The 57,671-nt window shown below is 58.7% G+C and carries 46 protein-coding genes and 4 pseudogenes (1 of these 50 running past the window's edge); 24 read left to right on the top strand and 26 right to left on the bottom strand.

Translation table 11 applies throughout. The annotated features are described in order from the left end of the window. Positions 1-109 precede the first annotated feature (109 nt). On the bottom strand, positions 110-1,186 hold the full coding sequence (gene rluF, locus GPM19_RS12705) for a 23S rRNA pseudouridine(2604) synthase RluF (RefSeq protein ID WP_160419401.1): 1,077 nt from the start codon (positions 1,184-1,186) through the stop codon (positions 110-112). Between the two features lie 132 nt (positions 1,187-1,318). Here rluF and GPM19_RS12710 point away from each other — a divergent pair, with 132 nt between their 5' ends. After that, a complete protein-coding gene (locus tag GPM19_RS12710) occupies positions 1,319-2,416 on the top strand; it encodes an NAD(P)H-dependent flavin oxidoreductase (RefSeq protein ID WP_319928123.1) in 1,098 nt (365 codons plus the stop codon). A 20-nt stretch (positions 2,417-2,436) separates the two neighbouring features. On the opposite strand, the gene GPM19_RS12715 is transcribed toward GPM19_RS12710, so the two are convergent. Together GPM19_RS12715 and otsB are read right to left on the bottom strand one after the other, a co-directional pair. Then, on the bottom strand, positions 2,437-4,881 hold the full coding sequence (locus tag GPM19_RS12715) for a glycoside hydrolase family 65 protein (protein ID WP_160419402.1): 2,445 nt from the start codon (positions 4,879-4,881) through the stop codon (positions 2,437-2,439). Next, on the bottom strand, positions 4,878-6,494 hold the full coding sequence (gene otsB, locus GPM19_RS12720; RefSeq protein WP_227842424.1) for a trehalose-phosphatase: 1,617 nt from the start codon (positions 6,492-6,494) through the stop codon (positions 4,878-4,880). Before otsB ends, GPM19_RS12715 begins: the two co-directional genes overlap by 4 nt. Before the next feature lie 211 nt (positions 6,495-6,705). On the opposite strand from otsB, the gene GPM19_RS12725 reads away from it, so the two are divergent. Next, positions 6,706-6,879 (top strand): DUF1289 domain-containing protein, encoded by a 174-nt coding sequence (locus GPM19_RS12725; protein WP_160419485.1) that lies wholly within the window; start codon positions 6,706-6,708, stop codon positions 6,877-6,879. Between the two features lie 96 nt (positions 6,880-6,975). Here the strand turns inward: GPM19_RS12725 and GPM19_RS12730 are convergent, their stop codons facing one another. Beyond that, positions 6,976-8,136 (bottom strand): RNA-guided endonuclease TnpB family protein, encoded by a 1,161-nt coding sequence (locus tag GPM19_RS12730; RefSeq protein ID WP_160419403.1) that lies wholly within the window; start codon positions 8,134-8,136, stop codon positions 6,976-6,978. Between the two features lie 307 nt (positions 8,137-8,443). Between GPM19_RS12730 and GPM19_RS12735 the strand changes: the two genes are divergently transcribed. The 4 genes from GPM19_RS12735 (at position 8,444) to GPM19_RS12750 (ending at position 12,300) form a co-directional block, all read left to right on the top strand. After that, positions 8,444-9,187, top strand: a complete 744-nt coding sequence (locus tag GPM19_RS12735; protein WP_160419404.1) for a PRC-barrel domain-containing protein — start codon at positions 8,444-8,446, stop codon at positions 9,185-9,187. Positions 9,188-9,308: 121 nt separating this feature from the next. After that, positions 9,309-10,064: an endonuclease/exonuclease/phosphatase family protein gene (locus GPM19_RS12740; RefSeq protein WP_202114826.1), complete on the top strand. Its 756-nt coding sequence runs from the start codon at positions 9,309-9,311 to the stop codon at positions 10,062-10,064. Next, positions 10,055-11,251: a cardiolipin synthase ClsB gene (gene clsB / locus GPM19_RS12745; protein WP_202114827.1), complete on the top strand. Its 1,197-nt coding sequence runs from the start codon at positions 10,055-10,057 to the stop codon at positions 11,249-11,251. Before GPM19_RS12740 ends, clsB begins: the two co-directional genes overlap by 10 nt. A gap of 29 nt (positions 11,252-11,280) precedes the next feature. Beyond that, positions 11,281-12,300 (top strand): lysylphosphatidylglycerol synthase domain-containing protein, encoded by a 1,020-nt coding sequence (locus tag GPM19_RS12750; RefSeq protein ID WP_160419407.1) that lies wholly within the window; start codon positions 11,281-11,283, stop codon positions 12,298-12,300. A gap of 139 nt (positions 12,301-12,439) precedes the next feature. On the opposite strand, the gene gbcB is transcribed toward GPM19_RS12750, so the two are convergent. Continuing rightward, positions 12,440-13,546 (bottom strand): glycine betaine monooxygenase reductase subunit, encoded by a 1,107-nt coding sequence (gbcB, locus tag GPM19_RS12755; protein ID WP_160419486.1) that lies wholly within the window; start codon positions 13,544-13,546, stop codon positions 12,440-12,442. A 342-nt stretch (positions 13,547-13,888) separates the two neighbouring features. Between gbcB and gbca the strand changes: the two genes are divergently transcribed. From gbca to GPM19_RS15690, 5 genes and pseudogenes are all read left to right on the top strand, one after another. Continuing rightward, entirely contained in the window at positions 13,889-15,175 is a 1,287-nt protein-coding gene (gene gbca, locus GPM19_RS12760) for a glycine betaine monooxygenase oxygenase subunit (RefSeq protein WP_160419408.1), read from the top strand. A gap of 387 nt (positions 15,176-15,562) precedes the next feature. Further along, positions 15,563-16,594 carry a TRAP transporter substrate-binding protein gene (locus GPM19_RS12765; protein WP_227842426.1) on the top strand — a complete coding sequence of 344 codons (1,032 nt, stop codon included), beginning with the start codon at positions 15,563-15,565 and terminating at the stop codon, positions 16,592-16,594. Then, on the top strand, positions 16,591-17,094 hold the full coding sequence (locus tag GPM19_RS12770) for a TRAP transporter small permease (protein WP_319928124.1): 504 nt from the start codon (positions 16,591-16,593) through the stop codon (positions 17,092-17,094). Before GPM19_RS12765 ends, GPM19_RS12770 begins: the two co-directional genes overlap by 4 nt. Before the next feature lie 17 nt (positions 17,095-17,111). Continuing rightward, a complete protein-coding gene (locus tag GPM19_RS12775) occupies positions 17,112-18,416 on the top strand; it encodes a TRAP transporter large permease (protein WP_160419409.1) in 1,305 nt (434 codons plus the stop codon). Between the two features lie 55 nt (positions 18,417-18,471). Next, positions 18,472-18,609 (top strand): annotated as a pseudogene (locus GPM19_RS15690) (Rieske (2Fe-2S) protein); the annotation flags it as partial. A gap of 70 nt (positions 18,610-18,679) precedes the next feature. On the opposite strand, the gene GPM19_RS12780 reads toward GPM19_RS15690, so the two are convergent. Then, on the bottom strand, positions 18,680-19,270 hold the full coding sequence (locus GPM19_RS12780) for an ASKHA domain-containing protein (protein ID WP_160419489.1): 591 nt from the start codon (positions 19,268-19,270) through the stop codon (positions 18,680-18,682). A 148-nt stretch (positions 19,271-19,418) separates the two neighbouring features. On the opposite strand from GPM19_RS12780, the gene GPM19_RS12785 reads away from it, so the two are divergent. Beyond that, positions 19,419-20,465 (top strand): AI-2E family transporter, encoded by a 1,047-nt coding sequence (locus tag GPM19_RS12785; RefSeq protein WP_160419410.1) that lies wholly within the window; start codon positions 19,419-19,421, stop codon positions 20,463-20,465. Between the two features lie 157 nt (positions 20,466-20,622). Here GPM19_RS12785 and GPM19_RS12790 read toward each other — a convergent pair whose 3' ends face one another. Beyond that, complete coding sequence (locus GPM19_RS12790; protein ID WP_160419411.1) at positions 20,623-21,351, bottom strand: PRC-barrel domain-containing protein; 729 nt, start codon at positions 21,349-21,351, stop codon at positions 20,623-20,625. 476 nt (positions 21,352-21,827) lie between these two features. On the opposite strand from GPM19_RS12790, the pseudogene GPM19_RS12795 reads away from it, so the two are divergent. Then, positions 21,828-22,490 (top strand): annotated as a pseudogene (locus GPM19_RS12795) (IS256 family transposase); the annotation flags it as partial. Between the two features lie 928 nt (positions 22,491-23,418). Here GPM19_RS12795 and GPM19_RS12800 read toward each other — a convergent pair. The 13 genes and pseudogenes from GPM19_RS12800 to GPM19_RS12860 all read right to left on the bottom strand — a co-directional run bounded on the left by GPM19_RS12800 (position 23,419) and on the right by GPM19_RS12860 (position 38,892). Continuing rightward, complete coding sequence (locus GPM19_RS12800) at positions 23,419-24,234, bottom strand: PRC-barrel domain-containing protein (protein ID WP_227842428.1); 816 nt, start codon at positions 24,232-24,234, stop codon at positions 23,419-23,421. A gap of 198 nt (positions 24,235-24,432) precedes the next feature. Beyond that, complete coding sequence (locus GPM19_RS12805) at positions 24,433-25,170, bottom strand: PRC-barrel domain-containing protein (RefSeq protein WP_227842429.1); 738 nt, start codon at positions 25,168-25,170, stop codon at positions 24,433-24,435. A gap of 289 nt (positions 25,171-25,459) precedes the next feature. Continuing rightward, positions 25,460-26,605, bottom strand: a pseudogene (locus GPM19_RS12810) (IS701 family transposase). Between the two features lie 50 nt (positions 26,606-26,655). Then, positions 26,656-26,835 (bottom strand): glutathione S-transferase family protein, encoded by a 180-nt coding sequence (locus tag GPM19_RS12815; RefSeq protein ID WP_160419412.1) that lies wholly within the window; start codon positions 26,833-26,835, stop codon positions 26,656-26,658. A gap of 183 nt (positions 26,836-27,018) precedes the next feature. Beyond that, a complete protein-coding gene (fdhA, locus tag GPM19_RS12820; protein ID WP_160419413.1) occupies positions 27,019-28,212 on the bottom strand; it encodes a formaldehyde dehydrogenase, glutathione-independent in 1,194 nt (397 codons plus the stop codon). A gap of 266 nt (positions 28,213-28,478) precedes the next feature. Continuing rightward, complete coding sequence (gene etfB / locus GPM19_RS12825) at positions 28,479-29,273, bottom strand: electron transfer flavoprotein subunit beta (protein WP_160419414.1); 795 nt, start codon at positions 29,271-29,273, stop codon at positions 28,479-28,481. Then, complete coding sequence (gene etfA, locus GPM19_RS12830; protein ID WP_160419415.1) at positions 29,263-30,561, bottom strand: electron transfer flavoprotein subunit alpha; 1,299 nt, start codon at positions 30,559-30,561, stop codon at positions 29,263-29,265. Before etfA ends, etfB begins: the two co-directional genes overlap by 11 nt. 8 nt (positions 30,562-30,569) lie before the next feature. After that, positions 30,570-32,576, bottom strand: a complete 2,007-nt coding sequence (locus tag GPM19_RS12835) for a (Fe-S)-binding protein (RefSeq protein ID WP_160419416.1) — start codon at positions 32,574-32,576, stop codon at positions 30,570-30,572. 44 nt (positions 32,577-32,620) lie between these two features. Beyond that, positions 32,621-34,693 carry a dimethylglycine demethylation protein DgcA gene (gene dgcA / locus GPM19_RS12840; protein WP_160419417.1) on the bottom strand — a complete coding sequence of 691 codons (2,073 nt, stop codon included), beginning with the start codon at positions 34,691-34,693 and terminating at the stop codon, positions 32,621-32,623. Between the two features lie 24 nt (positions 34,694-34,717). Then, a complete protein-coding gene (locus GPM19_RS12845) occupies positions 34,718-35,263 on the bottom strand; it encodes a DUF5943 domain-containing protein (RefSeq protein ID WP_160419418.1) in 546 nt (181 codons plus the stop codon). A gap of 83 nt (positions 35,264-35,346) precedes the next feature. Continuing rightward, positions 35,347-36,324 (bottom strand): dipeptidase, encoded by a 978-nt coding sequence (locus tag GPM19_RS12850; protein WP_160419419.1) that lies wholly within the window; start codon positions 36,322-36,324, stop codon positions 35,347-35,349. Between the two features lie 265 nt (positions 36,325-36,589). Continuing rightward, positions 36,590-37,720 (bottom strand): choline metabolism transcriptional regulator GbdR, encoded by a 1,131-nt coding sequence (gene gbdR / locus GPM19_RS12855; protein WP_160419492.1) that lies wholly within the window; start codon positions 37,718-37,720, stop codon positions 36,590-36,592. A 293-nt stretch (positions 37,721-38,013) separates the two neighbouring features. Then, a complete protein-coding gene (locus GPM19_RS12860) occupies positions 38,014-38,892 on the bottom strand; it encodes a LysR family transcriptional regulator (protein WP_160419420.1) in 879 nt (292 codons plus the stop codon). A 120-nt stretch (positions 38,893-39,012) separates the two neighbouring features. Here GPM19_RS12860 and GPM19_RS12865 point away from each other — a divergent pair, with 120 nt between their 5' ends. The 6 genes from GPM19_RS12865 to GPM19_RS12890 all read left to right on the top strand — a co-directional run bounded on the left by GPM19_RS12865 (position 39,013) and on the right by GPM19_RS12890 (position 46,042). Further along, on the top strand, positions 39,013-40,452 hold the full coding sequence (locus GPM19_RS12865; protein ID WP_160419421.1) for an aldehyde dehydrogenase family protein: 1,440 nt from the start codon (positions 39,013-39,015) through the stop codon (positions 40,450-40,452). A 9-nt stretch (positions 40,453-40,461) separates the two neighbouring features. After that, positions 40,462-41,451, top strand: a complete 990-nt coding sequence (locus GPM19_RS12870) for a dipeptidase (RefSeq protein WP_202114828.1) — start codon at positions 40,462-40,464, stop codon at positions 41,449-41,451. A gap of 73 nt (positions 41,452-41,524) precedes the next feature. Then, positions 41,525-43,102: a BCCT family transporter gene (locus GPM19_RS12875; RefSeq protein ID WP_160419422.1), complete on the top strand. Its 1,578-nt coding sequence runs from the start codon at positions 41,525-41,527 to the stop codon at positions 43,100-43,102. Beyond that, complete coding sequence (locus GPM19_RS12880) at positions 43,095-44,873, top strand: hypothetical protein (RefSeq protein ID WP_160419423.1); 1,779 nt, start codon at positions 43,095-43,097, stop codon at positions 44,871-44,873. The genes GPM19_RS12875 and GPM19_RS12880 overlap by 8 nt, the downstream gene beginning before the upstream one ends. After that, positions 44,870-45,637 (top strand): Ldh family oxidoreductase, encoded by a 768-nt coding sequence (locus GPM19_RS12885; RefSeq protein ID WP_160419424.1) that lies wholly within the window; start codon positions 44,870-44,872, stop codon positions 45,635-45,637. Before GPM19_RS12880 ends, GPM19_RS12885 begins: the two co-directional genes overlap by 4 nt. A 21-nt stretch (positions 45,638-45,658) precedes the next feature. Then, positions 45,659-46,042, top strand: a complete 384-nt coding sequence (locus GPM19_RS12890; RefSeq protein ID WP_160419425.1) for a RidA family protein — start codon at positions 45,659-45,661, stop codon at positions 46,040-46,042. 11 nt (positions 46,043-46,053) lie between these two features. Here the strand turns inward: GPM19_RS12890 and GPM19_RS12895 are convergent, their stop codons facing one another. Next, positions 46,054-47,106, bottom strand: coding sequence for a substrate-binding domain-containing protein (locus GPM19_RS12895; protein WP_160419426.1), 1,053 nt, complete (start codon positions 47,104-47,106; stop codon positions 46,054-46,056). 131 nt (positions 47,107-47,237) lie between these two features. On the opposite strand from GPM19_RS12895, the gene GPM19_RS12900 reads away from it, so the two are divergent. Genes GPM19_RS12900 through GPM19_RS12920 form a run of 5 tightly spaced genes read left to right on the top strand, consistent with a single transcriptional unit; the run spans position 47,238 to position 53,292 of the window. Next, positions 47,238-47,732 carry a formate dehydrogenase subunit gamma gene (locus GPM19_RS12900; protein WP_160419427.1) on the top strand — a complete coding sequence of 165 codons (495 nt, stop codon included), beginning with the start codon at positions 47,238-47,240 and terminating at the stop codon, positions 47,730-47,732. Next, positions 47,729-49,285, top strand: a complete 1,557-nt coding sequence (locus GPM19_RS12905) for a formate dehydrogenase beta subunit (protein WP_160419428.1) — start codon at positions 47,729-47,731, stop codon at positions 49,283-49,285. The genes GPM19_RS12900 and GPM19_RS12905 overlap by 4 nt, the downstream gene beginning before the upstream one ends. Next, positions 49,282-52,188: a formate dehydrogenase subunit alpha gene (fdhF, locus tag GPM19_RS12910; protein WP_160419429.1), complete on the top strand. Its 2,907-nt coding sequence runs from the start codon at positions 49,282-49,284 to the stop codon at positions 52,186-52,188. The genes GPM19_RS12905 and fdhF overlap by 4 nt, the downstream gene beginning before the upstream one ends. Then, positions 52,185-53,024 (top strand): formate dehydrogenase accessory sulfurtransferase FdhD, encoded by an 840-nt coding sequence (gene fdhD, locus GPM19_RS12915; RefSeq protein WP_160419430.1) that lies wholly within the window; start codon positions 52,185-52,187, stop codon positions 53,022-53,024. The genes fdhF and fdhD overlap by 4 nt, the downstream gene beginning before the upstream one ends. 10 nt (positions 53,025-53,034) lie before the next feature. Continuing rightward, positions 53,035-53,292, top strand: a complete 258-nt coding sequence (locus tag GPM19_RS12920; RefSeq protein WP_160419431.1) for a formate dehydrogenase subunit delta — start codon at positions 53,035-53,037, stop codon at positions 53,290-53,292. 80 nt (positions 53,293-53,372) lie between these two features. Here GPM19_RS12920 and GPM19_RS12925 read toward each other — a convergent pair. The 5 genes and pseudogenes from GPM19_RS12925 to GPM19_RS12945 form a co-directional block, all read right to left on the bottom strand. Beyond that, positions 53,373-53,528 (bottom strand): annotated as a pseudogene (locus GPM19_RS12925) (L-serine ammonia-lyase, iron-sulfur-dependent, subunit alpha); the annotation flags it as partial. 96 nt (positions 53,529-53,624) lie between these two features. Continuing rightward, positions 53,625-54,794, bottom strand: a complete 1,170-nt coding sequence (locus tag GPM19_RS12930; protein WP_160419432.1) for a mandelate racemase/muconate lactonizing enzyme family protein — start codon at positions 54,792-54,794, stop codon at positions 53,625-53,627. A gap of 9 nt (positions 54,795-54,803) precedes the next feature. Continuing rightward, positions 54,804-55,259 (bottom strand): tripartite tricarboxylate transporter TctB family protein, encoded by a 456-nt coding sequence (locus tag GPM19_RS12935; RefSeq protein ID WP_160419433.1) that lies wholly within the window; start codon positions 55,257-55,259, stop codon positions 54,804-54,806. Further along, positions 55,256-56,794, bottom strand: coding sequence for a tripartite tricarboxylate transporter permease (locus GPM19_RS12940; RefSeq protein WP_160419434.1), 1,539 nt, complete (start codon positions 56,792-56,794; stop codon positions 55,256-55,258). The genes GPM19_RS12935 and GPM19_RS12940 overlap by 4 nt, the downstream gene beginning before the upstream one ends. 98 nt (positions 56,795-56,892) lie before the next feature. After that, positions 56,893-57,671, bottom strand: the 3' portion of a protein-coding gene (locus tag GPM19_RS12945) for a Bug family tripartite tricarboxylate transporter substrate binding protein (RefSeq protein ID WP_160419435.1). The gene runs 172 nt beyond the window's last position; 779 of the gene's 951 nt are visible here — the last part of the coding sequence; the start codon falls outside the window, past its right edge; it ends in the stop codon at positions 56,893-56,895.

Raw genomic sequence — 57,671 nt, forward strand, 5'->3', positions numbered from 1 at the left:
ACGCTCTGGCAACAAAGCGCGTGAGAGTGATGGGAATCCGCGATTCTATTCTTTGAATGAATCGTCGGAGGGTTCAAAGCATTTATCGCTTTAAAGAAAGCAGCTAAGTTTATTTATTGGGTTTGGCGCGGCGCGTATTGCCTCGGGTTTTCGGCTTGGCGCCGGGCGGCCCCGACTTTTTTCCCCGGACGGCTTGAGGCTTGGTCCCTGGCTTGCCACTGGATTTAGGTTTTGCTTTCGATGCAGGCTTGGAGTTGGCTGCAGCTTTTGGTGTTGCGCCAGTTTTTGGTTTGGCACCACCGGATTTGAATTTCGCGCCGGGCTTAAGCTTAGAGCCCGGTTTAGACTTTGAACCAGCTTTGGGCTTTGAACCGGGCTGGGCTTTGGAAGCGGACCTTTTGTTGGCGGGCGCTTTTTTCTCCGAGGCTTTGCCTCCTGAGGGGCTGGCTTGCATGTCTGCTTGGGAAGTCGACTGTTCCGTCAAGGCGATAATTGTTTCCACTTCACGCTGGGTTAAATCACGCCAATCGCCCAACGCCAGTCCCTTTAGCGAAACGTTCATGATCCGGTAGCGAATAAGCTGAGTGACCTCATAACCAAAATATTCGCACATTCGGCGAATCTGGCGGTTTAAGCCTTGCACCAGCGTAATCGTGAAGACGTTAGCCGATTGCTTGACCACCGGGCATTTCTTGGTAACTTTCCCCAGGATAGGCACCCCACCACTCATGCCCGCAATGAACTCGTCGGTAATCGGTTTGTTGACCGTTACCTGATATTCCTTTTCGTGGCTGTTATTGGCGCGAAGGATCTTGTTGACCAGATCCCCATTGTTCGTCAGAAAAATAAGCCCTTGGGAATCCTTGTCCAGGCGGCCGATTGGAAAGATACGCGCGCCGTGTTTAACAAAATCGACGATATTGTCCTTTTCGCTCGGCTCCGTGGTGCTGACGATGCCCACCGGCTTGTTCAGCGCGATGAGAATCAAGTCGTCTTCTTCCTGCGGCTCGATGGTTTGGCCATTTACTTTAACCAGGTCGCCTGAAAAAACCTGGTCACCCGTGGTGGCACGTTTTCCATTGATGTAAACGTTGCCCTGCTCAACAAAACGATCGGCCTCGCGCCTGGAACACAGGCCGCTTTCGCTGATGTATTTATTGATACGAGTCGAAGTTTTCAGCATCATGTTGTTTTGCCACCAAACCTGAATAAGAGAAAAACCCGGCCACTCGCAGCATGCTCGGCGAGAAAAGCCATCATCGGCCAACAATCAATTTAAGAACTCTAAGGATACCCTAACCAGGCAAAGAGGGTCACCATGGCCTGGCGGCACGTCGGCAAACACAAAGGAAAAGTAGATATGGCTGACAAACATTTCCTGCAGAAACTTGGGATCGAGCATCCTATCGTGCAGGCACCCATGGCCGGGGTTTCCACTCCTGAACTGGCCGCCGCCGTTTCCAATGCAGGAGCGTTAGGCTCTATAGGACTAGGTGCGAGCTCCATTGATAGCGCGCGTGAGATGCTAAAAAACACCCAAAAGCTCACAACCCAGCCCTTTAACGTGAACCTGTTTTGCCATCAGCCAGCGAAAATCGACAAGGCCACCGAAGAGGCATGGCTGACACATTTATCGCCGTTCTTTAGCGAGATGCAGGCGCAGCCGCCTGCGGCAATCAGCGAAATATATCAGACGTTTATAGGCAACGAAGAAATGCTTGATATGCTGCTTGAGGAAAAGCCGCCCATTGTCAGTTTTCACTTCGGGCTACCTTCCAAAAGGTTTATCGATGCACTGAAAGCGCAGGGCATCGTATTGTTAAGCTGCGCTACCACGCTTGAAGAAGCCCGGCAGGCTGAAGCGGCGGGTATCGACGCGATCGTGGCGCAAGGCGTGGAAGCGGGCGGCCATCGCGGTACGTTCTCTGCGCTCAGTGATAAAGAAATGGGCGCCTTGCCTCTCACCCGCCTGTTGGCGTCACATGTCTCGCTTCCGATCATTGCTGCCGGTGGGATCATGGATGGGGCGTCCATCAACGCTGCCCTGACGTTGGGCGCCTCGGCCGTTCAAATGGGAACGGCGTTTATTCTATGCCCCGAGTCCTCGGCAAACAGCACCTATCGCGAAGAATTGAAAAGCCCTCGGGCACATGACACGCAAATTACCTCCGTCATCTCGGGTAGGCCGGCGCGCGGCATCGTTAACCGAATGCATACCGACGTCGCCCAGTGCGGTGGCGTCATATTGCCGGACTACCCTATCCCCTATGACGCAGCAAAATCGCTTAACGCCGCAGCAATGACCAAGGGTCACCGTGAGTTTGCAGCCCATTGGGCCGGCCAAGGCGCACCCTTGGCCAGGGAGTTACCAGCAAAAGACCTTATCGGCATTCTCTTGGCAGAAATGCAGGTTTAAAAGCCAAGCATGCGGTTAGCTCAGTTTGAATCCGCCGATTCGCTCTGATCCATGATTTGCCAATCAGTACCGCCTGGCTGACAGTGAAATTCGAGGCTTTGGCCAGCCTCGAAAGAATGAATCTTGTCCCGCACGGCGATACGCACGGCTTTCGCGCCTCCCTCCGAGACGCTAAGCGTCATCCTGTTACCTTTCATGGTGACTTCTATCCAGCGGCCATGGTAACGCAAGCGCAGGTGCAGGCCCGGTAACGGGTCGGGCAGGCAGGGGTCGAACCGCAACAGACCGTCACGAACCTCTAGCCCCGTCTCACCACGCTGAACCAGGTCGACGGTACCGGCCATGGCGCCCAGATGAATGCCCTCCTGCGTCGTTCCGCCCTGCGCATCGGCGATGTCGCTTTCGAGTGCTTCACTGAGCAATGTCAGAGATCTTGGCCGGTCCGAACGGGCCAGCACCCAGGATTCAACGATGCGGCTTAAGGTAGAACCGTGCGAAGTACGCTGCTGATAATAGTCAATGGTGCGCGGAATCAGCTCCTGGGTGAAGGTGTAGCCCAGTTGCTGGAAAAGATCGCTGAGTTCATCAGCGGAAAAAAGATAAAACAGCATCAGGGCATCGGCCTGCTTGGACGCCTTGTAGCGATTGGCCGTATCTCCCTCAGCCTCGAGAAGCCGATCCAGGCGATGGATGTCCCCGTACTGGCTTTGATACTTTTTCCAATCGAACTCTTCGAGGCGCTCATAGCCCTCGAACTGGCTGATGACACCCTCGTGAAACGGGACGAAGAGCTTGTGGCTGATTGCCTCCCATGTCGCAATTTCCTGGTCGGTCACTGCCAATGTTGCACACAGCTCCTGACGGCGTTCAGCACCGACTCGCCCCAAGGCATCGTCAGCCCGTCGCAGCACCCAAGCCACCATCAGATTGGTATAGGCATTGTTATCCAACCCGGGTTCGTCTGCCCAAGGATAACGGTCATGAAATTCGTCTGGTCCCATCACGCCACAGATATCGTAGCGCTTGCGGCGAGCATTCCAGCTGGCGCAACTGGCCCAGAAACGTGCAATTTCCACCAGCAACTCAGCCCCATAATAGGAGAGAAACTCGTAGTCCTCGGTTACTTCATAATAGCGCCATACATTGAAGGCGATGGCGGCGTTCACGTGGCGTTGCAGATGACTATGATCCGCAATCCAACGCCCCGACTTAGGGTTGAGATGCAGCATCTGACTTTCTTCACGTCCACTACTGCCGCTTTGCCAGGGATACATGGCGCCGCGATATCCCGCTTTTCGCGCCAGGCGGCGGGCTTCTCCCAAGCGACGATAACGGTAACGCAGCAAGGCACGCGTAATCTCGGGTATGCGAAAGTTGAGAAACGGAAAGATAAACAACTCATCCCAGAAGATGTGGCCACGGTAAGCCTCACCATGCAGACCGCGTGCCGGCACGCCGACGTCCAGGTCAACCACGTGGGGCGAGACGGTCTGCAGCAGGTGAAAAATATGCAACCGCAAGATTTTCTGGGAGCGCCCCCCACCCTTGAGCACTAAATCACAGCGATACCAAAGATGCTGCCATTTCTGGGCATGGCTTGCCAACAGCTCGGCAAACGGCCCTGCCTGGGCAACCGAATGACTCACGGCAAGCCCCGGTTCCGAGATAGCCCGGTCCCGGGACGTATGCATGGCTATCACCTTTTCAATGCGCATCTCCTGACCCTGGTTGGCCTCGAAGCTCAACTCCTGCGCAATGTAGCCGGTCTCCTGCACGAGCCCACGCTCGGCATCCACCTGGCGCTCACCGAGGTACGCTTGAGTCCGTGCGGCCTGAGCCACACGCAGATGAGACTGGTTGGTTTCGACCAGCAGACGGATGGTGTGCTCATCGAGCTGTTCGCTGCTCAGAGGGGCCAAATGAGTGCTTGCCAATTCACGATACCGCGTCACGCCGGCATTGATGACGCGCCCGTCAAGTGCGGAGCGCACGGTAACCCGTCCCGACCAGTTCTCCGGCTTCAGGCGCCATTCGATGGCAGCGAGGTGCGGATTTTGCATATGCACGAGGCGCCGGGAAGCGAGCGTGGTTTCCCGGCCTTGACGATCGCGAAAGCGCATATCGCGTTGGAGAATGCCGGTTTTCATGTCCAGCGTCTGGTCATAATCCAGAATTTCGACCGCCATGAGATTGAACCATTCACCTCCCTCGGGTCGGAAGGTCAGGCTTAGCCAGTTCGGCATGTTGACGAGATCCTCGTTTTCGATCTCATGTCCGGCAATCTGGGTTTTTAGCCGATTATAGCCTCCAGCAAGGTAGGTACCCGGATAATGAATGTCACCCGCTTCGGCCTCTTCATTCGCGCCTCGGGTAGCAAAATAGCCGTTCCCCAAGGTACATAGCGCTTCGCGAAGCCCTTCCTCGTGGGCATCGAAGCCGGCATAATCGAGTGTCCAGTCGCTCATGGCAGTTCTCCATCGGCATTGCAAAGGCGCTGCAGAAAACGCCCGACCGCCTGGGGGTCTTCAAGCCAATAGTGAGCCTCGGTTGACTGGGGGGCCTCGGCCACCAGCAACCCAAGCCCCTGCTCATGCCCCTGCCCCTGCCCTTCACGCAAGACCTTGAAAGCGTCTTCGTCCGTTTCATCGTCCCCGAAATAAAGCGGCAGAATATCTTTATCACCCGGCTCAACTTCCCCACTGTGTACCAACGCATCAAGCAGCCAACTTAGGGCCTTGCCCTTGTCCCAAGATAGCGCTGGCCTCAACTCGAAGATTTTCTTGCCACCGGTACGGCGCAGCATTGATGCCGACACTTCGACGGCATGCTCGACAGCTTCCTCGATAGCCTCAATATGCTCCTCCGCCACGAGCCGGTAGTGCACGGCAATCGCGTAGCGCTTACGCTCGACGATTACGCCCTCAATATCATTCAGTTCTTGCTTCAATTCGGCTTCGGCACGATCCAGTGCAGGCAGGAACTCCTCCGCACGTTCTTGTTGCATGTGCAGTCCACCGGGGCCGGCGATGTCGAAACCATGGCTTCCGGCATAAACGAGGTTATCGAGAGCCACCAGCTGCTCGACGTCGGCACGGTCACGCCCGCTGACAATCGCCACGGTAAAGCGCTCAGCCACTTTGCGTAGCGTTTCACGCATGTCATCGCTGAGCACGGCAAGCTCAGGTCGATCGACAATCGGTGTCAGAGTGCCGTCGTAATCGAGAAAAATGACCAGACGCTTATCGGCCAGGTAGTGAGCGATCTCCTCGTAACAGGCCAGCGCATTCGGCAATGTCGATTCGCTGGATGCGCTATCCGGCATCAACTCCCCAAGGTCGTCAACCACGATATCGGCACCTTGTTCGAGCAAGGCATTAGCCTGATCGGCACGGTCCACCCCCACCACCAGCGCGTAACCAGCGGCGCGTGCCGCCTCGACACCGGATAACGCATCCTCTACCGCAAAGGCACCGCTCGGCGAGACCTCCAACAAGTTTGCTGCCAATAAAAAGATATCCGGGTCGGGTTTGCCCTTCAGCTTCCTGCGCTCGATGTCGTTGCCATCCACACGAGCATCAAACAGCTGGCTCAAACCGGCGGTTTCCAGCACAGCCGCGGCGTTCTTGCTCGATGAAACCAATGCTATCTTCAGCCCCGCACCTCGCAGATGCTGGATAAGCGCTACAGAGGAATCGAAGACGTCAACCCCGTCTTTTTTCAGACGCTCACCAAACAGTCGATCCTTGAGATTCCCCAGCCCACAGACCGTCTCATATCCAGGTGGATCATCAGGCGAGCCATACGCCAGGGTAATCGAGCGGGATGCCAGAAAACTCTCTACTCCCTGGTAGCGAGGTTTGCCGTCAACGTAACGTGGGTAATCCACATCGGCATTAAAGGGTTCGAACCGCTCGCCCTTCGCTTGCGCGCGGCTACGCAGATAATCGTCGAAAAGCTGTTTCCAGGCTGCACAGTGCACATTGGCGGTGTCCGTCACGACACCGTCGAGATCGAATACACCCGCACTGAAAGAAGCAAGATTGAAACCGTGCTTGGCACTGTCGGCTTTTTGCATCATGGCGAACCCCGGCATGTCCAGTAGCAAGATGGCTGATTCTTATCATCCTAGACGACATATGGCCGATGAGAAGCGATTCGACTTTTCCCGGTGCAATCCGCTAGATTCAATCATGTAGGGCCAAAAAATTCACCTGAGCATGAAGACATCTAATTTCACCTTTAAGGTGAGTTATGCCATTATTCACATCCATTTTTTATGACTTTTGATGATGCCCAAGACAATCGATAGTCCTTGTATATCAGTATGTAAGCTTAGCAAAGAGCTTTGTATCGGCTGCGGACGAACATTGGAGGAAATCCGTCTCTGGAAAACCATGCAGTACCCAGAAAAAAGCCTCACGATGAAGCGCGCTGAACAACGCTTGACCTCCTCGCCGCCCTGAAGGACGGCGATTCCCGGTTGTCACCTTCCGGGTTCCTGCTTCATTGCCCGTTGCCCTTGGTGATGACACCGCCGGTCTTACACAGGCTCCACAGGCTTAACGTTCCGTGAGCCCCACGGTAGTCTTCTTTTCGTGCTGTCGGAGCTTGTCGGCCCCGACCAGTATGGCCTTGCCCGCCTGAAGGATATTGCGGGCGGCGTTGATATCGCGGTCGATGCCTTGGGTGCCACAGGCAGAGCAGTCCCAGGTACGAACATTGAGTGGCATCTTATCGGTGATGTGTCCACAGTGAAAACAGCGCTTTGAGCTGGGATACCACTTGTCGATCTGGACGAAATCGCGTCCGCAACGCTGGGCCTTATAGTCGAGTTGGCGCACCAGCTCACCCCAGCTCACGTCGCTGATGGCCTTGGCCAACGACCGGTTTTTCAGCAGGTTCTTCACTTGGAGGCTTTCGGCAGCGATAACTTGGTTCTCGTGAATAAGCTGCGTGGAAAGCTTGTGGGTGGCATCTTGGCGTTGATCGGCGAGTGTCGCGTGAATTTTCGCCACCTGAAGCCGCGCTTTGGCGCGGTTATTCGAGCCCTTCTGTTTGCGTGACAGGTTGCGCTGGGCAAGCGTCAGCTTGCGTTTTGTCCGGCGCAGAAAGCGCGGGTTGGGAATCTTGTCGCCGTGGCTGGTGATGACACGGTGCGTCAGCCCCAGATCAATACCCACCATCGTCGGTGTCACCGGCAACGCCACTATATCTTCTTCAACTAAAAAGCTGACATGGTAGCGGCCAGCGGTATCACAACTGACGGTAATACTGGTGGGCTGACCGGAAAACGACCGGCTCCAGCGAATATTCAAAGGGTCTTGATGCTTGGCAAGCCAGAGCTGGCCATCGCGCCAGCGAAAGCCGTTGGCCATGTAGGTCGCCGACTGCTTGCGCTGTTTTTTCTTGAAGGTGGGATAGCACGCCTGGCCTTTAAAGAAGTTGCTAAACGCTCGCTCCAGGTGCCGCAGGGATTGTTGCAGGCATACGTTGGACACCTCGGCCAGAAACGCCGTCTCCGACTGCTTCTTGAGCGTGGTGAGGGCTTTCGCGGTGGTGTTGTAACCCATCCGTTCCTGACGCTCGAACCAGGCGTCCGTGCGCTCGCGCAGGAAGTGGTTGTAGATGTACCGCACGCAGCCAAACGTCCGGGCAAGCTGTTCAGTTTGCTCGGGCGTTGGGTAAAAACGATAACGGTAGGCGCGGTGTACGGTTGTCATGCTAAAAATCTAGTGCGCTATATTTAACCTGTCAACAAAGAGGCGCTAACGCGTCTCGCGCTATCCTTCCTCGCACTAGAAGTACGAGGTTTGACGCGCAATTTGATCAAACAAACCACTCGAATTGATTAAGCCGTTACCCACGACACGTAACGTATCAATTTGTCATTGAATGCACGCCCAGCATTTATAGATGAGCTGATTTTTATTAGTCGAATCGATTCGCTGCAGTCACAAATACGCTTCCTTTACAGCCAGAGACTTCTCTTCTAGCTTTCAAATACGTTAACAGGAAGGGAATTCTGTCATGTCAAACAAACGTAATATTTGTGCAACCACGCTAGCCATCACCGCTGCCGTTGTCACCTTTCAAGCCCAAGCCCAAGCCCAAGAAGATGTAGTAAGGCCATTAAGTGATTGGGATTATGAGGCTATTTATGAAGCCGGCGGTATAAGAGCTGACAATTTACTCGGTGCCGAGGTGTTTGGTGGTAACGGGGAAGAAATTGGCAGTGTCGAAAATGTACTTATCACACAGGAAAATAAGGTCGCTGCCATCATCGCCCAAGTGGGAGGATTCTGGGACATGGGAGACACCCATGTCTTGGTCCCTTGGGAAGAGGTTGAGCTGAATGAAGAAGGTGTTATAACGCCTGTAACAGAAGATAACGTCGACAAATATGGACTCTTTACGTCCGATGACTACATTACCGAGCAAGATCTCGCTGAGGCTCAGCAAGTCGACGACGATCTCGAAACCGGCCCTGGCATCTGGAAGCTCACCGATTTACTTGATGACTACGCAACGATTGGAGAAGGCGTCGGCTATGGTTATGTCCATAACATGCTTTTATCACGTAATGGCGAAGTTCAAGCCGTAATCGTCGAGTCCGATACCGCCTATGGTCGCGGAACTTACGCTTATCCTTTTTATGGTTATGGATACGGCTGGGCGCCAGGCTACCCGGCTTACGCCTTGCAATATGATGCAGATGAAATTGGCGAAATGAAGCCATTCGACTACGAAAAATACGACGGTCTCTGGGACTAATTTGCTAAATATTTCTGCCAAGCAGCTCAGTCATTACCGCTAATTGAGCTGGCCGGTCTCGTCACGTGTGCTCTGCCACAAGTCAGCTGCCACAAGTCAGAGCACCATGAGGAACCAAGATATGCATCCCAACGCGAGCTTTCAAACGCTGCATATCATGACGATAAATGTGCATAAGGGCTTCAATTTTTTCAACCGTCGCCACATCCTGCCGGAGCTGCGCGATGCGGTGAATACTCTATCTACTGATATGGTATTTTTGCAGGAAGTTATCGGTGAACATAAAGAGCATGCCATGCGCTATCACGACTGGCCGGGTGTGACGCAATACGAATACCTGGCCGACAGCATGTGGCCGGATTTTGCTTATGGTCGTAATGCCGTCTACCCCGAGGGCGACCATGGCAACGCCTTGCTCTCCAGGTTTCCGATTCTACGTTATGAAAACAGAGATATTTCTATTCGTGGCACTGAAGAGCGAGGCCTGCTGCATTGCATATTGGATATCCCAGGCCAGGCGGAAGTACATGCTATCTGCGTTCACCTTGGACTGCGCCAGACGCATCGCCTAGAGCAATTGGCGCTGCTGTGTGACTTGCTGGATACGATACCATCAAGTGAACCGGTCATTGTCGCGGGAGATTTTAATGACTGGCGCCTGCAAGCCAATAAAGTGCTGGTCGAGTGTAATATGCATGAAGCTTTCGCCTTGCACTATGGACAGTCTGCAAAAAGCTTTCCCGCACGCTGGCCTTTTTTGCGCCTCGACCGGATTTATGTCCGCAATGTCTCGGTCCGCAACGCTGAGGCACTTTACCGCAGGCCTTGGTCACACCTCTCCGATCATGTGCCGCTCATCGCAGAGATATGCCTGTGAACTTCAAATGGCAGGAAGGTAACCATGTCGAGTTATTGATTAATGGCAATCAATTCTTTCCTAGCGTATTCGACGCCATACGCACTGCCAGCCAAGAAATCCTGATCGAAACGTTCATTATTTTCAACGATGAAGTCGGAAAGGCGTTGAAAGATGCCTTGCTGGAAGCCGCAGCCAGGCAGGTACGAATTGAAGTGACCGTGGATGGCTACGGGACAGCGGATCTTGATGCTGGCTACATCGCGGAATTGAAGGCGGCGGGCGTCCACCTGTATGCCTACGATCCGCGGCCGCGCTGGCTTGGCATGCGCACTAATCTGTTTCGCCGCCTTCATCGCAAGATTGTCGTAGTAGATGGGGAGATAGCTTATATCAGTGGGATAAACTTCGCCGCCGATCATTTGCCTGACAAGTATCCCATGGGGAAGCAAGATTATGCCGTGCGCATATGCGGCCCGATAGTGAAGGATATTCGCGCCGCTGCCAAAGCGTTGCTTATGGAGAACCCGGCGGTTCAGGAACTCCCGGAATTTGAGACAACAACCTCTACTGCTGGGGAGGCAGAGATACTAATGGCTGCTCGTGACAACACTAACCACCGCACTGATATTGAAGAACAATATATTCTGGCGATTCGTTCGGCCACTACTCGTATAGTTATCGCCAATGCCTATTTTTTCCCCAGCTATCGTATATGGCGTGAACTAGGCAATGCAGCACGTCGCGGCGTCAAGGTGTCATTGATATTGCAAGGGCGGCCGGACAAGCCCTGGACTCGGCAATTATCCAGTTCGCTTTATAGTTATTTACTTGACGCCGGTATAGGCATATTCGAGTACACGGAACATCCCCTGCACGGCAAGATCGCTATCGTCGATCATGAATGGTCGACAGTGGGGTCAAGCAATCTCGACCCGCTAAGTCTATATTTGAACCTGGAAGCCAATCTTTTCATTCGCGACGTCAAGCTCAATCAAGAAATACATGAACATCTCACCGAGCTTATCGATAAGAACTGTCAAAAAATAACCCCCAAAAAGGCTGGCAAAGGACATTGGTGGCGAGCCCCCTTGATGGTGGTTAGTTTCCATTTTCTACGCCACTTTCCCACCATGGTGGGGTGGCACCCGGCCCATGCTCCAAAGCTTAAATCATTACCCGTGGAGCGGACGAAAAAAAAAGCATGAGCTGCGTTGAAGCCGCAATAGGCATTGATATGAGAACACCCGCAACCGACAAGACCCACACACGTAAACCCTGGCAATACTGGCTCAAGCGCGGCGTGACGCTGTTTTTCTTTATTCTGATTCCGGTCTTGCTGTTCTGGCTACTCAGAAACGTGGATTGGCCTACGGTGGTCGCAACGTTGCGAAGTTACAGCCCTTTGACACTTCTGGCCGGAGTGGGCATCACCGCCGCCAGCTTTATGGTATTCAGCAGTTATGACCTCTTGGGCAAGGCTTACACCGGCCATAAGCTTCCGGCCAAACATGTACTTCCCCTCGCTTTCGTCTGTTATGCCTTCAATCTGAACCTGGGCGCTTGGGTCGGTGGAGTTGTATTGCGTTACCGCTTGTACTCACAGCTGGGACTGGGCGTGGGAACGGTGACTCGCATCCTGAGCTTGAGCTTGATCACCAACTGGCTGGGTTACATGCTATTGGCCGGCACAGTATTCTCCTTGCGCCTGGTCCCCTTCCCGGTCAACTGGCAAATCGGCACCATGGGGTTACAACTGATTGGCTTCGGGTTGTTGGCTGCCGCCTCTGTCTATTTGGCTGCCTGTCGCTTTTCCAAACGCCGGGCTTGGAAATGGCGGCATCACGAAATCATTTTACCCACGCTCCGGCTGGCACTGATACAGACTCTCCTGGGCGCAGTCAATTGGTCGTTGATGGCCGCACTGATCTATCTTCTGTTACCCGAGGATGTGTTTTATCCCAATATTCTCGGCATTCTGCTCATCAGTAGCATCGCGGGGGCAGTGACTCATATCCCTGCAGGCTTGGGGGTGCTTGAAGCGGTTTTTATCGCCTTACTCCAGCATCAAGTGCCCACGACCGACATACTCGCTGCGCTGATAGGTTATCGCGCCATCTACTTTCTGTTGCCCTTGGCGGTGGCTTGCATCGTCTATCTAAGATTGGAGCGCAAGGCTAAAAAGCGCCAACACGTCGATTCGAAAGCGGAAATTACTAACAGTGAAGATCGAGAAAGAGCCAAGAAAAACAGCTAGGGGCTGTTGACGTCAATAGCCCCTAGGTATCGGAAGGCCGCCCAATCCTTGGAGTCGGCAATCGGCGAGACGCCATAGTTGACTACGACCTGATCGTCTTGGGTCTCTTGAGTCAGGCCATGGCCATGTCAGTGCTCCATCAGTACTCCACCACCACGTCGCCCAGCGGCTTGCTGCAGCAGGAGAGGATATAGCCCTCGGCGATATCTTCGTCGGTGATGCCGCCATTGTGCTCCATCTCGACCTGCCCCGAGGCCAGCGGTACCCGGCAAGTGCCACAGATGCCCATGCCGCAGGCTTTGGGGATATGCAGGCCGAGCTTGGCCGCCGCGGAGTGTACCGTCTCGCCAGGCTGGATGCGTACGCTTTTGCCTGAATTGACGAACTCGACGCTGAGCAAGTCAGCATAGACGATTTCCTCGGCCTCTGCTTCGGCCTGTTCGGCCAGCTCCAGTACGTCCTCGCGCACGTCCAGTGGCGTGGCTCCGAAGGACTCCTCATGATAGTGGCTCATATCGAAGCCATTATCGCGCAGGATACGCTTGATCACATTCATATACGGCGTGGGACCGCAGCAGAAGATTTCACGCTCGAGGAAGTCCGGCGCCATGAGTTCCAGCATCGGCTGGGTCAGATACCCTCGGTAGCCAGCCCAAGCCTCGCCGATGTCGTCCTTGTGCTCGCAGACAATATGTAGCTTGAATTCGGGAATCCGCGAGAACATATGCACCAGCTCACGATGGTAGATGACGTCGCGTGGTGCACGGGCGCTGTGGATGAACTCGACGTCGACGTTGGCGTTGGTGTCGAAGAGCCAGCGGGTCATAGACATCAGCGGCGTGATGCCGACGCCGCCGGAGAGGAATAGCACCTTGTCGGCAGGGAAGTCGATCGAGTTAAAGTTGCCCACCGGGCCATGTACCGTCAGCTCGTCGCCAACCTTCATGGTGTCATGCAGCCAGTTGGATACCCGGCCGCCCGGCACCCGCTTGACGGTGATCGAGATACTGTAGGGGACCGATGGCGAACTGGAGATGGTATAGGACCGCATGATCGGCTCACCATCGATCTCCAACTCCAAGGTCACGAACTGTCCCGGCTTGAAGAAGAACAGTACCGGCTGCTCGGCCATGAAGCAGAAGGTACGGACGTCCCAGGTTTCTTGGATCACCTTGACGCAGCGCACCGCATGGCGGCCGTTGATCCAAGTCTGGGTCGTGACGGGGTTGAGGAAGTCCATTGTCATTATCGTGTCGCCTAGCTGCACCATGGGAGGCTCCGACCGCGGTGCCACCGCCTTGTCGTTGCGCATAATTCTGTGCCAATCGATGGTGTCCCACTTGTCTGTCAGCGACATGGGCATGCCCATGATTTCCACCCGGCGTTCCTTTTCATGATCCGGACGTCGTCCCTGCATCATCGCCTGTCGCCGGCAGATAACTCTGCCCTCGCCAGCTGATCCACACTCATCCTGCTTTCATCCAACACCGCGACTGGCGTGTGCGGTCCATCACACGATGCCATGCCTCTCATAACATCAATAATCTGCCCGTTGCCGCACAAGCGGCCTGCACGAGGACGTTTTTCCATGGATTCAATTTCCCACCTCCACCTGGACGATGATCTGGCCCCGGCACGCGAGGCCACCAGTGCCATGCTTGCCAGTCGCGCGCGAAACCTCTCGCTACCTCAGCCCTTCTACAACGATGAACGGCTGTTTCGCCTGGACATGCAGGAGATCTTCGGCAAAGAGTGGCTGTTTGCTGGCATGACCTGCGAGATCCCCACCAAGGGCAACTACATGACCCTGGAGATCGGCGACAACCCGGTGATCATCGTGCGCGGCAGCAACGGTGAAGTGCATGCTTTCCACAACGTCTGCCGCCACCGCGGCTCCCGGCTGTGCGTCAGCGACAAGGGCAAGGTGGCCAAGCTGGTCTGTCCCTACCATCAGTGGACCTACGAGCTGGATGGCCGCCTGCTGTTCGCCGGCGCTGACATGGGCGCAGATTTCGACCTCGGCCAGTACGGTCTCAAGCCGGTACAGGTGAAGACTGCCGGAGGCTTCATTTTCATCAGCCTGGCCGAGCAGCCACCGTACATCGATGACTTCCTGGTGACCTTGGAGCACTATCTCGAGCCCTACGACATGGCCAACGTCAAGGTCGCGGTGGAATCCAGCATTGTCGAGCAAGCTAACTGGAAGCTGGTGATTGAGAACAACCGCGAGTGCTATCACTGCAACGGCGCCCATCCGGAGCTGCTCAACTCGCTGCAGGAGTTCGACGATACCGACGACCCTCGCGCCACACCGGCCTACAAGGCGCTGGTGGCGAAGAAGCAGGCCGACTGGGACGACCAGCAGGTGCCCTGGCAGCTCAAGCGCATCGGCAAGCGCAACCGCCTGACCCGCACGCCACTGCTGAATGGCGTGGTATCCATGACCATGGACGGCAAGCCGGGCTGCAAGAAGCTGATGGGTCGGCTGCAGAGCCCCGACATGGGCTCGCTGCGCATCCTGCACCTGCCCAACTCCTGGAACCACTTCATGGGCGACCATGCCGTGGTATTCCGGGTGATACCGCTCGGCCCTCAGCAGACCCTGGTGACTACCAAGTGGCTGGTGCACAAGGATGCCGTGGAGGGAGTCGACTACCATACCGAGACGATGCGCCGGGTATGGGACGCCACCAACGCCCAAGACAAGCGGCTAGCCGAGGAGAACCAGCGCGGCATCAACTCGAAGGCCTACGAGCCGGGCCCCTACTCCGAGACCTATGAGTTCGGGGTGATCGACTTCATCGACTGGTACAGCGAGCGGATGCAGGAGAACCTGGGGCATAGCGCCCCGAGCCTGCAGGTAGTCCGCGGCTGAGGCTTTCGCTATTCGCCATACCCGATGGGATTCGGACTCGCCTCGGAAACAAACGCCCCCGGCTCTCTCGAGCCGGGGGCGTCTCGGTCTAGCTCGATCCCTTTATCGCAAAGGCTGCAGGAGTAACCGCTCCAGCATCGCCCGCACCGGAGGCAGCACGATAGCGATCTTCTCACCGAGCTCCTGCATCAACTCCGGCAATCTGGGCATCCCATCTCGATATGCTTGAGCATTGCCATGCGGACGTGCATCTTGCCCTCCTCCCTAAGTAGCGTTTCGCCACGGAACTACGGTCGCGAATACACCTATAATTGTCGTAAATACATACATTTCAATAATGACAATGGACGATGATTGCATTGTCTAACAATAACTGGAGTACCCTCAATGTTCTTTTTTCGTCCCGCTTCCATGTCTCACCACCTCCATTACAGATTCTTCCGTCCAGGACTAGGCCTTGCATTATGTATCGGCATCGCCGCCTCTGCCCAGGCGGCCACGCGTATGGATTTCTCCAATGAATACAATGCCAACTCCATCCATGCTCAAGGCGATGCCTACTTTATCGAACAGGTCAGAGAGCTCACAGATGGGGAAGTCGATATTACGCTGCACACTGGTGGCTCCTTGGGGTTCAAATCAGGCGATCACTTCTATGCGGTAGCCGACAATGCCATTCAGATTGCCGATACTCTGTCCGGCACCATGAGCGGCATTGACCCCATTTTCCTGCTCTCTTCTCTGCCGTTCGTGGTGGATGGCGTCGAGCAGGCCCATCAACTGTACGAAATCGCCCGTCCCCATTACGATACAGTCTTCGAAGACAACGACCAGATCCTGCTCTATGCCTCTCCCTGGCCGGCCAGTGGCATCTGGTCCCAAGATGCAGTGACTTCCATCGAGGCACTCGAGCAGCTAAAAATTCGCACATTCGACCGCATCGGTACCGAAACCCTGCGCAATGCTGGGGCGTCACCGGTCAGTCTGTCCTGGGCCGATGTAGTGCCACAGCTGGCCACTGGTGGCATCGAGGCGGTGCTGACATCGGCCGAAGCCGGTGCCAACGGCAGCTTCTGGGAACACCTCAATCACTTCAGCGGCATTCAGTACGCCATTCCTCTCAACATGGTGCACATGAACCGGGATGCCTTCGACGCCCTGACGCCGGCACAACAAGACGCCCTGCGCGAAGCTGCTCAACGCACGGATGAACACAACTGGCAGGCCGTTCGCGAGCGTACCGAAATCAACTATGCCACGCTCGAGGAGCACGGCATCGAGATTCACGATCCGGTTCCTGCCGAGTTCCAACAAGCGCTGGTCGATGCCGCTGCACCGGTCATCAGCGACTGGCGGGAAACCATTGGCGAGCGCGGCAAGACCATCTTCGATTCCTTCCATAACAGCAACACCCAGTGATCGGCTGGCTGACCACGTTGTCGCGAGGCTTGAATCGCCTCGCGGCAGGCATCGCCATTGCACTGATCCTGTACATGTTTGTGCATATTCTCCTCGAAATCGTCATGCGCCTGTTCGGATACTCCACCTTCATCCTCGATGAATACATCGGCTATGCGGTCGCCGCCATGACCTTCCTCGGTCTACCTTATGTACTGGAAAGGGGCGGGCTGATCCGGGTCGCCCTGGTCCTTGACCGGCTGCCATCTCGGTGGCACTGGCCGCTGGAGTTGGTGATCGCTGCCAGCACCCTGGTAGCGTTCGGCTGGCTGTCTTATTTCTGGTTTCTCAACGTAGTGCGCAGCTTTCAGCGCGGCATTACCAGCGGCACCATGGTCGAAACCCCGCTATGGCTACCCGAAAGTGCCGTTCTGATTGGCCTGTGGTTGCTGTGCCTGACACTGGTGGTCCGCAGCCTGAAACTGCTGACCCAGCGCTCACACTCGACCTACCCAATGTAAGTTACTGAGGAATCGTAATGGACATAGTATGGATTGCCGCTGGGGTCGCAGCGCTGCTATTGATGGTACTAGCGATAGGCACTTGGGTTTTCGCCGCCTTGGTGATCGTGGCGATGAGTTCGCTGTGGTTGCTGGGAGACTTCGACCTCGACCGAATCGGCCTGATTTTTTCGCGAATTCTGTACCGTGCGGGTAACAGCTGGGAACTGTCTGCTATACCGCTGTTTATCTTGATGGGCGAGCTGATCTTCCGCTCCAACGTTTCCGAACGGCTATTCAAGGGACTGACCCCTCTCACACGCTCCCTTCCCGGTGGCATATTGCACACCAATGTCTTTGGCTGCGCGCTCTTCGCCGCGGTCAGTGGCTCTAGTGCCGCCACTACGGCTACCATCGGCAAGATCACCACCCAGGAACTGGCCAGCCGGGGCTATGACCGGAACCTGTCGATCGGCTCGCTAGCCGGGGCGGGCAGCCTGGGGCTGTTGATCCCACCTTCCATCGTGATGATCGTCTATGGCGTGCAGGCCGAAGTCTCGATCAGCAAACTGTTCATGGCCGGTGTGCTGCCGGGCCTGCTGATCGCCGCGCTCTACAGCGGCTTCATCATCCTGCGTAGCATGATGCAACCGCAGCTCGCGCCTCGCCAAGCAACAGGTGGTATCAGCCTTTGGCAAGCGCTACCACTGCTAGCCCCAGTGGCTGTGCTCATCATTATCGTCATGGGGTCGATCTATTCGGGGATCGCCACCCCTTCCGAAGCCGCCGCTGTAGGTGTCGCCGCCACCTTGGGACTCCTCACCCTGGAACGTCAACTCAGCATCGCGCTACTGATCGACGCTCTCAAGGGAACCCTAATCAGTGCCACCATGGTCTGCAGCCTGCTGGTGACTGCCATGCTGCTGTCCACGGCCATGGGCTACCTGCATCTGCCAAAGGAGCTGGCTGCTTGGATTGCCGCCCAGCAGTTCACGCCCATGATCCTACTGATGGCATTGGCAGTGTTCTATATCATATTGGGACTATTTCTGGACGGCATTTCGATTACTGTCATGAGCCTGCCCATCACCCTACCCATTGTGATCCTGGCCGGCTTCGATCCGCTCTGGTTTGGCGTTTTTCTGGTGATCATGGTGGAATTGGGGCAGATCACCCCTCCGGTGGGTTTTAACCTCTTCGTGCTGCAGGGCATGACTGGCGAAAGCATCGGCCGTATTGCCTGGGCCGCCTTTCCCTTCTTCTTGTTGATGTGCCTGGCCGCCGCGATGATCAGCCTGTGGCCGAGTATCGTGCTGTGGCTACCCCAGCAGCTTGCGGGCTAAGACAAGCCACTCTAACGGAGCCGGAGAGCCTTCTCTCAAACGCATAAATTCCGACAACAGGAAATTCCAATCGCCGGGCCCCTATTCCGAGACCTACGAATTCGGGGTGATCGACTTCATCGACTGGTACAGCGAGCAGATGCAGAAGAACCTGGGACATAGCGTCCCGAGCCTGCAGGTAGTCCGCGGCTAAGCCGGAACCGTTTCCGATTCAAGGCCCGCCATACTAATCGGCGGGCCTTTTTTATGGGTATCCCGGCCAGTCAGGAAGGATTTATCGCCTGGGTCCTCCGCCGACGGCGCCCGGGGCCGCGCCCCGGGGCAGGGTCGCGTTCGGTGGTGGCCGGCAAGGCGATGTGCTCACTCAACAGCGGGAAGGCGTCATGGCGGTGGGGAATGGCCATGACGGCGACGAAGTGCTCCATCAGCAGGCGGATACCGGCGTAGAGCGCTGCCTTGGCCAGTTGGATGGCGCGAATGTCGGCCTGAGTGATGGCCAGGGTACGCTCGCCCTCGTGGTGCAGCACATAGGAGAAGGTGCGCCCGTCGGCCACGACCCGCTCGCTGTGCGCCGCCGGGCCGCCTTGTACGACACCGTCCTGGTTGATGATGCCGGCCAGGTACATCTCGGCGATCACCTCGATGATGCCTGAGCCACAGATGCCTGTGACCCCATAGGGTGCCACCTCCTCCTCGAAGCCGGGCTCGTCGGACCACCGCTCACCGCCGATCACCTTGTAGCGCGGCTCGAGCGTCAGCGGGTCGATGGCACCGGAAGTCGCCCGCTGCCCACCGCTGATCTGGGCGCCCTCGAAGGCCGGCCCGGTGGGGCAGGAGCAGGCGATGGCTGGTATCTATTGAAACATCAGGTTAGTTACAACTGTAGTAGTAAGTAGCACCGGCGCGATAGAGCGTAGCTATTTGCTGCGCGATGGGCCCTTTACCGCATGCCGACTATAGTGAAGCACAAAGGCAATAGCTAAACCTTCAAAGGAGTGAGACATGCCGCCAGCTAGCAGTGATCCCCACTACAACGTATATGCTCGAAAGGTCTGGATTGCCGTAGGTATTGTTGGCTCGGTTCTTCTCGCGATGTGGTTTGTGTGGTTGGGACTCGAAATCATATTGATGAGTATGGCCGGGCTTTTGCTCGCCCTATTCCTGCACATACCTTCAAGCTATCTTCACCGTCATAGCTTTCTTAGCTATCGTTGGGCATTGGCCATCGTATTAGTGATCATTGTCATCTTGACGATGTTATTTAGCCTCAATTTTTCCTCGAATATTGCTCAGCAATCTGAGAAGTTCTTCCAGATAATTCCTGAATCACTGGACTCGCTTGAAAGCCGAATCCATGACTGGCCAATGGGGGGACAATTACTTAACCAGATGGAAGAAGGTCAATCTATACGAGGGATCCTCGAAAATTTCCTTTTCCGGATGACATCCGTATTTTCAACCACGTTGGGAGTGTTGGCCAATCTGATCGTGATCCTGTTCGTGGGTCTCTACGTCGCCTTCGAACCCTGGACCTACCGTCGTGGATTGGTGCTTCTCGTTTTTCCCAGGCATCGTGAAGCTGCCTCGAATCTACTAGAAGCCATTGGCGACAAAATGGCCTGGTGGCTATTAGGCCGGCTCGTCTCGATGCTTGCCATCGGAGTGATAACGGGGATTAGCCTTTGGATCCTTAACATACCCTTGGCATTGTCCCTCGGGTTGTTGGCGGCAGTGCTTGCTTTCATTCCTTACCTTGGCCCAATACTCTCAGCCATTCCCGCCCTGTTGGTGAGCTTCACCGTTGGCTATGCAGAGCTACTATACGTAACTGCACTATTCGTCATTGTGCAGTTCTTGGAAAGCTATCTCATTACACCTTATATCCAACGCAAGGCGGTTCAGATTCCTCCCGCCCTGCTGATCGTCATACAGTTCTGGCTGAGTTTGATTGGCGGGTTGCTAGGCCTACTACTGGCAGGGCCACTCACTGTTCTGATAATGATCGTCATTAAACGAGTCTACATAAACGGCTGGCTTAAGAGCGAATAGTTGCCGAAAGGCTTAGATGCAAAGAGGAAGCATGCCATAGAGAAGGAGGCCTTAGGCCTCCTCCTATATTACTGGAACCAGACCGATAACGGAATGTGCATGACTCATAACTCCTGTATTAAGGATGGAGAGTAGCTTTCTGTCCGCCGACCGAGCATTACTCAAGAATACTTTCGTATCTTTCGTAGTCGAAAGGCTGCATTTCGCCAATTTCATCTTCATCATATTGCAAGGAGTAAGTGGCGTAGCCGGGGGCCCAGCCATACCCATAACCATAAAAGGGATAAGCGTAAGGTCCACGGCTATCGGCGTCGACGACTACGCCTTGAATCTCGCCATTACGCGAAAACAATATATTGTCGATATAACCATAGCCGATGCCTTCTCCAACCGATGCATAGTCGCCAAGCACATCGGTGAGCTTCCAGATATCCGAGCCAGTGTCGACATCATCGTCAACTCGCTGGGTCTGGCTGAGACTTTGTTCGGTAATGTATTCATCAGAAGCAAAGAGGCTGTATTCATCGGCATTGTCTTCTGTTACAGGAATCATTACTCCGTCTTCATGCAGCTCAACTTCTTCCCAGGGAACCAGGACATGCGTATCCCCAATATCCCAGAGCCCGCCTACCTGGGCGATGATGGCAGCTATTTTATTGTCCTGGGTAAGAAGCACATTTTCGACGCTACCGATTTCTTCCTCAGTATCCCCAAAGACCTCAGCATCCATCAATCTGTCAGCTCTTATACCACCAGCTTCATAGATATCCTCATAATTCCAGTCACTTAATGGCGTTATTTCTTTATCTTGAGCTTGAGCTTGAAGCCCGACCGTAGTAACGATGATGGCTAGTGTGGTGACACAAACATTGCGTTTGATTGACATGACCAAAACTCCTCACTTTTTGTTTTGTCTGCAAGTTAGAAGATAAGCCTCTAGCTGTAAAGGAGGCACATTTGGAGCTGCTGCGAACCGATTCAACTAGCTCTTTTTGCTGCGCTGGCCACACAGTGCGGGCTGACCAACCACTGTGCCAAGTTGAGCCGGCTATATATAGTTGGAGATCGGCGATACAGACACGGAGGGCATTCTCTTGCATCACACCCACCTATCATTCTCCAGCACAAACGAAGGCGAGAAAGCTGAACCAGCACTGCGTCTGCGTCACTCTCGATCGGCCAGAAGTGTTCCCTAGTCTAGCCAACAAGTTGGGAAGTAATGCGAACGAGATGCTTTCGAGTTCAGTCTGTCATCACTTCTTTTCAGATGTTGTGGTCTTTGTTCCCAGCCAAGATCTGGATCGGATGCTGGCGATTGTCGGAGCTCTGGAAGCCGCGACCAAGCTCCCCGACTTTCATCGCAAGCAGGGCCGCAAGGAACTGGTCGCTGTCGAGGACGGCTTTCGCGAGTCGACGGCCAGTTGGGAGACGCTGCTGACGGGGCTGCGAGAGCGCGGGCTGACGACGGCTCCCAAGCTGGCGGTCGGTGACGGTGCCATGGGGTTCTGGGCGGCACTGAGCAAGATTTACCCGACGACCGACCATCAGCGCTGCTGGGTCCACAAGATGGCTAACGTGCTGAACAAGCTGCCGAAGGCCGTGCAGCCCAAGGTCAAGGCCGACCTTCACGACATCTGGATGGCCGAGACCCGCATTGATGCACACAAGGCCTTCGATCGCACCCTGAAACGCTTCGAGGCCAAGTACTCCAAGGCGATGGCGTGCCTGGCCAAGGATCGGGAGGAATTGCTGGCATTCTACGACTACCCGGCAGAACACTGGGTGCATATTCGCACCACCAACCCGATCGAGTCGACCTTCGCCACGGTTCGCCTGAGGACCAAACGCAGCCGGAACTGCGGCTCCCGTGCCACGACCTTGGCGATGGTCTTCAAACTGCTTCAGAGTGTCCAGAAGCGCTGGAGACGCATCAAGCACTTCCAGAAACTGGAGCTGGTTGTTAGTAACATCCAGTTCCAGGACGGCGAGCAAGTAACCGATCAATCAGATAAGAATGCGGCCTGACCGCCATCCACCAGATTTGACAATAACTCCCCGCCGATTCTCGCTATCGGCAACACTGATCAAGGCCAGGGTTCTCAGGCAGTCACCAAGATTCATGGTTGGCTAGTGGCACTGTCAGCAGACCAGAAGCCGGGTTACGAAAATTTGAAGGAAGGCCTCATGCTCACCGCAGAAGGGTTGACGATTAGGGTATTTTCGGATGAGGAAGGGCAACCAGAATCAGAGGAGCCAGGAGAGCTCATTACAGCAGAGCAGAACTACACTTTTCTCTTCAGCAGAGTTTGAACGCCGGGTATCTAGGTTGGTATAAGTGCGAACCAGAGTAGGCAATGCCCCTTGATATTACGCCCGTTCGGGACCTGACGAAGCGAGTAAAAGCTGGTCGGCGTGTTTTTAGCGTAAAAAGGCCATCGACGATCCGGTAATGACCTGGAGGGGCTGATGAAAGAAATATGGATAGTCCTCAGCCTGGCATTACTCCCTGCGGTAGGAAACTTAGCCGGCAGCCTAATAGCAGAATTTACCGGGACTCCAAATGTGCGGATTTTACTCGAAGTGTAGCTGAGCGCGCTACACGCGCCGGAGACGCGGCATAAGGGTAATGCTTGGACGAGACAGCGGATACCTTCAAGTCGACTTTCGCCAAGCGGCGGTGCTTAGCGCCAGTGAGTGGATGGTACGGGTGGTCAAGGAAATGACACCCAAGCAGCAGCATTTTCTGTGCCAAGCTGATCGAGCACTGGCCTGTCAGTACTGCAATCGACAAACCGACAGAGTGCTGAACTTATCAAACCTGTATAACCGTGCCCCAAGCTGCGGCAGGACCGAGCGCAACCCAGCAATTTCAGGCTATGGCATTGACTGGGCTGACGTGAGATTGAATGTAGAAGCAATTTATAGTGGCGCAAAATACGAGATTTATTCTGCCTTAATCAAAAACGCTACCGTATTTCTCATATTCAAAAACTGGGAGCTCCTCGACGTCTTTCCTTGAGTAAGTGAGTATGTAGTGAGTGTCGCCAGGCCGCCAACCTTCGGGATAACCATAAAAGGGATAAGCACGGGGGCCTTGACCAAATTCGGCACTCGCTGGCTTAACGATGATTGCCTGCATGACGCCACTTCTTGAAAAGAGAGCATCTGTAATATATCCATAACCGCCGTCATTCTCCATGCTTGCATAATCATGCATGATATCGGTGATCTTCCATGTTTGCGGACCAGTAGCGACATTCTCTTCCACATTACTGATGCGCTCCATTTCTTGCTTATAGATATATGATTCATCTATATTTACGCTGGAAAAGAGATCATATTCTTCCAAGTTATCGTGTCGTACTGGGACCTTTATGCCGTCTTCAAAAAATTCGACCTCGTCCCATGGGATGGCAACATGCCTATCACCGCTATCCCATACTCCGCCTACTTCAGCAATAACAGTGACAATCTGGTTCTCCCAATCAAGGATAATGTTTACCATCTCGCCTATTTCGTTTTCTTGAGGGGAGAATACCTGCGCATCCAGAAAATTCTCTGCGCGAAATCCACCCTGTTCGTAAATAGATTTATAACTCCATTCATCAAGAGAGCGAACTCGCTTATTATTCTGCGGCTCGCCTGAATCACTTCGATCAGCTCGGTCATTAGGCTGTTTTTCGTCTTCTGCTGCGTGAGTCTGCACTGTCATGACTGAGGTGGCCATGAGTAGTGCCATGACGGGCAGTACGTTGCGATACAGAGTCATTTTCAACTCCCTCTTGCTTCCGTTGATGTCAGGTTAGTTTAGGAAGCCTCTGCGTAACTCATTTGCAGGTACCCCCTGGCAACAGCAAGAAGCTTTTTATACGAGGGCCTGTTTCATCATGGTGCTCTGCTTGGCGGCAGAGCACCCGTGATAAGGCCGCTCAGTTCAGTTAGGGTCGATGGCTGAAATGCTTAGCTGTTACTCCAGAAGGCCTTCGTATCTTTCATAGTCAAAAGGCTCAATTTCGCCAACTTCATCTTCGTCATATTGCAAGGAATAAGCGGGGTAGCCTGGCGCCCAGCCATACCCATAACCATAAAAGGGATAAGCGTAAGTTCCAGCACCATAATCTGTATCGGACTCGACAATTACGGCTTGAACCTCGCCATCACGCGAGAAGAGCATGTTGTCGATATAACCATAGCCGGTGGCTTCACCAACCGTTGCATAGTCATCAAGCAAGTCGGTGAGCTTCCAGATGCCCGGGCCGGCGTCAAGATCGTCCTCGACTTGCTGGGTCTGGCTGAGCTCTTGCTCGGTAATGTATTCGTCAGAAGCAAAGAGTCCGTATTCATCGGCATTGTCTTCTGTTACAGGAATCATTACGCCGTCATCGTGGAGCTCAACTTCTTCCCAGGGAACCAGGACATGCGTATCCCCAATATCCCAGAGCCCACCTACCTGGGCGATGATGGCAGCTATCTTATTGTCTCGTGTAATAAGCACATTCTCGACGCTACCGATTTCTTTCTCATTATCTCCAAAGACCTCGGCATCCATCAATCTGTCAGCTCTTATGCCGCCAGATTCATAAATATCTTCATAATTCCAGTCACTTAATGGCCTTATCAGCTCCTCCTGAGCTTGAGCTTGAAGCCCGACGGCGGTAGCGGTGATGGCTAGCATGGTGACACAAACATTGCGTTTGATTGGCATGACGGAGCTTCCCTTCCTGTTAGCATATTTGCAAGTTAGAAGAGAAGTCTCGGCCTGTAAAGGAGGTGTATTTAGAGCTGCTGCAAATCGATTCGACTCAAAAAAATCAGGCCAACGCTATTAGTACTACAGTTGTAACTAACCTGATGTTTCAATAGATACCAGCCGTCGCCTACGGTGGCACTGCCAGGCATGGTACTGATGCCGTCGTCACCAGTCAGACCAATGCCACCCGTGCGAAACAGGGGCCACACCAGACGGTTCAACAGTTTCCTGATTTCTGGGAGCGTCAGGCTGATTCGTTCGTGAGGTGTTTTTTTTGCTGAGCGGCCTGGCGCATGACAGCGAGCAAGGCATGCGCCAGAAGTACGAGCGTGATGTGCCGGTACCGCCCCGCCCAGCGCCGAATCTCGTACTGATCCAGCCCGCACTCGCCATTGGCGGCCTGGAAGCCCTGTTCAATATGCCAGCGTTGACCCGTGACGCTAACCAGTGTCTCCAGCGAGGCCTGGGCGCGTGGGGAAAACGCTACATAGAACACACGGTCAGCTGGATCCCCACAAGACTGATGGATCAATAGATAATGGCCCCAACGGCGTTCTTCCTCTGGTAGCTGCAGGCGTCGCCATAACGGGATCAAGGCCCAGTCATACCAGCGCTCCCTCTTGCTACCGCTGCCAGCAGAAAGGCGATGCCAGGCGTCAGGGAGCTGTGCATCGGCAATTTCATTGGCACGGGAGTAGCGTGGTCCTTGCCACCATAGGGGTTCATTGCATGGCACGGCGAGTACAAATGGCTGTTCCCGCTCTTCAAGCCAGAGCCGAAGACCGCGGTTGCCGCCATAAACGGAATCCCCGGTAACCCAGCCGGCAGGGATATTCTTATCAAGGGCACGCTCCAGCATTTGACGGGCGAGCTCCGGCTTGCTGGAAAAGCCGACACGGTCGGGAATCCCGGCCTGGCGACAGCGCTCACCATCCTGCGTCCAGGTCTTTGGCAGGTAGAGTTCGCGGTCGATAAAGGCACTCCCGCTGGGGCCGGCGTAACAGAGAAACGCGCCAATTTGGCTATTCTCGACACGTCCCGCTGTATTGACGCTGCATGCCGGCAGAATGCTTCCCTTTCTTGAAAAAGCCCGTTTCATCGAGAATCAGGACACCGTCAGGTGATCCCAGGTCTTCCGCCACCCACTGGCGCAACACGTCCCGTGCCGCATCAAGATCCCAGCACGTTCCAGCAGATGTTGAACGCCATACGGGGCAGCATCTCCCCACAACTCGGTGAGTTGCCAGCTGTTCTTGCGTTCGCACTGACTCAGCAAGCCCTGTAGATAGCCCATGGCACGCTCTCGGGTCTCGGAGCGCGAGAAAAGCTTGCCCAGTCTGGTGGCCATATCGTCGAAATAAGTGGAGGCAGGAAAATCGCGTGGCATCATGAGTCACCTGTCAGGTAGTAGCACGTCCAATCTCAGCATAGTTTATTCAATTACAACTGTAGTACTAGATAGGGGTCCAGAACGCTGGGTCCTCCAGGCAGCAGCCAGGGTCCTTGGCGGTGTTCAGCCCGTGCCTCCAACAGCGTCAGGTGCTCCTGAAGGGTCGAACGGTCCGCCGCAGGCTGCCAGCCTCCTCGGGAGTGGCCGCGTAACGTCTCGTGTAGAAGCACAGGCGCAGCTCCGAACAGCCAGGCCAGCCGAGCGGCACCTCGTCGTCCGGTGCCACGTCGGCGGGGGGTTGGCGCTGTCCGGGGAGTAGTAGAGCCGATAGCATGGCGGGGCGTTCGGCCCCGCTACTTCTTTCATGACCGACCCAGTGCCGAGCACCCGCTGGGTCTCAATCGCCGTCCGGCTTAGACGGCGACGCTGCCGTGGGGATCGATGACGAATTTCTTGGCCGCGCCGCCGTCGAAGTCGGCGTAGCCCTGCGGGGCTTCGTCCAGGGTGATCACCTGGACGTTGACCGCATCGGCAATATTGACCTTGCCGAACAGGATCGCCTGCATCAGCGGGCGATGGTATTGCATCACCGGGCACTGGCCGGTATGGAAGGAATGCGATTTGGCCCAGCCGAGGCCGAATTGCATGCTCAACGCGCCCTGCTTGGCGGCTTCGTCGGTAGCGCCCGGATCTTCGGTCACGTACAGGCCCGGGATGCCGATCTGGCCGCCGGCACGGGTCAGTTGCATCGCCGAGTTGAGTACGGTGGCGGGGGCTTCCTTGCCATGGTTGCAACCACAGGCATGGGCTTCGAAACCGACGCAATCGACGAAGCAATCGACTTCACGCTCGCCGAGAATCACCTCCAGCTTGTCGGCCATGTCACCTTCCTGGGTCAGGTCAAGGGTTTCGCAACCGAAGCTGCGGGCCTGGGCCAGACGCTCTTCGATCATGTCGCCGACGATGACACAGGCGGCCCCCAGCAACTGGGCAGAGACCGCCGCTGCCAGGCCCACGGGGCCGGCGCCGGCGATATAGACAGTACTGCCCGGCCCCACTCCGGCGGTGACGCAGCCGTGGAAGCCGGTGGGAAAAATGTCGGACAGCAGGGTCAGGTCACGGATCTTCTCCATGGCCTGGTCGGCGTCCGGGAATTTCAGCAGGTTGAAGTCGGCATAGGGCACCATGACGTACTCGGTCTGGCCGCCGCCCCAGCCGCCCATGTCGACGTAGCCGTAGGCCGCGCCAGGACGCGCCGGATTGACATTGAGGCAGATACCGGTGCGGCCCTCCTTGCAGTTGCGGCAGCGGCCACAGGCGATATTGAACGGTACCGAGACCAGGTCGCCCGGCTGGATGAATTCGACATCGCGACCGCACTCGACCACCAGGCCGGTGATCTCGTGGCCCAACACCAAGCCTGGCTCCGCGGTGGTCCGACCACGCACCATATGCTGATCGCTGCCGCAGATATTGGTGGTGACGACTTTCAGGATCACGCCGTGGTCGCATTTGCGATTGCCGAGGGCAAGTTCCGGATAGGCGATGGATTCGACGGCGACTTTACCCGGGCCCTTGTAGACGACTCCGCGGTTGGCTGCACTCATGGCTGATTCCTCGATATTGTTGTAACGGATTGCGTTGTGGCGTGGTGGATACTTTCGCTGCTCCAGCCTATACCTTCCTCGCCCGCCGACTTACCCCACAGAGGCACTCACGTATCCGTGAAAGACATTTTTGTCATCTTCCTGACGGGCTTCACCGATGCCAACGTCTCGCATCGCCCCCTGATGGCGGAGATCTCTCATGCGAAAGCCCCGGCACTGTGGCCGGGGCTCGTACGTTGCAGTGGATCAAGGCGTGGCAGGTAGTCCTAACGCAGGACGCCCTCTTCCTTGAGTAGCTTGAGGATCGCCTCGGCGCCCTGCTCCGGCGTGACATCGGTGAGCAGCTGCCCGCCGCCCCCCTCGGCCTTGGCCGCAGCGGCCTTGAAGCGGTCACGGGCCGAGCCGGCTTTGATGATCTTGAGACGTTTGGGTCGCTTGCGCGCCGGCATGAGTGTCCACTCGCCCAGGGCCTTGTCCATCACCGCTACTTCGGCGCAGGACTCCAAGCGGGCGCGACGTGCCGGGCCGAAGGCGCTCTGGCGCGCCATGGGCGCGGCACCATCCACGGTGATGATCGCCGGCAGCCGTACTTGAAGGCGTCGCCGCTGGCCACGAGGCAGGGCCTGCAGCAGAGTCGCCACGCCGTTCTCGATGCCTTCCACCTCGGCCAGGCCATTGACTAACGGCCACCCCAGATACTCGGCCAGAGCATAAGGCAGCAGCCCCGAGCCCTCACCACGCTCGGCACGCGAACCAGCGATCACCAGCTGTGGAGGCGCCGCGGCGAGCCGCTGGGCCAAGGCTGGAACCACATCGGCCCCCTCCGGCTGCTCCACCCGGGTCAGGCGGTCCAATCCCATCCCCAGATACCCCCGCAGGGCCTCCTCGCTACCGTCATCCGCAGGGCCGGCATGCAGCAGGCGCACTCGGGCACCCGGCAGTGTCAGCGCTACCTCGACGCCACGGGCGTCCTGGTCGGCACGGCGTGCCCGACCGGTAACCGGATGACGGCCCACCGACACCAGCACCGCCACTTCGATCTCTCGTGAATCAGGCTGCATCGCGACGTACTCCTCCGTGTTGTTCCGCTCGCTGTTGTTCTACTTGTTCGACCAGGGCGGCGAGGATCTCGGCGGCGTCGCCGATCACCGCCAAGTCGGCGCGCTTGATCATGTCGCAGCCGGGGTCGCGGTTGATGGTCACCACCTTGTCGCAGCGCTGGATGCCCTGCAGGTGTTGGATAGCCCCCGAAATGCCCACCGCCATATACACCCGGGCGGTGACCCAAGTGCCGGTGGCGCCCACCTGACGGTCGCGGGCCATGAAGCCGTCATCCACCGCCACCCGGGAGGCCCCTTCCGTGGCCGCCAGCACCGTGGCGGCATGATGGAAGCCATCCCAATCCTTGACGCCGTTGCCGCCGGAGAGGATGAACTCCGCCTCGGCTAGGGCCACCCCGGCGGGGTCCACCGCCACTTGCCCCAGATCCTCGATACGCGAGAGGATCCTGGGCGGCTCGATAGTTAGCGACAACGGCTCGGCGGAGTGCCGGGTCTCGTCCACCGGCTCGGCGCACTCAGCCAAGGCCAGGGCGACCCGCGGCAGGGGACGCTGGATATCCAGGCTCTCTGCCGCACCGCGGGCGGTACAGCGCCAGCCCAGCGGCGCCTCGCCATCAGCCTCGATCTGCCAGACCCCGGTGGCGGGGCGCTCGTCCAGGCTCAGCGCCAGGCGACGTCCCAGGTCGGCGCCACCCAGCGGCGAGTCGGGCAACAGCCAGTGGTGCGGGGCGAACTCCCGCTCCACCGCCGCCAGCACCGCCAGCCGTGCCTCGGGCGAGAAGCCGGTGAAAGCCGCGTCCTCGAGGTGCAGCAGGCGGTCGATGCCAGCCTCACCCAAGGTGCTGTCCTTGTGCTCGCCGAAGATCACCGCCAGCACCGCGCCGGGCCGCGCGGGATCGGCGTCGGCCAGCCGTCGGGCCAAGCCCAGCAGGTCGCGGTCGTGGCCCGACAGCCGGCCACCGGTCATGTCCGGCACCACCGCCACCAGGAAAGCGGGATCCTCGATGGTCACCGCCCGGCGACTATCCTGGGCTGCCTGACGGCCTTGTCCCGGGGCCTGGCCACCCTGCTGGGTACCGCTGCGATCGATACGCTTCACGCCCTTGGGTCCGATGAAGCCGATGGCATGGGGATTCCGGCGAATCACCCCATTGGGCCCCAGCCACTCGCTGGCGGCCCCGCCACCCCCGATTTCTCCAAGGGCGGCAAGCACGCTCAGGTGTTCGGGATGCAGGCGGTTGCGGGCGATCCACGCACGGCGCGGATCGCGACGAATGCTATCGTTCATGTTCTCTCTCACGGGCAGAACTCCTCAACGGCAGGCCGGCGTGGCCGGGACTCGACCGGGGCGGCGGGCCGATCCACCAGGGCGTCGGCCACAAACTCGGCGATATCACGCACCTCGGCGCTGGCGTCCACCACCCCTTCAAACATAGCGGTGCACTGGGGACAACCCACCGCCACCAGCTCGGCGCCGGTCTCCTTGACGTCATTCATACGCATATCGGGGATCCGCTGCTTGCCGGGGATATCGGTGATGGGGGCCCCGCCACCACCGCCACAGCAGCGCGAGCGGGAACCGGAGCGCTCCATCTCGGCCACCTGGATACCCAGCGCTCGGAGCACCCGACGCGGCGCCTCGTATTCGCCGTTATAACGGCCCAGGTAGCAGGGGTCGTGATAGGTGACACTGCCGCCCTTCCAGGGCGAGAAGGTCAGTCGGTCGGTATCATATAGCTCGGCGATAAAGGTGCTGTGGTGACGCACTTCATAATCGCCGCCCAGCTCGCCGTACTCGTTGCCCAGCACGTGGAAGCTGTGGGGGTCGCAGGTGACGATGCGCTGGAAGCGGTACTTGGCCAGGGTGGCAATATTGCGCTTAGCCAGCGACTGGAAGGTGGCCTCGTCACCCAGGCGCCGCGCCACGTCGCCACTGTCACGCTCCTCGTTGCCGAGCACGGCGAAGTCCACCTCGGCAGCGCGCAGTACTTTAACCAACGCCCTGAGTGTGCGTTGATTGCGCATATCGAAGGCACCGTCACCCAGCCAGAGCAGCACCTCGGCCTGCTTGACGTCGGCCATCAGCGGCAGGTCGAGATCCGCCGCCCAGTGCAGCCGCGAGCCGGGATCGAAACCGCCCGGGTTGTCGGTGGCGATCAGGTTGCCGAGCACCTCGGCGCCCTTGTTGGGCGTATTGCCATGCTCCAGGGTCAGGAAACGGCGCATGTCGACGATGGCGTCGACGTGCTCGATCATCATCGGGCATTCTTCGACGCAGGCGCGGCAGGTGGTGCAGGACCACAGAGTCTCGGCATCCACCAGCGCCTGTCCCTGACGAGCCACGATGGGCCCCTGAGGGCTCCCCTGATGTTCACCGACGGGTTTGCCCGGATAGGGGCTGCCGGCGTAGCCCGCATCGCTACCCCCGGCCATGCCCACCACCATGTCCTGGATCAGCTTCTTGGGATTGAGCGGTTGACCGGCGGCGAAGGCTGGGCAGACCGCCTCGCAACGACCGCACTGCACGCAGGCGTCGAAGCCAAGCAGTTGGTTCCAGGTAAAGTCGGCAGGTTTCTCGACTCCCAGGGGCGCATCGACGTCATCTAGGTTCAGTGCCTTTAGACCGGTCGAGCGTCCCTCCCCTCCCGCCTTGGTGGAAAAGCGCTCGGGACGCCGATGGAAGGCCAAGTGCAGGGCGCCAGCGAAGGCGTGCTTCATGGGGCCGCCCCAGGTCATGCCGACGATCATCTCGCCCAGGCCCCAGGCCACCACTGCGGCGAGCCCCAGAGCCAGGATCCAGCCACCGCTCCCTTCGAGAAAGCCTTCAGGAAGCAATCCGACCGTGGGCAGCGTGATCAGGAACACACCCAGCGAAAAGGCCATCAGGCTCTTCCACAGGCGATTCCAGGGGCCCTTGGACAGGCGCGCCGGTGGGTTGCGACGGCGCTTGGCGACGAACAGGCTGCCGACGAACATGGTGGCACTGGCTGCCAGCAACACCCAGCCGAGCACGCCCCCCAGTACTTCTGAAGAGCCCATCCCCAGGCCATGTACCAGGATCATCAGCACCGCGGCGGCGACGAAACCGCCGGCGGTAGCCACGTGAGTATTGGACATCACCTTGTCACGGGCCACCACATGGTGAAGATCGACCAGGTAGCGCCGCGGCATGGCCGCCAGCCCCTTGAGAATCGGGACAGACGATGGCCGCCCCTGGCGCCACAGGCGGTTGCGCCGCCAGGCGCCGATCACTGCCAGTGCCAGGGCGGTGAAGATTAGTATCGGCAAGAGCGTATCGAGCATGGTGCTCACCTCATCTTTGGTGCCATTGGCGGCTTTCGCCCAAGTCAGAAATCCTTGCAGATCCGCAGGGCATCGTAGATCGCCGCATGGGTATTGCGCGGTGCGCTACAGTCGCCCAGCCGAAACAGCAGGAAGCCATCCCCATCCTCGCTCAGGCAGGGCTGTGGCTGGATGGCATAGAGCGCCTCCAGATCCACCTGCCCCCTATTGCGGGACCGGGGCTTGAGGGTGTAATAGAGTGCCTCGTCGGGACGCACGCCGTTCTCCACCACCACCTGATCGACCACCCGTTCTTCCAGGGCGCCGGTGTACTCGTTCTCGAGCACCGCCACCAGGCCGTCGCCCTCGCGGTAGACCTTGTGCAGCATCAGGTCGGAGGACATGATCACCTCCTTCTCGTAAAGGCTACGGTAGTAGGTGGGAAAGGTAGTGCCGCCCACCGCGGCGCCGGGCTTGATATCGTCGGTGACGATCTCCACCTTGGCGCCCTTGTCGGCCAGGTAGTCTGCCGCCGAGACGCCGGAGAACTCGCAAAGGGCGTCATAGAGCAGTACGTTCTTACCGGGTGCCACTTTGCCGGAGAGAATATCCCAGGTGCTGACCACCAGGCTCTCCTCGAGATTTTCCGAGTAGCCCCACTCCGGATACTGGCTCAGGAAGGGTTGACCCCCGGTGGCCAGCACCACGATATCCGGGCGCAGGTCCTCGATGGTGGCCTCGTCGGACCGGGTTCCCAGGCGTAGGTCGACCTTGAGCCGCGCCAGCTCCAGCTGGTACCAGCGGGTGATGCCGGCGATCTGGTCGCGTTGGGGGGCCTGGGCGGCGATGGTGATCTGACCACCGAGCTGCTCCTCGGCCTCGAACAGGGTGACGTCGTGGCCGCGCTCGGCCGCCACTCGGGCCGCCTCCATGCCACCAGGACCGCCGCCGACCACCACCACCTTGCGTCGCGGCCCTTCGGACTTCTCGATGATATGCGGCAGGCCCAGGTACTCCCGCGAGGTGGCGGCGTTCTGGATGCACAGCACGTCCAGACCCTGGTACTGGCGGTCGATGCAGTAGTTGGCGCCCACGCACTGCTTGATCTGATCCACCTGGCCCATCTTGATCTTGGCAATCAGGTGAGGGTCGGCGATTTGCGCCCGGGTCATGCCCACCAGGTCCACGTAGCCACCCTCGAGAATACGCTGGGCCTGGTTGGGGTCCTTGATGTTCTGGGCGTGGATTACCGGCACGCCGACCACTTCCTTGATGCCCGCCGCCAGGTGCAGAAAGGGCTCCGGCGGGTAGGACATGTTGGGGATGACGTTGGCCAGCGAGTTGTGGGTGTCGCAGCCGGAGCCGATGACGCCGAAGAAGTCCACCATACCGGTAGCATCGTGGTAGGCGGCGATCTGCTTCATATCGTCGTGTGAGAGACCGTCCGGATGGAACTCGTCGCCGCAGATGCGCATGCCCACCACGAAGTCGTCACCCACCTCTGCGCGCACCGCCTTGAGCACTTCCATGCCGAAACGCATGCGGTTCTCGAAACTGCCGCCCCACTCATCCTCGCGCTTGTTGACCCGCGGGCTCCAGAACTGGTCGATCAGGTGCTGGTGCACGGCGGAGAGTTCGACCCCGTCGAGCCCGCCCTCCTTCGCCCGGCGCGCGGCCTGGGCAAAGTCACCGATGATGCGCCAGATATCCTCCTCCTCGATGGTCTTGCAGGTGGAGCGGTGCACCGGCTCGCGGATACCGGAGGGCGATACCAGGGTCGACCAGTCGAAACCATCCCAGCGCGAGCGGCGCCCCATGTGGGTAATCTGGATCATGATCTTGCCGCCGTGCTTGTGGACGGCATCGGCGAGGTTCTGGAAGTGCGGGATGATGCGATCGGTGGTGAGGTTCACCGAGCTCCACCAACCCTGGGGGCTGTCGATGGAGACCACCGAGGAGCCACCGCAGATTGACAACCCGCAGCCGCCCTTGGCCTTTTCCTCGTAGTACCTGACGTAACGCTCGGTGGTCATGCCGCCGTCGGTGGCATACACCTCGGCATGGGCGGTACTGACCACCCGGTTGCGGATGGTGAGCTTGCCGATCTCGATCGGTTGGAAGAGTGCGTCGAATGCCATGATTATCTCTCCTGGTACCCGGGGTTAGCGGGCGGTGTCGGTCAGCGGCTTGACGTCGAAGATGCCCACATCGCAGCCGGGCTCGGCGGCACTCTGTGTCTGCTCGGCGACAGTACGCAGTGAACTTCCACGTGCAGCGAGGATCTGGTCCATGGCGCCGGCAAACCAGCCGGTGAACATGTACTCGACCTTGCGACCCACCTTGCCCAGTTGGTAAACGAAGGCGCTGTTTTCTAGCCGCACCCGAGCCGTGCCGGCATCGAGATCGATCTGTTCAGTGATGAAGTGGCCCCAACCGCGCTGGGAGAGACGCGTCATGTAATGCTCGAAGACAGCCTCGCCCTCAAGGCCATGGCATTCGGCCTCCTTCTCGCACCAGTGCCAGGCGCTCTTGTAGCCGGCGTGGTAGAGGATATCGGCGTACTTCTTGGCACCTAGCGCCTCCTCTACAGCCACATGGTTGTTGATAAAGAAGTGTCGCGGCACATACAGCATGGGCAGAGCGTCGGTCGTCCAGACGCCGGTTTCGCTATCCACTTCGATAGGCAGTGCGGGGGCCAGCTTGGTCACGGTAGTTATCCTCTACATCGTTATTCTTGGCTAAGGAGCGGGGCTTTATCCCGTCGCCCCTATCAATCTTTTGGAGCAGGCGTTTAGGCGCCCCAGACATCCTTGAGTACACGCACCCAGTTCTCGCCCATGATCTTGCGTACCAAGGGCTCGCTGAAGCCGCGGCGCAGCAGGGCTTCGGTCAGGTTGGGGAACTCGCCAATGGTGCGGATGCCTTCGGGGTTGACGATCTTGCCGAAGCGGGTCAGGCGGCGAGCATAGCCTTTGTCATGGGTCAGCCACTCGAAGAAGTCCTGGTCGTGACCCTGGGTGAAGTCGGTGCCGATACCGATGGCATCCTCGCCGACAATGTTCATCACGTACTCGATGGCCTCGCAGTAGTCTTCGATGGTCGAGTCGATGCCTTTCTTGAGAAAAGGCGCGAACATGGTGACGCCGACGAACCCGCCATGGTCAGCGATAAACTTGAGTTCTTCATCGGACTTGTTGCGCGGATGCTCTTTGAGACCGGATGGCAGGCAATGGGAGTAGCAGACCGGCTTCCGGGACTCGAGAATGACCTCCTCAGAAGTCTTGGCACCGACGTGAGAGAGATCGCACATGATGCCGACGCGGTTCATCTCGGCAACGATCTCGCGGCCAAAGCCGGAGAGGCCGCCGTCGCGCTCGTAGCAGCCGGTACCCACCAAATTCTGGGTGTTGTAGCACAGCTGCACGATACCCACGCCGAGCTGCTTGAAGATCTCCACATAGCCGATCTGATCCTCGAAGGCGTGGGCATTCTGGAAACCGTAGATGATGCCGGTCTTGCCCTCTTCTTTAGCGCGAGTGATATCCGCGGTGGTGCGTACCGGGCGCACCAGGTCGCTGCACTCAGCCATCAGCTGGTTGGAGGCGACAATATTATCGACCGTGGCCTGAAAGCCTTCCCACACCGAGACTGTGCAGTTGGCGGCGGTAAGACCACCGCGACGCATGTCCTCAAGTAGCTCACGGTTCCATTTGGCGATGATCAGGCCATCGATGACGATGGCATCGTCGTGCAGATCTTGGGGATTCATCGGATGTGCTCCAGTTCGGGGGTCGGATTGGCATGACGGCAGCATAGCATCGGCCAGGCGCGACCCGACTCTGGAAGCGACGGCGATAATTCCAAAAACGTCATCTCTGTCGCGACTGCGACGCACGGTCGGGCGTCGCCCAAGGCAATCGCTGCCTGCCTGCGCAGCACGAGCGCACGAAAGCCTCTCTCACGCAAGCGAGAAAGGGTGGCATCGGCAGGAGGTGGGAAACGACTCGCAGCATTTTGGCCGCGAGCCGCCTGCTTCAATGTTTCAGATGAACGCTGGCGTAGGTGGGCTCGCCTCGGGCCTGATCGAGTGCCATCAGCGCCGCCGAGATCGGCCGCTCCGACACCGGCTGAAACAGGAGGCTGTCGGACAGCTGCTCGGGGGCGAGTGTTTGCGCCCGCAGTGGGCTCATGCCCAGCCGCTCTTCCCGCGGCGGCAGGCCGAAGGTCTCGCGATAGCACTTGGAGAAGTGGGGGGTGGAGACGAAACCGCAGGTGGAGGCCACCTCGATGATCGATATCGATGTCTGCTTGAGCAACTGCCGGGCGCGGGTCAACCGCAGCTTGAGGTAGTAGCGCGACGGTGAGCAGAGCAGGTGTTTCTGGAAAAGCCGCTCGAGCTGGCGACGCGACACGTCGACATAGGCAGCTAGTTCCTCGAGCCCGATAGGTTCCTCCAGATTGGCCTCCATGAGCGCCACGATCTCCAGCAGCTTGGGCTGGGTCGTGCCGAGGATATGCTTGAGCGGCACGCGCTGCTGGTCCTGTTCCCCGCGCACACGGTCGCAGATGAACATCTCGGAAATCCCCGTCGAGAGTTCGCGGCCATGATCCCGCCCGATCAGCGTGAGCATCATGTCCAGGGGAGCGGCCCCGCCCGAGGCGGTGGCCCTTTCGCGATCGATGGAGAACAGCCGGGTTGTCAGCACCACGCGGGGGAAGAACTCCTGCATGGCGGCCAGGCACTCCCAGTGGGCACTGGTCTCGTAGCCATCCAGGAGCCCCGCCTTGGCGAGCGCCCAGCTGCCAGTGCAGATACCTCCCAGCCGACGGGAGAGGCGTGCCTGGCCCTGCAGCCAGATGACATGCTCACGCTGCACCGCGCGTGCCGGCCCTATCCCGCCACAGACCACCACCATATCCAGCGCCAGCGGCACTGTGATCGCCACATCCGGCGTAACCTTGAGGCCATCGCTGGCGGAGATCGGTTCGCCATCGATGCTCAGGGTGAACCAGCGATAGAGTTCCCGACCGGCCAGCTGGTTGGCCATGCGCAGCGGCTCGATGGCCGAGGCCAAAGAGAAGAGAGTGAAGTTTTCCAGCAGCAGGAAGCCAATAGCCTGGGGAGCAGCAACCGGCTTTTGCGGTGCCTGGGAAGTGGGCGTCATAGCGAGACTCCTGTACACAGGTTGTTTTTATGTGCGTATTCGGACGCCGCCGGTATCTGGCTGTCGCGATCAGGCAAGTCCGTTCCGAAAGGTACCATAAGGTGTCGTGATCTGGCATGTCACAATTGCCTATCAGCTGGTGGGTCGCCAGTTGATAACGACTATGGTGTCGCATTCAAGGGGGGGGTGGATGTCGCTCCCAGGCATGAACGCTGCCCTCGGACGGGCGCCACCAGACAAACTCGCCGCCGAAGACGATGGCCAAGGGCTATTTCGACGTCCCGGGCCTTTTATTAATGATTAAGCTGGCGCAGAAGATACGCGCACATGGCTTCTGCAGCAGGTGAGAGGCTTCGTTCAGCGCGTTTAAGAAGGCCAATACGGCGCTCCAGATAGGGTGACGTGAGCGGTACGAAGCGTAGGCGCTCATACTCTTCCGGAAACGCCAAGCGAGGCAGTGTGGTAATTCCGACCCCGGCTTCGAGCATGGCGGTGAGCGAAATCATGTTGGAGATGTAGAGTGTGCTGTGCGTCAGTAGCTCAGCCGCTGGAGACCCTTCCAGCAGGCGCGAAGTGCCGTTGCAGATGAGGGGATAGGGTTTGAGCGTATGCCAATGCAGAGCGGTTTGTTGGGCTAGAGGATGATCATCACGGCATACAACCCCGATATCATCATGCAACAGTTCGGTAAAGCTCAGTGTGTCATCAGGCATCCACAGACTGGTAATTCCAAGTTCAACCTCGCCTTTGAGTACCATCTCGTTGACCCGTTCGGAGTGGCCATCTTGAAGGCTGATACCGATGCCGGGGTAAGATGCCAAAAAGCCGGCCAGTAGCGTAGGCATCAGGCGGCTGGCAACCGAGGGCACGGCGGCAATATCCACGCGCCCTCGCTGCTGGCGGGTAATTGCCAGCGCATCACTGCACACTCGGTCGTGATGGGCAACCAGCTCGCGAAAACGCGGTTCACACCAGTGGCCGAAAGGCGTCAACATGGCTTTACCATTGCCTTTCTCGAACAGCGGCTGGCCAAGGCGCTCTTCCAGATCACGCACGGCCATGGAAATGGCTGGCTGACTGCGGTGCAGCTGCTTGGCCGCCGCGTGGAAGCCCCCTTCATCGATGATAGCAAGCACGTAGCGCAACGGCGTCAATTTCAGTTCGGGTAGCATGATCCGCTTTATAGTCCGTTTTGAATGGTAAGCTTTTCTTATCATATTATCTGAATTATTGATTACTCTTATCTCTATACCTCCTCTAGCATGTCGTCAATGACTTCAAAGGAGGTAATTATGTCATCCCTACACTCGCTCTATATCAACGGCCAATGGGTCGACGGTGAAAGCCACATCACGAATGTCAATCCTTCCGACCTTTCCGATGTGATCGGCGACTACGCCCAGGCAAGCACGGTGCAGGTCGAAGCCGCCATCACCGCTGCCCGCTCGGGCCAGCGGGAATGGGGCAAAAGTGGGCTGGAGCAGCGCTATAGCGTGCTGATGGCGATTGGCGACGAATTGATGGCGCGCAAGGAAGAGCTTGGACGTCTGCTGTCACGGGAAGAGGGCAAGCCGCTGGCGGAAGGAATCGGCGAAGTGGCCCGTTCGGCACAATTTTTCCACTATTACGCCGCTGAAGTGTTGCGCCAGATTGATGAACGGGTGGATTCAGTGCGCCCCGGTGTTCAAGTGGAAACTCGCCGTGAACCGGTGGGCGTGGTCGGCATTATCAGCCCGTGGAATTTCCCCATGGCGACGGCGGTGTGGAAGATTGCTCCGGCGCTAGCTTTTGGTAATGCGGTGATTTTCAAGCCTGCGAATCTGGTGCCTGCCAGTGCTTGGGCATTGACCGAGATTATCAGTCGTCAGGCCTTACCCGCGGGTACTTTCAACCTGCTGATGGGTAGCGGCGGACGTGTCGGCGAAGCATTAATCACAAGCCCCGCCATCAATGCGCTGACGTTTACCGGCTCGCTGGAAGTTGGGCGTCGTATTGCCGCTGCCACCGCAGGCAATCTGGTTAAATGTCAGCTAGAGATGGGTTCCAAGAATGCGCTGATTGTCGCCGAAGATGCCGATCTGGATCTGGCGGTGGAGGCCGCGTTCAACGGCGCGTATTCCAGTACCGGCCAGAAGTGCACCGCCTCCTCACGGTTGATTGTGCATCAGGCAGTACATGATGTGTTTGTTGACAAGTTGAGTGCGCGGCTAGCGAACGCCAAGGTCGGGCCAGCGTTGGAAGAAGGCGTGCAGATCGGCCCGGTGGCCGATGCCCGCCAGCTGGAATCCAACCTGGCCTGGATCGAACGCGCCAAGGCCGATGGGGCTCAGTTGGCCTTCGGTGGCGAACGGGTGAACTGCAGCAGTGACGGATATTTCATGGTGCCAGCCCTGTTCACTGATACCACCAACGAGATGGCCATCAACCGCGAAGAAGTCTTCGGCCCGATTGCCTGCGTGATCAAAGTGACAGATATGGACGAAGCGATTACCACGTTGAACGACACTAACTTTGGCCTGACGGCAGGCATCATCACCGACTCCCTGGCGCTTTCCAGCCGTTTCAAAGCGGAGGCAGAGACGGGCTGTGTGATGGTCAATCTGCCCACTGCAGGCACTGATTACCATGTACCGTTTGGCGGTCGCAAGGACTCTAGTTTCGGCCCGCGTGAGCAGGGACGCTATGCCCGCGAGTTCTACACTGTCGTGAAGACCTGCTACGTGAAAGCGTAAGGAGTGGGCATGTCCAAGCAGATGCTGACCGTTGATGGGCTGCAGTACTCCCACTGGTCCCGCGAAATTTTTGAACAGATGCGCGAGGGCGGTGTGGATGCCGTCCATGCAACGCTGGTGTATCACGAAACCACCCGTGAGACGCTAACGCGTATTGGCGAATGGAATCGCCGCTTTGAAGCCCATAGCGATCTGATCATGCCGGTGCAGGCACCCAGCGATATTCTGCGTGCCCAGCAGGTGGGCAAGGTGGGCATCTTCTTCGGTGCGCAGAACTGCTCGCCGATCGAAGATGATATCGACATGGTGACCGTGCTGCGCCAGCTGGGGCTTCTGATCATGCAGCTCACCTACAACAATCAGAGCTTGTTGGCGTGCGGCTGTTACGAAAGCGAAGACAGCGGTATTACCCGGTTTGGCCGCCAAGTGATACGCGAGATGAACCGAGTCGGCATGGTGATCGATATGTCCCACAGCAGCGAGCGCTCCACCCTGGAGGCCATCGAGCTTTCCGAGCGCCCGGTGATTATTTCCCATGCCAACCCGAGCTTCTTCCACGCGGCCAAGCGCAACAAGTCTGACAAGGTACTCAAGGCGATTGCGGAAAATGACGGCTTGCTGGGCTTTTCGGCCTACCCTTTCCATCTCAAGAATGGCCCTGACTGCACGTTGGAAGATTATTGCGACATGATTGCTCGCACCGTTGATCTGATGGGTATCGAACATGTCGGGCTGGGCACGGATCTTTGCCAGAACCAGCCAACATCGGTGCTGGATTGGATGCGCAATGGTCGCTGGTCGAAAGAGATGGATTACGGTGAAGGCAGCGCCAGCAATGCTGGCTGGCCACAGCCGCTTGCCTGGCTGCGCGATAGCCGTGACTTCCCCAATCTGATTGAAGGGCTACGCGACAAGGGGTTTGGTGAAGAGGAAATCGCTCGCATCATGGGGCGCAACTGGCTTGCCCTGCTGGAGCGCACGACCACACCCATGGTGTGACGATAACGATTGACCACCACCGAGTATCACCACAAGCCTTCTACCACTACAACAATCAATAACGAGGTTTCCCATGAACTCACCCCAAGATAAAGCCCCTGCTTCAGGGCTCGGCAAGTTCGGCGACCCGGTTGTGCTCGGGCTCAGCGGCGGTTTTGTTATCCTTTTTGTGCTGCTCTCCTTGGTAAATATAGAGGGCGTCGAAGGGGCTATTTCCGTCGGGTTTGCCTGGACCGCCGCAGTACTTGGCTCCTATTTCCAGCTGCTGCTGCTGCTGACATTCTTTATCGCCATTGGCTTGGCGATTTCACCGGCAGCCAGCGCCAAAGTGGGCGGGCTGGAGTCGCCGGAGCTGAGTACCTTTAAATGGCTATCGATCATCATGTGTACCCTGCTGGCCGGCGGCGGCGTGTTCTTCGCCGCGGGGGAGCCTGTGTACCACTTTGTGGTCACACCGCCCGCGTTCGATAGCGAGGCGGGCACGGTGGAAGCAATTGCCGGTGCGCTGGCGCAGTCGTTTATGCACTGGGGCTTTCTGGCCTGGGCGGTACTCGGCTCGCTCACCGCTATTGTGCTGGCTTACTGGCACTACGACCGCGGCCTACCGTTACAGCCGCGTACCCTGCTCTACCCGGTGCTGGGCGAGCGCTTAATGCGTAGCTGGTTGGGTGGCGTAGTCGATGCCTGCTGCGTCATTGCCGTGGTGGCCGGCACTGTCGGGCCGATTGGCTTTCTGGCCACGCAGGTGAGCTTCGGCCTGCATGAACTGTTTGGCTTGAGTTCAGGTTATGCCACTCAGTTGGTGATCCTGGTGGTGCTGGGTGCACTTTATGTGACCTCGGCGGCTACCGGCATTCATCGTGGTATTCAACTACTCAGTCGTATCAACGTGTTTCTGGCGCTGGCCATCGCCGCGGTGATTTTTATCTTCGGTCCTACGCTGTTCCTCACCAATGCCTATCTGCAGGGCTTCGGCGAGTACATCAGCTCGTTTTTCACCATGGCGACCATGACTTCGGAGACCGCGCCGGACTGGTGGATGCAGTGGTGGACGGTATTTTTCTTTGCCTGGTTCATCGGTTACGGCCCGCTGATGGCGATTTTTGTGGCGCGTATCTCGCGTGGCCGCACTATCCGCCAGATGATTCTCGCGGTGGCCGTGATGGCGCCCATCGCCACCACCGTCTGGTTTACGCTGCTAGGCGGTGCCGGTATTCATTACCAGCTGACCGGTGTGATCGACTTGGCTGAGGCGCTCAATAACTTCCAGTTCGATGTGGCGACGCTGACCGTTGCGCAGGCGCTGCCGGGTGGCACGCTGATGGCGCTGGCCATCCTGCTGTTGACCACCATCTTTGTGGCCACCACCGGTGACTCCATGAGCTACGCGATTGCCGTGGTGTGCACCGGGCACGATCGGCCGCACACCGCCGTGCGTATTTTCTGGGGCATCACCATGTCGCTAATGGCGGCCATTCTGCTCTACATGGGGGCGGGACAGATCAGCGTACTGCAGCAATTTATCGTAATTACTGCGATTCCGGTTTCTCTGGTGCTACTGCCATCGCTGTGGCTGGGGCCACAGGCGGCTTACGCCATGGCGCGTGAGCAAGGTTTGACCACACGCAAGAAGGTGATGACACATGAGTAACCGCGAATGGGCGCTGGCGCCTTTGAATCTGCGCCCCGCTGACGAGGTGATGCGTCTCGAGCGCTTGGGCAGCCTGCATGCATGCCGCTTGAGTTTTGTCCGCACCTTGATGCGCCAGATGGGGCGTCAGCGTTGGCAGGTGAGCCGGGTACGTTTCGACCTCGACGATAACGGCTATGGTACGGCGATATATCGTTTGCAAACGCCTTACGGCCGTTACCACGGGGTCATGTTTGCCCAGGCGCTAGATGACGAATGCCGCTCCGACCGAGTGATTGCCGAGGCCTGGGATATCACCTTCGGCCTGGTGGAAGGCGACGTGGACGACAGCCTGCTGGCGCAGATGGCAGCCAACGTGCCGCTTCAGGAGGCGGGCCGCCAGCATTCACAGGTATTGGTGCTTTCCCGTGCCAACAAAAGCCTGCGCAACTTTGCCCACTTTGTGGAAACGCTAGCCAACGGCAAGCAGCCGGACCCGCAGTGGCTGACACGGGTCGGTTACCTCTACCGCACCACGGCCGTCTACGGTAACGGAAAGTTTGGTATTGCCGACTTCGCCCGCCTGTATGACAACCCGGATTTCCGCCGCCCCTTCTCGGCGCAAATGGCCGGTGTTTATCTGCTGCGCCACTTCTCCATTGAACAGGTGGAGCATTTGGCCCGCTGCCAATCACCTGAAACCGCCTGCGAGCTTGCCACCGAACTGCGCCGCTACTTGGGTATCGGCAATTCGACGGGGCTGGGCATGGCGCCATTTCTGATCAATCACCCGCAGCTAATTGCCCAGTGGGTGACCCAGCGTGAAACGGCATTGGCGCTGGCCCAGCACCAGGTGCCCAGCGAAGCAGAGCGTGCGCGGCTGATGGCACTGACGCGGCGTGCCCAGCAGCATTTAGCCGAAACCGTGACGGAAGACGTCGAACAAAGCGAGCGCAACGCGGCAACAGTCGCCGCTCTGCCAGATGTGCTGAACTGGCTGGAGAGCGTGCCACTGGATGATAATCTCTGGGCACAGCTGGTGGCGTGGAGCGAGCGCACCCTATCGCTGGAAGCTCAGGAGCTCATTAACACGCTGCTGCTCGAGCTCTATCCCGAGCAAGTTGATCCCTTGGAAGAGCAGATGGGGGTGAATGAAAATCTCGATCTTGAGCCGGATATGCCGCTGATGCGCCTGCGCCAGCTGATCGAGACCCACTACGGCTGGGCGCTGGCCCACGATTATGAAAGCCTTGATGGGGCTTACTGGTTCTGGTACCGCTCGGCAGAAAAAGAAGAACCACGCCTAGGGGTGCGACACGAAGAGCCGGGTGCTGAAAAAGAGATGCCTATTGCCATAGGGCCGCGTATAGCCCATAGCCATGCCGCTATCTGCGCGTTTCTGGAGGCGTCACCGCGAGCCAAAGTGGTCGATTTTTTGCTCGCCAAGCCTCGTCATAAAGAGATTATTCGCCGCGTACAGACGTTGGTAAAAGCTCCGTACGGGGATATCCACGCCAATTTATGGCAACGCGACATGAAGCCGATGCACCTGCTGCGCGCCAAGCTGGCGTTTTTCGGTGCCAGTCGCTTCGATCCGAAGTCGGACCGTTGGGTGCGTATCACCCTGTTCCAGGGGGCACCGTTGGTGGAAGAGCTCAACGCCGAGCCGAAAGACCTCAGCCACTTCGATGACTGGAGCTTCCCGCTGCAGCCACAGTACACACAGGGTAGCGTGCAGCCTGCCGAACGGTCGCCGCAACATGAAGCTGCTCGTGGAGAAATGTCGCCATGAAAGTCTCTTTTAATGAGCTGCAAGGGCTATGCCGAAAAGCCTTTACCGGGATTGGGTTTGAAGAGGGTGACGCTGCCGATGCCGCTGATATGGTGGCCTGGATGCAGTGCCACGGTTTTAACGCGGTGGACCAGCTCAACCGCGGGCTGGATTACCTGCTAGAGGAAGACCCTGAGGCGCTGCCCAAGGTAATTTATCAGGATGGCGATTTGGCGGTGCTGGATGGCCATGGCCAGAGCGTGCTGCGCAGTATCAGCCTGGCAACCGAGCTAGGGTTTGCGAAAGCGCGGGCACGTGGACTTTCCGTGGTCAAGATTCGACGCTGTCACAACCGTCAGCTGATCATGGGCTATCTGTCGCGCTTGGCCGGGCGCGGCATCAACATTACCGCCTTCTGGCGCAACGCCCAGGAGCCGTTAACCGAACAGGTGGTGGGATTTCGGGCGGGCCATACCACGCCGGAAGTGCGCATCTATTCGGTGCGCGATGTGCCCGAAGAGAACGAACCCAACGACGGTATCACCTTGGTGATGGCCAACCATGTGGAGTTGCTGCCGTCTCTAGGGGCGGATCATGATCTCGACCTGCTGGCCCACCACTCGGAATCCGCGCTGATGGCCTGCCGCGAGCGCATGTTGAAAGATGGCATCGAGGTAGACGATGCCATCTGGGCACGCCTGAAAACCTTGGCTCATCGCATGCTGGTGGAATCTTCTGACGCCTCCCGAAGCGCCGCTGGTGCGGGCGTCAACGACAACGACTGATGGATTAATGAGGGCATCGTAATGATTCAACCGGTAAAGACCGAGCTGTACGCCGCTAGGGCGCCACTAGAGTGGGCTGTGATCGGTAATGGCATCCTGTTCACCGCACAGATCCCTATCGGCGCCGATGGCGCCGTGGTAGACGGCGGTATCGAAGCACAAACCCGCCAGACACTGGATAACTTGCAGCATACCTTGGAAAGCGCGGGTGCCAGCATGCAGCAGCTGACCCAGGTGTTGATCTACGTGACTCAACGCGAGGATTTGGCCACGGTCAATCGGGTGTATGCAGAATATGTAGCAGCGCCTTATCCCAATCGCGCCGCCATTATCGTTACCGGGTTTGCGCGAGAAGAGATGCGGGTAGAAATGGTGGCGTATGCTGCCGTCGACGGTGCCGTTTAGCACTACAAAGCTTATAGAGCATCAACATGCATTATTACTCCACATCGGTGAGGACTATACCCTGGAAGGCCCTCAACCGCCTTTTGAAATAACGTGTCACGCAGCAACGCCAGGATGGCGATCAAATTCGGCTCAGCCAGGCTACGCTGGTGACAAATAAACAGGTAGTCCTCCATTGCCAAGGGGACGAAGTCGAGGCCGAAGCGTTGTGCCGCCGCTTCCACCCCGAAGCCCGCATCGGCCATGCCGGCGGCTACATAGGCGGCTACCGCCGAGTGGGTGTACTCCTCCGTTTCATAGCCGTGGATATGCGACGCCGAAATATCCGCCTCCGCCAGCAGGCTATCGAAAAGCGCCCGTGTGCCGGAAGCCTCCTGGCGATTTATAAAGCGCACCGTCCTGTCTGCCAGTGCCTTCACCCCGCTGATTCCCCTAGGGTTACCCAGCGCTACCATCAACCCTTGGCGACGGGAGATGAACCCGATCGCCCGGTGGCTGCGCCGCTTAAGCAGGTCGCGATAGTTGCGGCTCACCGCTTTGCCCACCTCTCCCCGAGGCAGGTGGAAGCCGGCCAGATCGCAGGCGCCGCGATTGAGTGCCGCCAAGGCTTCTCGGGGGCTGCAGTACTGTAGGTCAAGGCGCAGCCCCCGAAGATGCTTCGGCAGTAACTCCACGGCGAAGCCGTGACTGGCATGCAGGCGCAGCACCGGCTGCATGCCCTTCAGCTGCTGCTCGATGGCCAGATTGAGCTCTGAGCCTAGGCTCTCCAGCTGAGGGCCCAGCCGGGCGTTCACCCGCTGCTCGGCCCACAGCAGTTTCTCGCCCAGTGGTGAGAGTCGCGCTCCTCGCCCACGTTCGAGCTCGACGAGGGCGATGCCGAAGAACTCCCCCCACCTCTTGAGCAGGTTCCAGGCGTGTCGATAGGAGATGCCCACGTCCTCGGCCGCCCGGGTCAGCTTGCCATGGCGATGCACCGCCTCGAGCAGCAGGAACAGCGCCGGGGCGATCTGGTTGCCTGCCTCATCGCTGAAACTCCAGGCGGGTGTGATCATGATTCGCTTCATAGGAACAAAGTTTCATATTTTGTGATTTCAGAGCCTATGCTAGCTTTGATCTTTAGCGTAGCGCACGCATTTTTTTAAATATGTAATCGCGTGCATATATAAGCAGCGACAACAAGAATCGGGGAAGTGCGATGAGAGAGTCTCGAGAGTGGACGCCGCAGTCGATCCAGACCGAGATCGACGCCCTAAAGCATAAGCCGGGGGCTCTGCTTCCCATCCTGCATGCCATCCAGGATCGCTTCGGCTTCGTCCCCGAGGGGGCGGTGCCGATCATCGCCGAATCGCTGGGCCAGACCCGTACCGAGGTGCACGGGGTGATCAGTTTTTATCACCACTTTCGTACCTCACCGCCGGGGCGCCATGTGCTCCAGGTCTGCCGTGCCGAAGCCTGCCAGTCGGTGGGCGGCCGCGCTTTGGAGGCCCATGCCAAGGCGCGCCTCGGCATCGACTATCACCAGACCACCACGGATCGGGAGATCACCCTGGAGGCCGTCTACTGCCTGGGCAACTGCGCCTGCGGCCCCTCGATTCGCGTCGGCAACGAGGTATGGGGGCGGGTTACGCCCACCGCCTTCGACGCCTTGGTCGACGAGCTATGCACCCAACCCCTGGAGGTGATCGGATGAGCTTTCGCGTCTTCGTACCCCGCGATACTACCGCCCTCTCCCTGGGCGCCGATGCCGTCGCCGCTCGTCTCGAACGCGAGGCCGCTACCCGCGGCCTCGAGATGACCGTGGTGCGCAATGGTTCCCGTGGCGCCGCCTGGCTCGAGCCCCTGGTCGAGGTCGAGACCGTCAACGGTCGCGTTGCCTACGGCCCCGTCACTCCCGGCGACGTCCCGGCCCTGCTCGACAGCGGCCTGCTCGAAGGCAACGTCAGCCACCCGCTGGCGCGGGGCCTCACGGAGGAGATCGACTATTTCGCCCGCCAGCAGCGCCTGACCTTCGCGCGTATCGGCATTACCGACCCGCTATCGATTGACGACTACCGCGCCCACAGGGGCTTCTGCGGCCTTGAAGCAGCGCTGCGACGCGAGCCACAGGACATCGTCGAGGAAGTCAAAGCCTCGGGCCTACGCGGGCGTGGCGGCGCGGCCTTCCCCACCGGCATTAAGTGGCAGACGGTGCTCGACACCCCGGCTGATCAGAAGTACATCGTCTGCAACGCCGACGAGGGCGATTCAGGCACCTTCGCCGACCGCCTGGCGATGGAGTGCGACCCCTATATGCTGATCGAAGGTATGGCCATCGCCGGGCTTGCTGTCGAGGCGACCCAGGGCTATATCTACCTGCGCTCCGAATACCCGCTGGCCAAACAGATTCTCGACGAAGCGATTGCCCGCGCCGAACAGGCCGGCTATCTGGGTGACAATCTTTGCGGCAGCGGCCGTGTCTTCCACCTGGAGGTACGCCTCGGCGCCGGGGCCTATATCTGTGGCGAGGAAACTTCGCTACTCGAAAGCCTGGAAGGCAAGCGCGGCATGGTGCGCTTCAAGCCTCCCCTGCCCGCCATTGAAGGGCTGTTTGGCCTCCCCACGGTGGTCAACAACGTCCTGTCGCTGGCCGCCGTGCCGTTTATCCTCTCCGAGGGCGCCGAAGCCTACGCCTCCCATGGCATGGGCCGCTCCCGGGGCACCCTGGCGCTGCAACTGGCGGGTAACGTTCAGCGCGGTGGCCTGGTGGAGTTGGCCTTCGGCACCACCCTGCGCACCCTGATGGAAGAGTTCGGCGGCGGCACCGCCAGCGGCCGGCCCCTGCGCGCTGTGCAGGTGGGCGGCCCGCTGTGTGCCTACCTGCCCGAGAGCCAGTGGGATATGCCGCTGGACTACGAAACCTTCGCCGACGTCGGTGCGGGCGTCGGCCACGGTGGCGTGGTGATGTTCGACGAGAGCGTGGACATGGCCGAACAGGCCCGTTTCTCGATGGAGTTCTGCAAGGTGGAATCCTGCGGCAAGTGCACGCCCTGCCGTATTGGCTCGACCCGCGGCGTGGAGGTGATCGACCGCATCCGCGCCGACCAACATCGCGAGGCCAATCTCGCCCTGCTCCATGACCTCTGCGAAACGATGGTGGATGGCTCGCTGTGCGCCATGGGTGGCATGACCCCCTTCCCGGTGCAAAGCGCGCTCAAACACTTCCCCGATGACTTCCAGCGGACGGCAGATGGAGACAGATCATGATTGAACATTACGATCCCAAGCAGCATTCCAGAAACACCGAGTACGCCAAAGATCTCGGCACGCCCTTCCCGACCCAGGCCGTAGGCGCAGTCTCGGTTAGCCTTGAAATCGATGGCGTGGCGATCACGGTGCCTGAGGGCACCTCGGTGCTGCGTGCCGCGGCCCTGGTCGACATCAATATTCCCAAGCTGTGCGCCACCGACAGCCTGGAGCCCTTCGGTTCCTGCCGGCTGTGCGCCGTCCAGGTGGCAGGCAAACGCGGCTACCCAGCCGCCTGCACCACGTCGGTAGCCGAGGGCATGCAGGTCACCACTCAGAACGAGCGGCTGGCCAAGCTGCGCCGCAACGTCATGGAGCTGTACATCTCCGATCACCCCCTGGATTGCCTAACCTGCCCCGCCAACGGCGACTGCGAACTGCAGGACATGGCCGGTAGCGTGGGGCTACGCGAAGTGCGCTACGGGTTCGAGGGCGAGAACCACCTGCAGGCCACCATAGACGAATCCAACCCCTACTTCAGCTTTGACCCCAGCAAGTGCATCGTCTGCTCGCGCTGCGTGCGCGCCTGCGAGGAAGTCCAAGGCACCTTTGCCCTGACCATCGACGGTCGGGGGTTCGAATCCAAAGTCTCGGCGGGACAGGCGGATGCGTTCATGGACTCGGACTGCGTCTCCTGCGGCGCCTGCGTCCAGGCCTGCCCCACGGCCACGCTGATGGAGAAGAGCGTCATTGATCACGGCGTGCCCGAGCACAGTGTTGTTACCACCTGCGCTTACTGCGGCGTGGGCTGCTCGTTCGAAGCCCAGATGAAGGGCGACCAGCTGGTGCGCATGGTGCCTTACAAGGGCGGCGACGCCAACCACGGCCACTCCTGCGTCAAGGGGCGCTTTGCCTTTGGCTATGCCACCCACCCGGATCGTCTGACGACGCCGATGATCCGCGAGACCATCGACCAGCCTTGGCGCGAGGCAAGCTGGGAAGAAGCCATTGGCTTTGCTGCAAGCCGTCTTAAGGCGATTCAGGCAGAGCACGGCCGCGAAAGCATCGGTGGCATCACCTCTTCGCGCTGCACCAACGAAGAGACCTACCTGGTGCAGAAACTGATTCGCGCGGCCTTCGGCAATAACAACACCGATACCTGTGCACGGGTCTGTCACTCGCCCACCGGCTATGGCCTGAAGACCACCCTCGGCGAGTCGGCGGGCACCCAGACCTTCGATTCAGTCATGAAAGCTGACGCGATTATCGTAATTGGCGCTAACCCCACCGACGCCCACCCGGTGTTCGGTTCGCTGATGCGCAAACGGCTGCGTCAAGGCGCGAAGCTGATCGTCGCCGACCCGCGGCACATCGACCTGCTCAAGACCCCGCACCTGCGCGATGCCCAGCACCTGCCGCTGCGTCCTGGCACCAACGTGGCACTGATCAATGCCCTGGGGCACGTCGTAGTGACGGAAGGTCTGGAAGACAAGGCGTTTGTCGCCAAGCGCTGCGACACCGATGCCTATCAGAGCTGGCGTGAGTTTATCGCCGACCCGCGCCATTCTCCCGAGGCCAGCGAGGCGATTACCGGCGTATCCGCCGAGGCCGTGCGCTGCGCCGCACGCACTTACGCCACGGCCGGCAACGGTGCCATCTACTACGGGTTGGGCGTCACCGAGCACAGCCAGGGTTCCACCATGGTAATGGGGATCGCCAACCTGGCCATGGCCACCGGCAATATCGGCCGCGAGGGCGTGGGAGTGAATCCGCTACGCGGTCAGAACAATGTCCAGGGCGCCTGCGACATGGGTTCCTTCCCCCACGAGCTGCCCGGCTACCAGCACGTTGCCGACCCGGTAGCTCGAGGCCGCTTCGAGGCTGCCTGGGGGGTGACGCTTGACGACGAGCCGGGGCTGCGCATACCCAACATGTTCGACGCTGCCCTCGAGGGCAGTTTCAAGGCGCTTTACGTGCAGGGCGAGGACATCGCCCAATCCGATCCCAACACCCAGCACGTCGAGGCCGCGCTGCGTTCGCTGGACTGCCTGATCGTCCAGGACATCTTCCTCAACGAGACCGCCAAGTATGCCCACGTGCTGCTGCCGGGTTCGTCTTTCCTGGAGAAGGACGGCACCTTCACCAACGCCGAGCGGCGCATCAACCGGGTGCGCAAGGTAATGCCACCGGTTGCCGGCAAGCAAGACTGGGAAGTGACCCAGGACTTGGCCAATGCGCTGGGCTACCCGATGAACTACGCCCATCCGTCCGAAATCATGGACGAGATCGCCGGGCTGACGCCGAGCTTCGCCGGGGTCAGCTACGCCAAGCTCGAGGAACAGGGCAGCCTGCAGTGGCCCTGCAACGCCGAATACCCGCTGGGCATGCCGACCTTGCACGAGGTCGACTTCCCCATTGGGCTGGGCCGCTTTGCGATTACCGAATATGTGGCTACCGAAGAGCGTGCCAACCGCCGCTTCCCGCTGTTGCTGACCACCGGACGTATTCTCAGCCAGTACAATGTCGGTGCCCAGACGCGGCGTACCGACAACCAGCGCTGGCACGACGAGGATGTGTTGGAGCTGCACCCCTCCGACGCCGAGCTGCGCGGCGTCCGCGATGGTGATTGGCTAGGTATCACCAGCCGCGCTGGGCAAACGGTGCTGCGCGCCCGGCTTAGCGAGCGCATGCAGCCAGGGGTGGTCTACACCACCTTCCACCACCCGGGCAGCGGTGCCAACGTGATCACCACCGATAACTCCGACTGGGCTACCAACTGCCCCGAATACAAGGTCACCGCAGTGCAGGTGGAAAAGGTCAGCCAGCCCTCCGCCTGGCAACAACGCTTCGATGCATTCGACCAAACCCAGCGCGGCCACCTGACCGGCGCTCGGGAGACGTCGGGCAAGGCGGCCACTCCATGAAACGGCACCCCGGCACCTATGGGCCGGCGATGGAACACCACCCGGTGGAAATACGCCGTGGCAGCTCCGGCTGGCATGGCGATGGCGACGATGACGTCCTGGCCAGAGAGGTGCCGGTAGCCATGGTCTACAACGGCATCTCTCATGCGGTGATGATGGCCACGCCCCAGGATCTGGCGGACTTCGCCCTGGGCTTCAGCCTCTCCGAGGGCATCCTGGCGCATCACCACGAGTGCTACGACCTGGAGGTGCTGGAAGAGCCCCAAGGCCTGACGATACATCTACGCATCGCCGGCCAGCGGCTGGCGGCGCTCAAGGCCCGACGCCGCAACCTGACCGGACGTACCGGCTGCGGGCTGTGCGGCACCGAAGCCTTGGAACAGGCGATTCGCCCGATCCCCCGGGTCATGGCGCCGGTCTTGGGAGATGACGCCATCCAGCGAGCCCTGGCGAACCTGGCCGAGCACCAGGCTCTCCAGGCTCTCACAGGCGCCTGCCACGGCGCCGCCTGGTGCGATGGCCAAGGACGCATTCAACTGGTGCGCGAGGATGTGGGACGCCATAACGCCCTGGACAAGCTGATCGGCGCTCTGGCCTGCCGCGGCGGTCCTCCGCCGGACGGCTTCGTCCTGGTCTCCAGCCGTGCCAGCTACGAGATGGTGCATAAGAGCGCCAGCGCTGGCATCGGTGCCCTAGTGGCCGTCTCGGCGGCCACGGCGTTGGCTGTGGAACAGGCCCAGGCGGCCGACCTGTTGCTGGTGGGCTTCGCCCGCCCGGGCCGCCATCTAATCTATCATCGCCCTGCCGCCCCCAAGGCGGCCCGGGCCCATTTCTGAGGAATCGAATATGTCACTGCACCACGACGCGCAACTGGTGCGCATGGTCAACCAGATCGCCGCCAACCTGAAAGGCGGCCGGGACGACGCCCAGGCCGTGGCGGACATCTGCCGCCACTTGGAGACCTTCTGGGCGCGGCCGATGAAGCAGAGTTTGATCGCCTATTCGGAGCGGGAGGAGGCCGAGCTGGCACCCTTGGCACGACGTGCCATACAACGGCTCAGCGAACGACAGATAGTGCAGAAGATCCAGGCCGATAAGGTCTAAAACCATGGATTATGGAATTGCTGATCAATTTGTCTCCGGACAACTGGTCAGCGGACCCTTAATACTTTTAAACCAATCACTTAGCACTTTATAGTATTAATTGCCAATCCGCCTCTTGATGCTTCCTTGTATTTATCGAGCATATCTTTTCCTGTATCACGCATTGTTCGGATGATTTTATCCAAAGAGATAAAATGAGTCCCATCACCTCTCAAAGCCATTTGAGGTGCTTCGATATCAGCGTCGTCATCGTGGCCCCGGTTTCGCTGTGAAACCTCCGTTCTAGTGCTGATCGACCGCCGCCCGCACCAGCACGGGGATGACGCGAGCCGTCAGAGCGATAGGTGCTCCTTGAACACCTGCATCAGTTCACGCTTGTCCTCGAAGCCGATCCCCGGCATGTCGGGCAGTGCGATCGTCCCTTCCTCTACCGGAGTGGAGTCGGCGAAGCCCCCGAAAGGAGCGAACACCCTGGGATAGGACTCGTTGCCGCCGAGCTTCAGGCCGGCGGCGATATTCAGTGCGAACTGGTGGCCACCATGGGGAATGCACTGGCGTGACGACCAGCCATGGGCACGCAGCACCTCGAGCATGCGCAGATACTCCACCAGGCCGTAGCTGAGTACGGGATCCATCTGCAGGATGTCGCGGTCGGGGCGCATCCCCCCGTAGCGCAACAGGTTGCGCACGTCCTGGTGGGAGAAGAGGTTCTCACCGGTGGCCGTGGGTGCGGCGTAGTGCTCGCCGAGCTGCTGCTGCATGGCGTAGTCGAGCGGATCGCCGGCCTCCTCGTACCAGCGCACCCCATAGGGTGCCAGCCCATCGGCGAAGGCCAGGGCGGTCCTGAGGTCGAAGCGGCCGTTGGCATCCACGGCCAGCCGGCCGGCCTCGCCCACCACCTCGATGGCCGCCTCAACCCGCGCCAGATCCTCGGCCAGGGGCACCCCGCCGATCTTCATCTTGGTGCAGATGTAGCCTTGACCGAGGTAGTCACGCATCTCTTCCTGCAAGGCGCTGATCTGCTTGCCCGGATAGTAGTAGCCGCCCGCTGCATAGACCGGGACCCGAGCATCCGGCTTGCCGTCGTCGAAACGCTCGGCGAGCAATTTCGCCAGGGACTTGTTCTCCACTTTCGCGACAATGTCCCAGATCGCCATGTCGATGATACCCACCGCTACCGAACGCTCGCCGTGGCCGCCGGGCTTCTCGTTGGCTATCAATACCGACCAGACCTTGAAGGGGTCGAGGTTAACCCCACTCTCGTCGAGCAAGGCGGCGGCGTCGGCCTCCCTGAGCCGCGGCAGGAATCGCTCGCGCAGCAGGCCGCTCTGGGCATAGCGGCCATTGGAATTGAAGCCATAGCCCACCACTTGGCGGCCATCAATCTTGGCATCGGTATAGATGGCCAGCACCGAGACATCCATCTTCGAGAAGGAAATGTAGGCGTTGGCGATGTCGGAGGCAATGGAGACGCGCGCTTCGCGAATGTCGGTGATTTTCATCATTATTTCCTAGAACAGCAGGCCTGAGGGCAGGCGGACATTGAGAACCTGGGTGAAGATGGCATAGAAGCCTCCCACCATGACGGCGATGATAGGGATCCAGAGCAGGAGGCGCTTCCAGGAGACCGGGCCTTCGACCCTGGCCAGGAACCAGGTGATGAAGAACATGATCAAAAAGCTCGATACCATGAATCCCAGCTTGCCGATGGCGAACCACCAGACCAGCAGCAGGAGGATCAGGACCAACAGCCGCCAAGGGCTACCCGATATCACGATGGAGCGCCCCCCCGGCCTGAAGAACCCCTTGACGAACAGCAAGAGGGACAAGACGAACAGAATCACCAGAATAGCGCGGGGAAAGAGGATGCTGAGACGACCGATGTCACCCCGTCCCAGCCACAGCACGGCAGCGAAGGCCAGACCGATGGCCCCTGCCGCCATATCGGTATTCAGGCGAATGATCATTTATCTTCCCCTCGGCTCGATTCGCCCTTGTCGAGTCGACCGCTCCGTTCCAGCCAGCCCGGCAGCAGCGCTGTCGCGGCCCCCAGCAGCACCAGTGCGGCCAGCACCTTCGACAAGGGATTTTCGACCAGGCGCAACCAAGGGATCGGATCGACCACCGCCGCAAGCATCGTCTGCACATAACCCTGTTCGGCGATGCCCCCGAGTATCAACCCCAGTACGATGGGTGCCGCATGGATGCCGATCAACCGTAGGAAAAATCCCGCGATGCCCATGATCATCATGATGCCGACGTCCAGCAGGCTGTTGCGCAGGGCAAAGGTGCCCAGGATGGTCACCATGGCAATGGCGGGCACCATGAAGTGGTAAGGGGTCTTGATCACTATCTTGTGGATGAGGCGAGCGCCGAGAAGACCAACGGGAAGCAGCATCAGGGCAGCCAGACCCATGGAGAGGATAAAGCCATTGGTCAGGACGCCGGACTCGGTGAAGAGGCTCAACCCCGGCCGCAGACCATGCATCAGCAACACGCCGAGGATGATGGCATCCGGCGGTGCACCGGGAATGCCCAGGGTCAAGAGAGGAATCATGCTGCCCGCGACCATGACGTTGTTGCTGGACTCTGATGCCACCACGCCGTCGATATTGCCCTTGCCGAAACTCTGCGGGTCCTTCGAGAACCGCTTCGCCTCGTTGTAGGCCACCAGGCTGGTCACATTGCCTCCAGCCCCGGGGATGATGGCGATGACCTGGCCGATCAGACAGGAGCGGATCAGGTTGACGGGTTTGCCGAGGATATGGCGCGCAACCTGGCGGATACCGACCTTGGTCTTGCCGAGTTCGGCACTTTCAGTAATATTGCTGCGCCCCTCAGCGGCCATGCTCAGCAGTTCGGGGATCACGAACAGTCCGATCAACGCAACGATCAGTTCGATTCCCCCCTGCAACGGCGGGAAGCCGAAGGTGAAGCGGGTCTCCCCGCCCACCGGGGACACCCCGACGGTACTCAACAGCATGCCGATGCAGCCGCCGATCATGCCCTTGAGCAATGAGCCGCTGGACAGGCTCGCCACCAACGTCAGGCCAAGCATCGCGACCCAGAACATCTCCGAGGGTCCGAAGGCCACCGCCCAGCGGGCCAACGGCGGCGCCAGCAACAGCAGGAAGGTCACCCCCACCAAGCCGCCGATCACCGAGGCGATGGTCGCCCCGGCCAAGGCTTCGTAGGCACGCCCCTGGCGGGCCATGGGATAGCCATCGAAGGTCGTGGCGATTGAAGAAGGTGTCCCCGGCGTATTGATCAGGATGGCGGTAAAGGCACCGCCATAGATGGACCCCATGTAGACGGCACCCAGGGCCATCAGGCCCTGCAGTGGCTCCATGGAAAAGGTGAACGGCAACAACACGGCCAAGGCCATGGTCGCCGTGAGGCCCGGCAGGGAGCCGATCAGCAGCCCCGCCGAGACCCCGACCAGCACCGTAATGAGACCCTCGAAGGTCATCAGCGATGCCAGTGCCTCGAGCAGCATATCCATGAATCAGCACTCCCGACGGCTCCCTCGGAAGCCGCAACGATGAACACAGCAAAAGCCAAGACCCCGTGATCAGGGCCTTGGCAGAAGGGACGGCAGTATTACTCGGCTGATTCGAGGATCGGAGCGTAGGCATCCTTGAGTTGTGAGATGACCTCATCGACCTGGTCACCGGTGATGTATTCCATCACGAAGCCCAGCGGTTCCTGTTTCTCGGCAATGCGACGGTTGGCCTCGGCAAAGGCATCTTCGAGCACTGTGATGATCTCGTCCGGCGTGCCTGCGGGCGCGGCGACACCCCGATAGGCCCCGCCCACGATGTCGTAACCCTGTTCCTTGAAGGTGGGTGCATCAGGTAGCGCCGGCACTCGTTCCTCGGAGGCCACAGCCAGCACCTTGACCCGATCCTCCATCTGCACGCCGAGCATGGTGTAGTTGAAGACACCAGCAACGTGGTTGCCTTCCAGCGCCGCCGGAAGGGGCCCGGTGCCACTGAAGGGGATATAGGTCAGATCGATGTCGGCCTCACGCTCCAGTCGCAGCATGTCCAGGTGGTTGGCGCTGTAGGTACCGCTGCCGCCCAGGGTCACGACTTGGGGATTCTCTCGGGCATAGTCGACGAGATCCTCGAGAGTATCGAAGGGACTGTTGGCCGGGACGATCAGGGCATTGGGCGTGGAATGGAAGAAGGTAATGATTTCCCAGTTGTCGGTCTCGTAACCGGCATCGGAGCGCAGAATCGGCTGAGCGATAATGTGCGGGATATTGACGCCGATCAGCTCGTAACCGTCGGGTTCGGCATTGCTCTGGAACTCGCTCCAGGCGACGGCACCGCCGCCACCGGGACGGTGAGAGACATTGACGCTAACGCCGAGGATCT

Origin of the sequence: Vreelandella zhuhanensis (genome assembly GCF_009793355.1) — a bacterium.
In the GTDB taxonomy this organism is placed as follows: Bacteria; Pseudomonadota; Gammaproteobacteria; order Pseudomonadales; family Halomonadaceae; genus Vreelandella; species Vreelandella zhuhanensis.

What these genes read in the sequence shown, in the direction of transcription:
- rluF (WP_160419401.1), bottom strand. Translation starts at nt 1,186, where the DNA reads ATGATGCTGAAAACTTCGACTCGTATCAATAAATACATCAGCGAAAGC.
- GPM19_RS12710 (WP_319928123.1), top strand. Translation starts at nt 1,319, where the DNA reads ATGGCCTGGCGGCACGTCGGCAAACACAAAGGAAAAGTAGATATGGCT.
- GPM19_RS12715 (WP_160419402.1), bottom strand. Translation starts at nt 4,881, where the DNA reads ATGAGCGACTGGACACTCGATTATGCCGGCTTCGATGCCCACGAGGAA.
- otsB (WP_227842424.1), bottom strand. Translation starts at nt 6,494, where the DNA reads ATGATGCAAAAAGCCGACAGTGCCAAGCACGGTTTCAATCTTGCTTCT.
- GPM19_RS12725 (WP_160419485.1), top strand. Translation starts at nt 6,706, where the DNA reads ATGCCCAAGACAATCGATAGTCCTTGTATATCAGTATGTAAGCTTAGC.
- GPM19_RS12730 (WP_160419403.1), bottom strand. Translation starts at nt 8,136, where the DNA reads ATGACAACCGTACACCGCGCCTACCGTTATCGTTTTTACCCAACGCCC.
- GPM19_RS12735 (WP_160419404.1), top strand. Translation starts at nt 8,444, where the DNA reads ATGTCAAACAAACGTAATATTTGTGCAACCACGCTAGCCATCACCGCT.
- GPM19_RS12740 (WP_202114826.1), top strand. Translation starts at nt 9,309, where the DNA reads ATGCATCCCAACGCGAGCTTTCAAACGCTGCATATCATGACGATAAAT.
- clsB (WP_202114827.1), top strand. Translation starts at nt 10,055, where the DNA reads ATGCCTGTGAACTTCAAATGGCAGGAAGGTAACCATGTCGAGTTATTG.
- GPM19_RS12750 (WP_160419407.1), top strand. Translation starts at nt 11,281, where the DNA reads ATGAGAACACCCGCAACCGACAAGACCCACACACGTAAACCCTGGCAA.
- gbcB (WP_160419486.1), bottom strand. Translation starts at nt 13,546, where the DNA reads ATGACAATGGACTTCCTCAACCCCGTCACGACCCAGACTTGGATCAAC.
- gbca (WP_160419408.1), top strand. Translation starts at nt 13,889, where the DNA reads ATGGATTCAATTTCCCACCTCCACCTGGACGATGATCTGGCCCCGGCA.
- GPM19_RS12765 (WP_227842426.1), top strand. Translation starts at nt 15,563, where the DNA reads ATGTTCTTTTTTCGTCCCGCTTCCATGTCTCACCACCTCCATTACAGA.
- GPM19_RS12775 (WP_160419409.1), top strand. Translation starts at nt 17,112, where the DNA reads ATGGACATAGTATGGATTGCCGCTGGGGTCGCAGCGCTGCTATTGATG.
- GPM19_RS12785 (WP_160419410.1), top strand. Translation starts at nt 19,419, where the DNA reads ATGCCGCCAGCTAGCAGTGATCCCCACTACAACGTATATGCTCGAAAG.
- GPM19_RS12790 (WP_160419411.1), bottom strand. Translation starts at nt 21,351, where the DNA reads ATGTCAATCAAACGCAATGTTTGTGTCACCACACTAGCCATCATCGTT.
- GPM19_RS12800 (WP_227842428.1), bottom strand. Translation starts at nt 24,234, where the DNA reads ATGACTCTGTATCGCAACGTACTGCCCGTCATGGCACTACTCATGGCC.
- GPM19_RS12805 (WP_227842429.1), bottom strand. Translation starts at nt 25,170, where the DNA reads ATGCCAATCAAACGCAATGTTTGTGTCACCATGCTAGCCATCACCGCT.
- fdhA (WP_160419413.1), bottom strand. Translation starts at nt 28,212, where the DNA reads ATGAGTGCAGCCAACCGCGGAGTCGTCTACAAGGGCCCGGGTAAAGTC.
- etfB (WP_160419414.1), bottom strand. Translation starts at nt 29,273, where the DNA reads ATGCAGCCTGATTCACGAGAGATCGAAGTGGCGGTGCTGGTGTCGGTG.
- etfA (WP_160419415.1), bottom strand. Translation starts at nt 30,561, where the DNA reads ATGAACGATAGCATTCGTCGCGATCCGCGCCGTGCGTGGATCGCCCGC.
- GPM19_RS12835 (WP_160419416.1), bottom strand. Translation starts at nt 32,576, where the DNA reads ATGCTCGATACGCTCTTGCCGATACTAATCTTCACCGCCCTGGCACTG.
- dgcA (WP_160419417.1), bottom strand. Translation starts at nt 34,693, where the DNA reads ATGGCATTCGACGCACTCTTCCAACCGATCGAGATCGGCAAGCTCACC.
- GPM19_RS12850 (WP_160419419.1), bottom strand. Translation starts at nt 36,324, where the DNA reads ATGAATCCCCAAGATCTGCACGACGATGCCATCGTCATCGATGGCCTG.
- gbdR (WP_160419492.1), bottom strand. Translation starts at nt 37,720, where the DNA reads ATGACGCCCACTTCCCAGGCACCGCAAAAGCCGGTTGCTGCTCCCCAG.
- GPM19_RS12860 (WP_160419420.1), bottom strand. Translation starts at nt 38,892, where the DNA reads ATGCTACCCGAACTGAAATTGACGCCGTTGCGCTACGTGCTTGCTATC.
- GPM19_RS12865 (WP_160419421.1), top strand. Translation starts at nt 39,013, where the DNA reads ATGTCATCCCTACACTCGCTCTATATCAACGGCCAATGGGTCGACGGT.
- GPM19_RS12870 (WP_202114828.1), top strand. Translation starts at nt 40,462, where the DNA reads ATGTCCAAGCAGATGCTGACCGTTGATGGGCTGCAGTACTCCCACTGG.
- GPM19_RS12875 (WP_160419422.1), top strand. Translation starts at nt 41,525, where the DNA reads ATGAACTCACCCCAAGATAAAGCCCCTGCTTCAGGGCTCGGCAAGTTC.
- GPM19_RS12880 (WP_160419423.1), top strand. Translation starts at nt 43,095, where the DNA reads ATGAGTAACCGCGAATGGGCGCTGGCGCCTTTGAATCTGCGCCCCGCT.
- GPM19_RS12885 (WP_160419424.1), top strand. Translation starts at nt 44,870, where the DNA reads ATGAAAGTCTCTTTTAATGAGCTGCAAGGGCTATGCCGAAAAGCCTTT.
- GPM19_RS12890 (WP_160419425.1), top strand. Translation starts at nt 45,659, where the DNA reads ATGATTCAACCGGTAAAGACCGAGCTGTACGCCGCTAGGGCGCCACTA.
- GPM19_RS12895 (WP_160419426.1), bottom strand. Translation starts at nt 47,106, where the DNA reads ATGAAGCGAATCATGATCACACCCGCCTGGAGTTTCAGCGATGAGGCA.
- GPM19_RS12900 (WP_160419427.1), top strand. Translation starts at nt 47,238, where the DNA reads ATGAGAGAGTCTCGAGAGTGGACGCCGCAGTCGATCCAGACCGAGATC.
- GPM19_RS12905 (WP_160419428.1), top strand. Translation starts at nt 47,729, where the DNA reads ATGAGCTTTCGCGTCTTCGTACCCCGCGATACTACCGCCCTCTCCCTG.
- fdhF (WP_160419429.1), top strand. Translation starts at nt 49,282, where the DNA reads ATGATTGAACATTACGATCCCAAGCAGCATTCCAGAAACACCGAGTAC.
- fdhD (WP_160419430.1), top strand. Translation starts at nt 52,185, where the DNA reads ATGAAACGGCACCCCGGCACCTATGGGCCGGCGATGGAACACCACCCG.
- GPM19_RS12920 (WP_160419431.1), top strand. Translation starts at nt 53,035, where the DNA reads ATGTCACTGCACCACGACGCGCAACTGGTGCGCATGGTCAACCAGATC.
- GPM19_RS12930 (WP_160419432.1), bottom strand. Translation starts at nt 54,794, where the DNA reads ATGAAAATCACCGACATTCGCGAAGCGCGCGTCTCCATTGCCTCCGAC.
- GPM19_RS12935 (WP_160419433.1), bottom strand. Translation starts at nt 55,259, where the DNA reads ATGATCATTCGCCTGAATACCGATATGGCGGCAGGGGCCATCGGTCTG.
- GPM19_RS12940 (WP_160419434.1), bottom strand. Translation starts at nt 56,794, where the DNA reads ATGGATATGCTGCTCGAGGCACTGGCATCGCTGATGACCTTCGAGGGT.